The sequence below is a fragment of the Dolichospermum sp. LEGE 00240 genome (genome assembly GCF_015207875.1).
Classification (GTDB): Bacteria; Cyanobacteriota; Cyanobacteriia; order Cyanobacteriales; family Nostocaceae; genus Dolichospermum; species Dolichospermum gracile.
Genome location: NZ_JADEVZ010000005.1, coordinates 1 through 57,671, shown reverse-complemented (window position 1 = coordinate 57,671; position 57,671 = coordinate 1). Strand labels below are relative to the sequence as shown.

The window sequence follows — 57,671 nt, the reverse complement described above, 5'->3', positions numbered from 1 at the left end:
GACTTTTTGCGCTGATGAATTTATCGCTCATGGGTTAAAACCAACAGTTGCTCAATGTAACCTTTCTTTTAATCATAAAAAAGGCACATTGCGAGGAATGCACTATCAAACTCTCCCCGCAGCGGAAACAAAATTAATTCGCTGTACTCAAGGAGCTATTTATGATGTGATTGTGGATATGCGTCCTGAATCTCCCACTTATCTAGCGCATATTGGTGTAGAACTGAGTGCAGAAAATCGTCGCGCTCTTTATGTTCCAGAAATGTTTGCTCATGGTTATCAAGCTTTAACAGATGGTGCAGAAGTTGTATATCAAGTGGGTGAATTTTACACTCCTGGATATGAACGGGGTTTGCGTTATGATGATCCAATTTTAGAAATTTCCTGGCCACTGAGTGCAACAGAAATGTCTGATAAAGATCGGAATTGGCCTTTACTAGAATCTATTTTGATAGGAGTTTAATCATGATTATTGTTGATAAAGCTTTACAAGCACGGGCAGCTTTAGGTAAACCAGTTAAAGTGGCCATGATTGGTGCTGGTTTTATGGGTCGAGGAATTGCTAATCAAATTATCAATTCTGTGCCAGGAATGGAGTTGGTGGCTATTTCTAATCGTCACATTGATAACGCTAAACGAGCTTATTTAGAAGCAGGAATTGAAGATATCAAAATTGTTGCTAATTTAGCTGATTTAGAAGCGGCGATCGCTCAAAATAAATATGCCATCACCGAAGATGCCATGCTCCTGTGTGAAGCTGATGGCATAGATGCAATCATTGAAGTCACCGGGACAATTGAATACGCGGCTCATTTAGTGATGTGTGCGATCGCTCATCACAAGCATATCATCCTCATGAATGCCGAACTAGATGGCACAATTGGACCGATCCTCAAAGTCCATGCAGACCGGGCTGGAGTCATCCTCAGCGCCTGTGACGGCGACCAACCAGGGGTAGAAATGAACCTGTACCGCTTTGTCAACAGCATCGGTTTAAAACCCCTCCTCTGCGGCAACATCAAAGGCTTACAAGACCCCTACCGCAACCCCACCACCCAAGCCGGTTTTGCCCAACGCTGGGGTCAAAATCCCGCTATGGTGACAAGCTTTGCTGATGGGACAAAAATCTCCTTTGAGCAAGCCATAGTCGCCAACGGCACAGGTATGAAAGTAGCCAAGCGGGGAATGTTGGGATATGACTACACTGGTCACGTAGATGAAATGACCAAAATGTACGACATTGACCAACTCCAAGAACTAGGCGGTATCGTTGATTACGTAGTTGGTACTAAACCCGGTCCAGGAGTATTCGTATTTGCCACCCACGAGGACCCCAAACAACGCCATTACCTCAACCTGTATAAACTCGGTGAAGGACCCCTCTACAGCTTCTACACCCCTTATCACCTATGCCATTTTGAAGTTCCCCTCTCCGTAGCCCGTGCTGTCCTCTTCCATGATGCTGTGCTTACACCAATCGCCGGTCCTGTTGTTGATGTCGTCGCCACCGCCAAAATTGACCTCCAAGCCGGAGCAACCCTTGATGGTATTGGTTATTACATGACCTATGGACAATGTGAAAATTCCCCAATTGTGCAACAACAAAACCTACTGCCAATGGGTCTAGCGGAAGGATGTCGCTTAAAGCGCGATATTCCTAAAGATCAAGTCCTCACTTATGATGACGTGGAACTACCAGAAGGTAGACTTTGTGATCAATTACGCGCCGAACAAACAGTTTATTTTACTCCTGCGAAAACTTTAGCACTAACAAAATAGTTTTCCAAAAATAGCAACCGTCAAGGTGATCAGGATATGAATTGTTCGTGTTAACGTACCCTAGGTATTCATACAACTTCATGCACAACAGGTTTTTACTCCTGACTCGGTGACTTCTGACTCCTGACTCCTGCTATAGCATCAAGATAATTCAGAGGTTTCCTGATATTTTCATTTAACCTCTGAATTCACATATATACAATAAATGACAGAGATTATTTTGATAATCTTGCGAGGTTTCCCATGATTCAACTCCTTATTAAACAACATAAAATAATTGATACAAAACAACTGATACAACTTAGTAATGCAACATTAAATGTTCAATTAAGTAGGTGAACACAATAAAACCAAACTGTGTAAAGAAACGTAAAATCCCTGAAAACTTCTTTACTCTTGCCTCTTGCCTTGCTATGACGACAATTTTTAACGCCAACCTACTTACTAGGGAATAAATATTAAAACCAATCATCACTTACCAAATTATCAAGAAAAAAAATGAAAATAGCTCTCGTCCATGATTACTTAACCCAACGCGGTGGAGCAGAGCGCGTATTTGAATTATTGTGTAAACGGTATCCCGACGCTGACATTTTCACCTCATTATACGACCCGCAAAAAAGTATTGATTTAGGTGAGCGAATTATCAATACCACATTTTTACAAAAAATTCCTGGTGCAACCAAATATTTTCGGATGTTGGCTCCCCTATATTTTCCCGCATTTCGTTCCTTGGATCTTCAAGATTATGACCTAATTATCAGCAGTAGCACCAGTTTTGCCAAAGCAGTACGGAAAAATCCCCAAGCAAAACATATTTGTTTTTGTCATAATGTTACCCGCTTTTTATGGGATACAGAAACATATTTACGGGAATACGGAGACTATAGATACTTTGCACCTCTCATCGAAAAAATCTTTCAAATGATGAGAGATGTAGACCTGAAATATGCTCAAGAACCCGATCTCTACATCGCTAACTCTAGTATTGTTGCCCAACGAATTCAAAAAATTTATCACAAACAAGCGATCGCCATTAACTATCCAATTGATACTAGCAACTTTGTTTTTTCCGATACTAAAGAAGAATACTACTTGGCATCGGCGCGGATGATCAGTTATAAACGTCTTGATATAATAGTCGAAGCTTTTAATTGGTTAGGCTGGAACTTATTAATATCAGGTGATGGACCAGAACAAGAAAGATTAAAAGCCCAGGCATTACCCAACATCCAATTTCTAGGTCATGTCAGTGATAGAGAACGTAAAGACTTATTTTCTAAAGCCAAATCAATTATTGTTGCGGCTTTAGAAGATTATGGATTAGTTCCAGTCGAGGCAAACGCCAGTGGTACACCAGTTATTGCCTATGGAGCCGGAGGAGTCTTAGACACTCAAATACCAGGTAAAACAGGTGTATTTTTCAAAAGACAAGCACCATGCTCTTTACAAGCAGCTTTACTAGAAGCTGGAGGAATATCTTGGGATTACGAAACTATCCGTAATCATGCTGTTAGCAATTTCTCAGAACAGTCATTCTTTAGGAAAGTTGAGCAAGTTATTGATCAAGCTAGTGCAGCATGGCAAAAATAACTCATCATTAAAAGTTCCGAGAAAGCTTATATAATTTGCTTTTTTAATTTTTAATTCTGCCTTGCAGTATTGGAGGTGTGCATCCCTAATTCATTTAATTTTTTAGGTGTTTGCGTAGTGTATCGCAGATAAGGATAATAAAAGTGGTTCAAACTAGTCTAAATCCCAATATAAATCCAGCATCAGAAACAGAACCAGGCTATGGACAAATGTTTGCCGTAATTCTGCGAAGATTTCCCTGGTTATTATTAGTATTGCTCAGTTCTACGGCTATTGCTGGCATCATTACATTAAAAACCCCACCTAGCTTCAAAAGTACCATGCAATTGTTAGTAGAACCTAACTATCAAGGCAAGAAAGAAACAGATAACACCGAAAGTCAATTTACTGATGCTAATGTGGAGGTAGATACAGCTACTCAATTAAACTTGATGCAGAGTTCTGGACTGATTAAAAAAGCAGTTGATAGACTTAAAACTGAATATCCAGACTTAACTGTAATGGATTTGAAAAAATCCTTAGTCCTCACTCAAATTAAGACTCCAGAGGATAATATTGCTACTAAAATATTTCAAGTTGATTACACCGATAGCGATCCAGAAAAAACCCAAAAAGTTCTCAAAACAATTCAGCAAGTTTATTTAGAATACAATAAACAACAGCAAGATTCACGCCTACAAAAAGGTTTACAAGTTATCAGAGATCAATTAAGAAAAGCTACTGACGAAGTAACCGCTTCCGAAGCAAATCTCCAAAGATTTCGCAGAAGTCAAAATCTAATTGATCCAGATGCTCAAGCTAAAACCGTAGAGACAGCTTTAAATACTGTCCAACAAGAACGACAAACAACTCGTTCCCAGTATGAAGAAGCCTTAGCAAAGCAAAAATCTTTGCAAGCACAACTGAACCGTTCTCCACAAAATGCCTTAGTTTCTTCTCGTCTGAGTCAGTCTACCCGCTACCAAGGCTTACTCAATGAAATCCAAAAAACAGAATTGGCTTTAGCACAAGAACGTTTACGTTTCACAGATGATACTCCCAGTGTTCAGAAATTATATGAACAACTGCAAAGTCAAAAACAACTTTTACAAAAAGAAGTTAGCAGAACTTTAGGAGAAAAGACCAATTCTACCTTTAGTTCAGGAGACAATCTTTTAGAACAAGGACAACTAGGACAAATTGATCTTAATCTCACAGGTCAATTAGTAGAAACCCAAACTACTATCGTTGCATTAACCGCCCGCGATCAAACCTTAGCAGCCAAAGAGAAAGAATTACAAGCCGACCTCAAGCGGTTTCCTTCTCTATTGGCTTATTACAATCGCATTCTCCCTCAACTACAATTTAGCAGAGAAAGATTAGAACAATTATTAAGAGCAGAACAAAAATTACGCCAAGAACTTTCTAAAGGTGGATTTAATTGGGAGGTAGTAGAAGAACCCCAAGAAGGTCTTCATACTGGTCCCAACATGAGACAAAATCTCTTATTAGGAGGAGTAATTGGCTTAATGTTAGGAGGACTTGCTGCCTTTATTCGTGAAGCATCTGATGACGCTGTACATACCACTGCGGAATTAGAAAAACAAGCTGCTCTTCCATTATTAGGAACAACTCCTAAATTGCCACCTGCCAAACCCAGAGAATCCATGATCAAATTGCCATTTGGCAAACCAGAAGTTCTCGCACCTTGGACAATTCAAGTATTACAATCTTCTCCCCAGTGGGAATCACTGGATCTCATTTACAAAAATATTGAACTGCTCAATAAAGTCTCAGATCTAAGATCATTAATGGTAACATCAGCATTACCAGATGATGGTAAATCAGCTTTGGCATTAGGTTTAGCTATGAGTGCGGCTCGTTTACATAAAAAAGTCTTACTAATTGATGCCAATTTACGCGATCCTAATCTGCATAAACAGTTAAATCTTCCTAATGAACAAGGACTTTCTAGTTTATTAGAAAGTGAAGTTAATCTACCTAATCATATCAGTATTCCTTACTCTGGATCGCCTTACATTGATATTTTAACAGCGGGTCCAACTCCCACCGATCCTGCCCATCTTTTGAGTTCTCCCCGCATGGTGCAATTAATGGCTGCATTTGAAGAAAATTATGATTTGGTAATCATAGATGCCCCTTCCGTTCTTGGGTTAGTAGATGCTATGCTCACGGCATCATCTTGTCGTAGTGTGGTGATGATGGCAAGTATTGGTAAGGTGACACGCACCCAACTTAATCAAGCTACAGGGATGTTGAGTAGGTTAAATCTGATTGGGGTTGTAGCCAATGGCGTATCTCCATCTGATAGCACCTATGTACCTTATGTAAAACCAAAACAATTAGTTTTACAATCGGCAATGGAAGAATAAAGTAGAATATTTGCTGACTATTTAACCCACAAAAATATATTGACCCCTGCATTAGACAGGGGTTTTTGTGTTGACTATTCAAGATCAATTAAGTAATGTAAGTTGTTAGTTAGGTAAATTGTCAGAAATGGCTAACGCCACGCTTCGCTATCAGGATGTCCAGGATTAAAGGATCAACAGGATGAAACCAGAGTTTTTATTACCAATTAGCCATTACCAGCCTCAAGGAGATAACTAGCAACTTGAGTTAATATTTAATACTGGAGAGGCTTAAAACTCTGATTTTATGCTGCTAAAAACAAACCAATATGCCCCTCTCCAACGCGGAGTGGGGTGAGGTTCATCGAACTCACGTCTAATTAGGGTTCGATACTTGTTGTTTAAATGTATTGAGTTTTGTTTATAAATCTCTGCTAAAAAATTGATATTATTTGCTTTTTTAATTTTCAATTTATTACTGTAGTATGTTGGCAAATGACCATTTACTATACAGAATATTTTTGTTGTATGACTAATACACTTCACATTTATTTTTACTTACCTAATAAGCAATTTATGAGATACTTTGCAAGCATAAAATAAGGTTTATTTTTATTTAGTTACGATTAGTCCATTTCACCATATCTTAATATTATATATAAAAAAGTAATCTTTATTTAAAGAGTGAATAAAGAAGTTGTTTCTTGATGATTTATTTATCGAGAGTCTTATATTCTAGAGATTGAAACCCATCATCAAAATCTCCAAGACGAAACCGAAGGGTTGCAAAAACTTAGTATCTTCTCTGAGATGACTACTCTTGATCATAAATACAAGTGTCCCTAATTTCCTGTTGTCATATTTAATCATTGCTATATGACTCCTATACAATAATGTTCGGTCAAGGAAATATTAATTTCCTCATCGTAAATATTAAGTCAAGCTTTTACTACTTTATCACTGTTAATATATGCCAATTTCAGTCATTTCTAGTCTAAATAATAACTCTATTGTCCCCCAGCAATCTGAAAAGTTTAACTTCCTATCATGCTCATTAAAATGGCGCAGAGGAAAATTATTAGTCAAAGCCTCTGAAAAATTCTCACAACCCCATTTAGCTGCACTAGAAAATGAAGAATCTTTAATAGAATGTTTAAAACATTCTCCAGTTAGTTTAGTCAGCATAGATCCCAAAATCGGTGATTCTTTATTAAAAGTCTGGGCAAATGCTTGTCAAAAAGCTAATAAGCCTATATTTATGAATATTTCTGGTCATCAAAAATTATCGAAACAGCGTAATCAAATTTTCAAGACTTTACAAATAATAATTGATTGGACTTGGGCTTTATTTTCAATACTATTTATGAGTCCAGTCATACTAGGAGGATTGATAACTATACAGATATATTCTCCCAAGTTATTGTTTGATTATGAGTGGTATGTCGGAGAAAATGGGCAACTTTTTCAGGTTATTAAGTTTAGTTCTATAGCTAAACAAGAAATGACAGATTTGAATATTACTTTAGGTACATTCATTTTGAATAATTTATCTAATGTATTGAACTTATTACAGGGAAAATTTTGTCTAGTTAATAATCGTTGCTTGTCTTTAGAAAATGCAGTTAAATTAAGCTTGGAATCACAAAATGATCAATTAAATAAGCAAAAAAAAATCTCAGTATAAACGGCTTATAGTTGAGAGCAAATATATTATTTCTGTGTTCTCAAGCATTTTTGTCTAATTGATGAATACTTCCTGTTCTCATATTGATGACCGTGAATTATGTAGCTAATTAAAAAATAAGAAATATCATGCAAACAGCGATTTGTACCGTATTTGAAAAAGACTACCATTATGGTGTGGGGGCTTTAGTAAATTCCCTGTATTATCATGGGTTTCGAGGCATAATTTGGGCTGGTTATCGTGGCAATACACCCCATTGGGCTAAGGATCTAAAAACAGAAAATGGTTATCAAGAGTTTTTGGTAGGTGAAGGTTGTGCAATCCGATTTGTCAAACTAACAACTCCAAAACATTTAGGCTTTTATAAACCTGATTTTATGTCCCAATTGTGGGAAAATTACTGTCCAGATATTGATGCTTTATTTTACTTTGATCCTGATATTGTCAATAAATGTAACTGGGATTTTTATGAAAATTGGGTAAGTCGAGGAATTGCTCTTTGTGGTGATTCTTGGTATCTTGTGCCGGCGAATCATCCTCGACGGTTAGCATGGAAAGAATTTGCTAAAAATAATGGTTTTGCTTGTGAGCGCGAGTTAGATTATCACTACAATAGTGGCTTCATTGGAGTTCATAAAAACTACAAATCTATCTTGAAAGTTTGGCAGAAATTAGAAGAATTGGGTGAAATGGCGGGATATGCCAATTTAAAGGATCTTTATAACGGTAATACCTTTAATCATTATCCATATCTGTATGGAGATCAGACTTATTTAAACTTAGCATTGATGCTGACTAATTATCCTTTGAGTACCGTTGGACCAGACGGCATGGATTTTATTCCTGGTGGTACTATTATGTCTCACGCCACAGTCCCACATATTAAACCTTGGCGCAAAAAACTACTTCTCAGTGCCTTAGAAGGTAGTTCTCCCACCATAACTGATAAATTATATTGGCGGCATAGCCAAACACCTATTCAATTATATTCAACAGCAAAAATACTATGGCAGAAATTTGAAATTCTTTGTGGTTCTGCTCTTGGTCGTTTTATTCGTCGCGCTCCTATGTAAGCATATTGATTTTCTTGAGATTGGTGCTTCTATACTTAATTATCAAAATTATCGGTCAAAATTTTTATGGATTCCAAATTTCTACCGTCAACAGTGAAAATATTGCAAGCTACAAGTTTGTGGCAAAATAATCGGGTAATATTACGAGAATTTAAACACTTTCGAGTTGTGGCGATTTTAGCTATCGTATTTTCGGCTTTAGCGGCAAGTTTTGAAGGGTTTGGTTTAGGATTTTTGTTGGTGTTTCTGCAAAGTTTAACTACTCCTGGTTCTGAACCTGTGAAAACAGGGATAGAGTGGTTTGATATTTTGATTTTAGGAATTAATGGTTCAGCAACAGAGCGATTATATCGAATATCTGCTTTAATTGTTGTGACAACCTGTATGCGAGCATCGTTCAATTATATAGGACAGATTTGCATTCAGTTTAGTGAAATCAGTTTAGTAGATAATCTACGTAAACGAATTTTTCAACAGTTAGAGGCTCAAACTCTCAGTTATTTTAGTCATAAAAAATCTGGAGAATTGGTGAATATTCTTACCAGTGAAATGGAGAGAATTAGACAAATTTTTGGTGGACTAGCTTTTTTAATCACCCGAGGTTTTACACTGATTGTCTATTCTATTTCTTTGTTTATACTTTCCTGGAAACTGACTATAGTTTCTATTTTACTATTTAGTCTTTTGGCGGTAGGATTATCTACCTTAAATAAACAAATTAGAGAACGTAGTTTTGCGATTACTTCCGCTAATGATAATTTTACGGCTAGGGTGCTAGAGTTTATCGAAGGTATTCGCACAATTCATGCTTTTTCTACTCAAGAATTTGAGCGAAATCGGTATTATCAAGCCAGTGAAAAAATTGTTAATACTTGGAAAAGTGTTTATTGGATTTCTTTGATAGTTAAGCCTTTGGCGGAGAGTATATCTACGCTAATTCTGATTAGTATGATTATTGTGGCTTTAACCACAGGATTAATGAAAGTTTCGGCTTTGTTAACTTTCTTTTTTGTCCTGTTCCGCATTATCCCTATGACTCAGGATTTGAATGGAGTTATAGCTTTTTTAAGTACCCAAGCAGGAGCAGTAGAAAATATCAAGGATTTGTTAAAGACTGATGATAAAATCTATTTTCAAAATGGCGCACTGAGATTTCCTGGTTTCAAAAGATCAATTGATTTGGTGTCTGTAGATTTTGATTATAGTCTTAATCAACGGGTTTTGCATAATATTACTCTCTCGATTAAACAAGGGCAAATGACGGCTTTAATCGGTTCCTCTGGGGCTGGAAAAACCACACTTGCAGATTTAATTCCTCGCTTTCATGATGCGACTGATGGCTATATTTATATAGATGAAGTTGATATTCGCAAATTTGACATTAACTCTCTGCGTTCTAAGATAGCAGTTGTGAGTCAGAATACTTTTATTTTCAATACTTCTGTTTGGAATAATATTGCTTATGGGACACCAACAGCTACAGCAACAGAGATTAAAGAAGCTGCACGATTGGCAAATGCTTTAGAATTTATTTTAGAAATGCCGACGGGTTTCGATACGCAATTAGGAGATAGAGGTGTGCGGTTATCAGGTGGACAAAGACAAAGAATTGCGATCGCTCGCGCATTACTGAAAAACCCCGAAATTCTGATTTTAGATGAAGCTACAAGTGCCTTAGATTCTGTGTCTGAGCGGTTAATTCAAGAATCTTTAGAAAAGCTATCTGTGGGACGGACAGTAATTGCGATCGCTCACCGTCTTTCTACTATAGCTAAAGCCGATAAAGTTGTGGTTTTAGAACAAGGAAAAATTGTAGAACAGGGAGCATATCAAGAACTACTTCAACAACGTGGCAAATTTTGGCAATATTATCAAATTCAAAATGAAGTGAGATAAACAATCATTCAATTTTCCCATAGTTTATTTTCTCATCCGCCAAGCAATGTTAAATATTAACTCCTCCGAACCTTTGGTAAGCGTGATTATCCCCACATATAATCGCCCAGAATACCTAAAACAAGCCATTAATAGTGCTGTTAACCAAACCTATCAAAATCTAGAAATTATTGTTTCTGATAATTGTAGTTCTGAAAATCCTCAAGCACTAATTGAATCATTTCAAGACTCACGGATCAAATTTTGGCGACATGAGCAAAATATTGGGATGTTAGCTAATCAGTTTCATGGTTTTAAAATTGCTACAGGTAAATATGTGGCCAGTCTCCATGATGATGATATATGGAATGAGGATTTTTTATCGAAACTTGTTCCCAATTTAGAAGCAAATCCCGATTTAATTTTAGCATTTTGTGACCAATATATTATAGATGGTGATAGTAAAATTAATGTCGCTGCCACTGAAAACAATACCCGCAGTTATAAACGTGATCAAATCACTCCCGGAGTTCATAAAAATTTTACTCAAATTGGCTTAATTGATAAAAGTATTCCCACCGCCGCTGCTTGTGTAATTAGAAATGGAGTGCTTAATTGGGATCATATTCCTTCAGAAGTTGACGGAATGTGGGATTTATATTTAACTTATCTTTGTTGTATTTCTGGCTATGGAGTTTACTATGTTCCCGAAAAATTAACCAAATATCGAGAGCATGAACAAACTGATACTATGCTCAGTGGTAGTCGCAGTGTGCAAGCAAAAATCCGTAAAGGTAAAAGTGAGATATTCTGTTACCAAACTTTTATGGAAGATCAACGGTTACAGGAATTTAAGTCCTACTTTAAAACCAAATGGTTAGAAGCTAATACAACTTTAGGAATTGGCTTATTACGAGATCAAAAAATCACAGATGCCCGCCGTTATTTTTGGCAAACTTTAAGTGAGCAAAAGTTTAACTTACGAACTTTAGCGGCTTTAATTATTAGTTTTATTCCTACCAATTTAACGAATAAAATCTGGAAAATTTCCTAATTTAGTCAATTACAAGAGGTTATGAGTGAAAATTTGCATTGTTACCCACAAAGTCAGAAAAGGTGATGGTCAAGGTAGAGTTAATTATGAAGTAGTTCAAGAAGCCATTCGGCGTGGTCATGATCTGACATTATTAGCTAGTGAAATTGCCCCAGAGTTAGCCGAAAATAGTGCTGTTAATTGTATTTATATTCCAGTAGAAGGGTATCCTACGGAATTTATTCGCAATTTGATTTTTGCTCAAAAAAGTGCCAATTGGTTGCGTAAAAATCGAGCTAATTTAGATTTAATTAAGGTCAATGGCGCGATTACTATGGGGGCAAGTGATGTGAATGCCGTGCATTTTGTGCATGGTTCTTGGTTGAAATCGCCTGTGCATATTTCCCATAACCGTAAAGATTTGTACGGGTTATATCAATGGTTATTTACTGCGGCTAATGCTTATTGGGAAAAACAAGCTTTTCGGAAATCTAAAATTATTATTGCTGTCTCAGAAAAAGTTGCCCAAGAATTAGTAAATATTGATGTACCTCGTTCACAAATTCGGGTTGTTGCTAATGGTGTAGACTTACAAGAATTTGCTCCTGGTGTCAGTTTGCGGAGGGAATTAGGATTACCGGAGAATGTTAATTTGGCATTATTTGCCGGCGATATTCGGATTTCTCGCAAGAACTTAGATACTGTACTTCATGCTTTGGTAAAAGTTCCTGAATTGCATTTAGCAGTGGTCGGTGGTACTGAAGATAGCCCTTATCCGGCAATGGCAAAAGCATTAAATATTAGTGAAAGAGTGCATTTTTTAGGTTATCGCCGTGATATGCCCCAAATTCAACGGGCATCAGATTTATTTGTGTTTCCATCCCGTTATGAACCCTTTGGACTTGTAGTGATTGAAGCGATGGCTTCAGGTTTGCCCGTGATTACCGCCACTACTACTGGTGCGGCTGATTTAGTTAATCCCGACTGTGGCATCGTTTTAGACGATTGTGATGATGTTAATGCTTTAGCCGATGCGCTTGGATTATTAAATAGCGATCGCTCACTGCGTCAACAAATGGGTAAAGTTGCCCGGACTATTGCCGAACAACATAGCTGGTCAACAATGGCACAAACCTATCTAAATATATTTGAGGAGTTAATCACCCATGAGAAACACAGTTCTCATCCCCACCTATCGCCGTCCTCAAGACCTAGCCCGCTGTCTGAAAGCACTGCAACGGCAAACTAAATCAGTTGATCAGGCGATCGTTGTTGTCAGAGATACAGACACAGAAACCCAGCAATTTCTCCAACAATTTCCGCCCCACCTCCTCCCCTTACAGATTGTCACCGTCACTCAGTCGGGAGTCGTCGCCGCCCTCAACGCCGGACTAGCACAAGTCCAGGGAGACATTCTTTCCATCACCGATGATGATGCCGCCCCCCACCCGGATTGGTTAGCAAAAATTAATACTCACTTCAGCGTTAATTATGCCGTTGGTGGCGTTGGTGGTCGTGATTGGGTGTATCAAGGAGACAAATTAGAAAATGGTTCTCGTCCCATAGTTGGTAAATTGCAATGGTGGGGGCGCGTCATTGGCAACCATCATTTAGGAATAGGCGCACCCCGTGAGGTTGATGTTCTCAAAGGTGTGAATATGAGCTTTCGTACCCAGGCGATCGGTAAATTACGCTTTGACGACAGAATGCAAGGAACAGGCGCACAAGTACATTTTGAAATGTCCTTCGCCCTCACCCTCAAACGGGCTGGATGGAAAATAATTTATGATCCCAGCATTGCAGTAGATCACTATCCCGCCCAAAGATTTGACGAAGATCAACGCCACAACTTTAACGACACCGCATTAATTAACCTAGTCCACAACGAAACCTTAATTTTATTAGAACATCTTTCGCCCCTGCGTCAAATTGTATTTTTATCTTGGTCAATTTTAGTTGGTACAAGAGAAAGTTTAGGAATATGTCAATGGCTGAGACTATTTCCCCAACAAAAAGAAACTGCCAGTAAAAAATTGCGAGCATCCTTACAAGGAAGATGGTTAGGATATCAAAAATATAGAAACATAAAAAAACACCATCTTAGTTATTAACTACCCCAACCCAGATCCCCGACTTCTTCAAGAAGTCGGGGATCTATCTCCTAACTAAACTTTTTATAGAATAATCAGATCAAAATGATTTCCAAACCAATACTGTTCAATACAGTTTTAAAAGAACAATTTTCTCCCCAAGATCGATCAGCCCAAAGTTGGATCATCATCCTGGGTTTTATCTTAATCACAACAGCTTGCTACTTTACCAGTACAGGCAGTTTGCACTTTGTTTTTTCCGCCAGTGCCTTTCTAGTTGCTGTGTTTTTGTATTTACGGCATCCCATCCACTATATCGGTTTCACTTGGTGGATTTGGTTTCTGACCCCTATAATCACTCGTTTCGTCGACTATAAAGTTGGCTGGGACCCCACCAGACAAATGTTAATTGCACCTTATTTAGTCGTATTCCTGACCATATTCACCTTTTTCAAACATCTACCTAGCAGTCTTCGTCAAGGGGGACTGCCATTTCTTTTAGCAGCCATAGGAGTTTCTTATGGATGTTTAATAGGTTTAATTTACAATCAACCTCTCCCTGTAGTTCGGAGTTTTTTAGATTGGTTAAGCCCGATAATTTTTGCTTTTCATCTATTTTCTAATTGGCGAGATTATCCCAGTTATCGTCAGCATCTGCAAAGAACATTTATTTGGTGTGTACTCATACTAGGAGCTTACGGAGTCTATCAATTTGTTGTCGCTCCTGAATGGGATAGATATTGGCTAATTCAATCGAAAATGTTTACCAGTGCTGGACACCCAATTCCTTTTGGAATGCGCGTTTGGAGTACATTACACTCACCTGGTCCATTTGGGACTGTCATGCAAGCTGGTTTACTATTATTATTTACCAGCACTGGTCCGTTAATTTTCCCTGCTTCTGCTGTGGGTTATTTATCATTCTTACTTTCCCAAGTGCGGACAAGTTGGGGCGGCTGGTTGCTAGGAATAATTATGATTTTTGGTTCAGTAAAACCCAGAATTCAAATGCAATTAATTACGATAATTTTAGTAATGTCAATCTGTGTTATTCCCTTGGTAACTATCGAACCGCTTTCTAAAGTTATTACCACGCGATTTGAAAGTTTTTCTAATCTCGAACAAGATGGTAGTTTTAGAGATAGATCCGCAACTTATGACAGGAACCTGAATTTAGCTCTTTCTAATGTTGTCGGTAACGGCTTTGGCAATATCTGGAAAGTGAATGAAAAAACTGGACAAATAGAAGTGATTGTTATTGATAGCGGCATTTTAGATATGTTTTTTACCTTGGGTTGGATTGGTGCTATACCCTATATTACTGGGTTAGTATTAATGCTAATTACCGTTAATAATTATACTGAAGGTCGTTTTGATAGTTTTCTCAGTGCTGCCCGCGCTATTGGTATCAGTTCTTGTGCTCAGTTAATTATCTATAGTGGGATGCTGAGTATTGCCGGGATGATTATGTGGGGATTTTTGGCAATGGCTATGGCAGGTCATAAATACTACAGCAGACCACAGAGTTGAATTAAAACCCCTTCCTTAGCAATCTTGAGATCCCCCTTTGTAACCCACATTCCGCACCCTCAAGTGTCACATATTTATGCTTCAAAAAATGGTAATCTTGGTGTATTACAAAATGAAGTGCGGAATGTGGGTTTTAAAGGAGTTCTCTGAACGAACAACCGACCCACCTCCCCAAAATGTGTCAAAATAAGGAATTGTAATAAAAAATATTGTTAAGGTAATTTAGTGACTTCAACTGCTCAAGCTAGTGCGAGTGCGCGTCGTGCGGTCTTTCCATTTACAGCCATCGTTGGTCAAGAAGAAATGAAACTGGCGCTGCTGTTAAATGTCATTGACCCCAAAATTGGAGGTGTAATGATTATGGGCGATCGCGGCACCGGAAAATCTACAACTATCCGCGCCTTGGCGGACCTCTTACCAGAAATCCCTGTTGTCGCTAATGACCCCTTCAACAGTGACCCCAACGACACGGACTTGATGAGTGATGAAGTCCGTCAACAGGTAGCACAAGGGTTAGAAATTCCCATCACTCACAAAAAGGTGCAAATGGTAGATTTACCATTGGGCGCTACAGAAGACCGAGTTTGTGGAACAATTGACATTGAAAAGGCGTTGTCTGAGGGTGTGAAAGCCTTTGAACCCGGACTTCTAGCCAAAGCCAACCGAGGTATTCTTTACGTTGATGAGGTCAACTTGTTAGATGACCACTTGGTAGACGTACTTCTCGATTCCGCTGCTAGTGGCTGGAATACCGTCGAACGGGAAGGAATTTCTATCCGTCACCCAGCCAAATTTGTTCTCGTCGGTTCGGGAAACCCAGAAGAAGGGGAACTGCGTCCCCAACTTCTTGACCGTTTTGGAATGCACGCGGAAATCCGCACTGTGAAAGAACCAGCTTTGCGGGTGCAAATTGTGGAAGAACGGGGTGAATTTGACCAAAATCCGCCTGTGTATTTAGAAAAACACCAAGCTCCCCAAGTAGCATTACAAGAGCAAATTGTCAATGCCCAAAACTTATTACCACAAGTTAATTTAGATTATGACTTCCGGGTAAAAATTTCCGAAGTTTGTTCAGAATTGGATGTAGACGGGTTGCGGGGTGACATTGTGACAAACCGTGCGGCTAAAGCCTTAACCGCCTTTGAAGGTCGGACAGAAGTAACAGTTGACGATATCCGGCGGGTAATTACCTTATGTCTGCGTCACCGTCTGCGGAAAGATCCCTTGGAATCTATTGATACAGGATATAAAGTAGAAAAGGTCTTTTGTCGAGTTTTTGGTGTGGAACTTCCAGAAGACTCAACTCAGAAAACTGGTGCAGGGGTAAAAGCTGGCGCTCGTTAGTTAATATAGGTGTCAGTGGTGAGTGCAACAACCACTGACAACTGACAAATTATGAGAACCTGGAACTTTTGCTTAAATAGCCTAATTTTATTTATTCAAGATCATCCACCCCGGTTTGTGGAATTATTAATGTTGACATTAGCGATCGCTATGCTGACAGTCTCCACCATTGTCCCAGATAAGCCTTACATCATACTAGGTTTAAGTTTTGTCATTGGCGCATCAACTTCTATCCTCGTCCGAGAAGCAATATCTCCCAACGGACACAACCACACAATTTTAACTCAACAACGCCTTACCCAATTGACCGCATTACTCCTATTAGGAATTAGTATTTACGGTTTTGCTGATCTAATTCTCATGGGTAAGTTTTTTTAACTTATTTAAATTGTCCTAACTGTCTTTATAAAAGCAGCTAACAAATAACGAATTTGTGATTAATTCGTTGCCAAACACTTTCTAATAAATCAGGATTATTCATGTTAACATATTCGAGATTAGGAGATTGTCTAAACCAAGTTCGTTGACGTTTGGCGAATTGTCTGGTATGTAAAACAATTAATTCTTTAGCTTCATCTAAAGAAAGTTCACCGGCTAAATATTGCTTAATTTCTTCATATCCCAAAGTATTTAATAAAGGTAAAGCAGCACCATATTTTTGACAAAGATATTCAACTTCGGCGACTAAACCATCGGCTATCATTTGCTCAGTTCGCTTGCGAATTCTTACATCTAAATGTTCTGCATCAGAATCTAAACAAATTTGCAAAATTGGATAATCTGGGGGATTTTCTCCTTGTTGTTCAGAAATCGGCATACCAGTTGTATAATAAACCTCTAAAGCCCTTAAAGTTCGCACTAAATCGTTAGCATGAATTTTTTGAGCAGCAATCGGATCAACTTGTTGTAACATGGGGTAAAGTTGGATTTGCCCCAGAGATGCTAATTGCGATCGCAATTCTGGTTGTGGTGAAACCCTGGGAATCTTCATTCCTTGAACAATGGAACGAATATATAAACCAGTTCCACCCACTAACAACAGTGTTTCAACCCCCAAGCTAGTAATCAAAGCTCGTGCTTGTTCCTGATAATCTGCTAATGTCATTATTTCAGTTGGTTGACAGATATCTATTAAATAATGGGGAACTGATTTTTGTTCAACCACATTTGGTTTAGCCGTACCAATATCAAACTCACGATATACTTGACGAGAATCAGCACTAAGAATTACAGAATTTAACCTTTGTGCCAAACTTAAAGCCAAACTAGATTTACCCGTCGCTGTCGCTCCACAAATTACAATTAATTTAGTCATTGGTCATTAGTTATTAGTCATTAGTTATTAGTTATTAGTCATTGGGAAGAAGAACTGGGAACAGGTAATTGTCTCTTGAATTCCCGTTAGGGTTATAACCACTATACAAACTTCTCATAAAATTGCGCTACAGACGGCAGGAAGGCTTTTGTGTTATAATGGCGGTGTGATTTGACTTTTTTCGCCTTTTGGCGATATTAACCCCAAGTATCAGGAGAATTTTCATGACGAGCAGTTACAGCGCCGATCAGATTCAAGTTCTGGAAGGTCTGGAAGCCGTCCGCAAACGACCAGGGATGTACATTGGTACTACAGGTCCGCGAGGACTCCACCATTTAGTTTACGAGGTAGTGGACAACTCTGTTGATGAAGCTTTGGCGGGTCACTGTACCCATGTTGAAGTGGATATCAATGCTGATGGTTCTGTCACCGTAACAGATGATGGTCGGGGTATTCCTACCGATATTCACCCAAAAACCGGAAAATCAGCTTTAGAAACCGTGTTAACTGTTCTCCATGCTGGTGGTAAATTTGGCGGTGGTGGCTATAAAGTTTCTGGTGGTTTACACGGAGTGGGAATTTCGGTTGTGAACGCCCTTTCTGAGTTTGTAGAGGTTACGGTTTGGCGCGATCGCAAGGTACATAAGCAGCGATATGAACGGAGTTTCCCAGTTACGGAATTGGTAGCAACGCCTTACAAAGAAGATAGAACTGGTACTTCTATTACCTTCAAGCCAGATACACAAATTTTTACCACCAGCATAGAATTCGATTACATTACTTTATCAGGACGATTGCGCGAGTTAGCGTATTTAAATGCAGGTGTAAGAATTACCTTTACAGATCATCGTTTAGAAATCCTTAAAAGCGAAACACCGAGAATAGAAACTTACGAATACAAGGGTGGTATTAAGGAATATATCGCCTACATGAACCGTGAGAAGCAACCTATCCATGAAGAAATTATCTATGTCCAAGGGGAACGTAATAACGTCCAGGTAGAAGTTTCTTTGCAGTGGTGTACTGACGCTTATACAGATAATGTTCTCGGTTTTGCTAATAATATTCGGACTATTGATGGTGGTACGCACTTAGAAGGATTAAAGGCAGTTTTAACTCGAACATTAAACGCAACTGCCCGCAAACGCAATAAGATTAAAGAGAATGAATCTAACCTCAGTGGTGAACACGTCCGCGAAGGTTTAACTGCTGTAATTTCCGTGAAAGTCCCTGATCCTGAATTTGAAGGACAAACTAAAACTAAACTGGGAAATACAGAAGTTCGCGGTATCGTTGATTCTTTTGTCGGTGAAGTTCTGACTGAGTATCTGGACTTTCATCCGGCGATCGCTGATGCTATTTTAGATAAAGCCATCGAAGCATTTAAAGCTGCTGAAGCTGCCCGTCATGCGCGGGAATTAGTCCGTCGCAAATCAGTATTAGAATCTTCACCTCTACCTGGTAAATTAGCAGATTGTAGCTCTCGTGATCCGGCTGAGTCTGAAATATACATCGTGGAAGGGGATTCAGCGGGTGGAAGCGCAAAACAAGGGCGCGATCGCCGAACCCAAGCAATTCTGCCCTTGCGTGGTAAAATCCTCAACATCGAAAAAACCGACGATGCCAAAATCTATAAAAATAACGAAATTCAAGCCTTAATTACCGCACTGGGTTTAGGTGTTAAAGGTGAAGAATTCAACCCCGCACAATTACGATATCATCACGTAGTGTTAATGACTGATGCTGACGTAGATGGGGCGCACATTCGCACATTGTTGTTAACCTTCTTCTACCGTTATCAAAGAGCATTAATTGAACAGGGTTTCATTTATATTGCTTGTCCTCCCTTGTACAAAGTCGAACGGGGTAAAAATTACCAGTATTGTTATAGCGAACGGGAATTGCAACAACATCTAGGTACTCTTCCCAGTAATGCTAACTATACCATTCAACGTTTTAAAGGACTGGGAGAAATGATGCCAGAACAACTCTGGACAACCACCATGAATCCAGAAACCCGTACCCTCAAACGAGTGGAAATTGAAGACGCAGCCGAAGCTGATCGGATTTTTACCATTCTGATGGGCGATCGCGTCGCACCCCGCCGGGAATTCATTGAAACCTATGGTTCTAAACTGAATATGACAGATTTAGATATCTAGGTCATGGGTGATTGGTAATAGGTGATTGGTAATTCATCCTCCATCCCTTTTCTCTTAGCTGTTCCCTGTTACCTGTTCCCATAACTTTTTCTCGAAAAATCATAAATTTTCTCCACAAAGGGGGAAAGCATTTGCTATGCTTATAAAGCGCAACTAGATATTATCTACAAAGCCAAGCTTAATAAGTATACACAAAACTTTTCATAACCAGATGACAGCCACCTTCTTCAAATCCGAAGTATTCATAATTACAATTGGCATACGTTGATTTACTCAAATACACCATTGGGCAACTTTAGCAACAATATTATTTATCACCCGATTAAAATATCGTTGTCTACCATAGGAACAGTTTGTCAAGTTGCACAGGGTAGAAAACTCAACTCTGCGCTAATGTGTGAATAAGGCTAAATCGAGAGAAATCTGAATTTGTCTCTTACCTCGCTAAAAATATGCCATAACTTTAACTCCTTAGTTCAAGTTTTTGGGATAGCATATACAGGAGTTAGTGCCTGGAAACAAACACCAATCACTAGCTAATAGTGAATATGTCCAATTAGTTCCACCAGAACTAATATCTGTAAACAAATATCCGCCTTCGGATCAAGTTCAAGCAGAACATAAATACTATTTGTTCAGTTAGGAACAATTTGTATAAGTTTTATAAAGCAGCAAGTGTACCTACCTTTTAATTTAATGAGAATGCCACTGGCCAACCAAAAAGTTTTCGACAAGATTTAATGGTATTACTGCCATTTTTAATGTCTTTTTGATAAAGGTGGCTTAATCTTAGTAAAGAAGTTCATAAATAATGCACGAAAAGAGTGTAATTTTTGTGAAATAGGCTACAATCTACACTTGTATCCGCATCAAGAAACTTTTGGAAGAAGACGGGTCTAGGTTTATAGATTCGGTTAATCAAAAGTGATATGTGACAATTAAAAAAGCAGGCGATTCGCTGTCAAAGTGATATTTGCCACTTTTACGAAACAATCCTGTATCAAACAGGAAAAAAATCACCGAAAATATCTGGGGTTAATCAGCCAAACCCCATTTTCGGTTTACAGATTACTAAATGCCAAAAGTAATCAAAATGTCTTGGGTAACTGATTCTGCAAGGAGCATGAGGAACGCGGCATGAACCAGGCTAACAACGTACTCGATAATATTTATCAGCCTGACCTAGAAATGATAAATCCGCCTGAGATCGAATTACAAGCACTCTTAATAGAAGAAGAGGACTTATTGCTGACTGATGACGGCGAAATTGATGATTTTTTAGAGCCTCAGTCTGATGAGGACGACGCAAAGTCTGGAAAAGCCGCTAAATCGCGTCGTCGGACACAGACCGCCAAGAAAAAGCACTATACAGAAGATTCAATTCGTCTGTACCTGCAAGAAATTGGACGGATTCGTTTGTTACGCGCAGACGAAGAAATTGAACTAGCGCGGAAAATCGCTGAGTTACTGGAATTAGAACGAGCGAGGGAAAGGCTTTGTGAACGCCTAGAACGCGATCCTAGAGACAGCGAGTGGGCGGCGGAAGTATCATTGCCATTACCAACCTTTCGTTATCGTCTGCACATAGGACGGAGAGCGAAAGACAAGATGGTACAGTCGAACTTGAGACTTGTAGTTTCCATTGCCAAAAAATACATGAATCGGGGCTTGTCCTTCCAAGACTTGATTCAAGAAGGTAGTTTGGGTTTGATTCGTGCGGCTGAAAAGTTTGATCACGAAAAAGGCTATAAGTTTTCTACCTACGCTACATGGTGGATACGTCAAGCAATTACAAGAGCGATCGCTGATCAGTCCCGCACTATCCGTTTACCGGTTCATCTCTACGAAACCATTTCGCGGATTAAGAAAACTACCAAACTCCTATCTCAAGAAATGGGGCGCAAACCCACAGAAGAAGAAATTGCCACTCGCATGGAAATGACCATCGAGAAACTGCGGTTTATTGCCAAATCTGCCCAGTTACCAATTTCCTTAGAAACACCTATCGGTAAAGAAGAAGATTCTCGTTTAGGTGATTTCATTGAATCTGATGGGGAAACTCCAGAAGATCAAGTTTCTAAGAACTTGCTGCGGGAAGACCTAGAAAAAGTCCTCGATAGTCTCAGTCCTCGGGAAAGAGACGTTCTCCGACTTCGTTATGGCTTAGATGATGGGCGCATGAAAACTCTGGAAGAAATCGGTCAGATTTTCAACGTTACCCGCGAACGCATTCGCCAAATCGAAGCTAAAGCACTCCGCAAATTACGCCATCCCAATCGGAATAGCGTATTGAAAGAGTATATTCGTTAATTGTTAGGGGTGGGTTGCAATCATTAATCTCTTAAACCTGCCCCCAGCATTAATTACATCTTGCCTTTCTGCATAACTTCTTGGAGATGATGGCGGATTTCGTGAGCTTGTTCAATTTCTGATTGCCGTAATTTCTGGAACAGTTCTACACAAGGTTGAGAATTAGCTTCTTTGGCATCTTTGATATAATTTTCATAAGCTTGAACTGCTACGGCTTTAGTATGCAGAACGCTGATAAAATCATACTCTAAGTTGCTAATGGGTTCTTGAGTTTTAGTTTTAGTCATGTTTCTACTCAGTTAGTTATTTAATTAATTTATACTTATTCCCCTAGAGTTGTTCATCTGTCCAAGAGTAGAGACCTTTGCTCAAAGCTTCCTTTTTGTGCTTTTAAATTTTAGTAATTTGAGGATCTAAAACAATGCTGGTACCAGTTATATCTACATGATAAGTCCAGGATTGATTTTTGACCCTAACAATTACTTCCCAACCTTTAATGGGATCAAATATTTGAGCGCAGACTTCACCAAAATTAAACACACAGGAATTGCTAAAAGTTTTCTGGGTTGCTTGGGTAATTTTCAGAGAACTTATTGCTAAACCAGAACGTTTAGAAGCATCACTCAAAACCCCATTAGCAATTTTTCTCGGTAATTGATTATTGCTAATTTTCGGATCTAAAAGAATTTGTGAACCGGATTTATTGACATGATAAATCCAAGGTTGTTTTTGCACTTGCACAATGACAATCCAACCCGGAATAGGATTATATTCCTTTGTACAAACTTCTCTAAATTGAAAAATACACGGATTACTAAAGTTAGTAGATGTAATTTGAGTAATTTGCAAATTAGGAATCTTCAACCCAGAAACTCTAGAAGCATCCCTTAGCACTGCTTGAGAAATAGATTGAGGTAACTTATTTGTGCTTAACTGTAACCCTTGGGGATTTCTAGCATTTGCAGATGTACTATTTTCGGTTACACTACAAGCAAGCAAGCTAGTAATCATGAAAATAAAGACAAAGACTTGGGGAAAATAGCGATTACGGTACATTTGTAAGAATACCTTAATTGAGAATTGTTGGTTTATTTAGGGTTTGCTGAATAAAGCTAAAACCATTTATTAATAAGGCTTTCGCGGATTTTTATCACAAAAAAGTGCCAGGTTTTGGCTGATGGTGTCTCAAAATAGGTGCATTTTTCTTTGTCGGATTTGGAAAATTGAGGATATCCAGATCGTTGACACTGTTCCCAGTTAAGAGTTCCCTGTTCCCTGCCTTCACAGGCAACTTATTCAGCAAACCCTATTTATACCTTGTTGTACTAGTTTGTAACAGCAATTTACGGTAAGACCTGATTTAATTTACCACTACGATAACCTTCTAAATCTAAGGTGACATAGATAAATCCCCAGTTTTGAAATGCGGATACTAGGGTTGGTAAATCTGTAGTTGAGACAAAATCTTTAATTTTATCTGGTGATAATTCAATTCTGGCTGTATCACCTTCGGAACGGACTCGTAAATTCTGCCATCCCAGGTTTCGCAAATAAATTTCGGCTCTACCGACTCGCTGTAATTTGGCGATGGTAATTTCTTCACCGTAGGGAAAGCGCGAACTTAAACAGGGTTGAGCGGGTTTATCCCACCAAGATAAACCTAGTTGTTGGGAAATTTGCCGGACTTCGGTTTTAGTCACCCCCATTTCTGCTAAAGGCGATCGCGCACCTCTTTCTTTTGCGGCTTGAATTCCGGGACGATAATCATGTAAATCGTCTGCATTTACACCATCTACCACATAGGGATAACCCAACTCTAAAGCCAAGGGTTTGAGGGTGTCATGTAGTTCGCTTTTGCAAAAATAACAACGATTGACTGGGTTAGATGTGTAATTGGGATTGTCCATTTCTTGTGTTTGGACAACTTTGTGAGATATTCCAATGGTTGCGGCTTGAATTTTCGCGTCTTCTAATTCTTCTGGTAATAGAGAAGGGGAAACCGCAGTTACAGCCAAAGCGCGATCGCCTAACACATCATAAGCAATCTTAGCCACCAATGTACTGTCAACTCCCCCCGAATAGGCTATTAAAGCCTGATCCATTTCTGTAAATAACTCTTTTAACTGCTCTAGTTTTTCTGTCCAACTCATCTTCCTAAAACCCCATAACGCCTAACCACTTCTATTTTAATCATTAGTTATTATTAGATCACCAATATTCTCAAGAATTTATCACCCAATACGTCAACTACGGATTATAATATTCTTCATAATCTATTCTTTACTTGCTACTGAGTAAATTACAAAGATGAGATAAAATGTCATAAACTTCGCTAATTTTTATTAAAAACTATGAGAGTTAAACGACTACAAATGCAATCTTTCCGCGGAATTGGTGATTTGACAATAGATTTTGATGAAAAAGAACCAACCGTTTTTATTGGTATTAATGGTGTAGGTAAATCAAGTATTATTGATTGTTTAGCTATTCTATTATCGCGCTTTTCTAGTGCTATTCAACACTCAACAGCTTCAGGAAGGTTATTTACAGAAGAAGACATAAAAAATGATAAGAATGAAACTCATAATGAAATAATAACTGATTTTGAATCTCAAAAATTTACTTGGTCTTTGACTAAGGTTAAAAAAGGACGGATAAAAGATACAAGTACAAATTTATCTGAAATAAACAAGATTACTGAAAATATTAAACATAAATTATCCTCATCCTTATCTGAGGAATACAATCTTCCTGTTATTATTTATTACTCAACTAATCGTGCAGTTCTGGATATTCCCTTAAAAATTCGCAAACAACATTCATTTGAACAAATAGATACTTATGAAAATGCACTCAGTGGTACAGGAAGTGAGTTTAGAATTTTCTTTGAATGGTTTAGAAAACAAGAAGATTTAGAAAATGAATTACGTCTGGAAAATAATCCTGATTATCGAGATAAACAATTAGAAGCAGTTAGACAAGCCATATCTTCATTAATTTCCAATTTTACTAAATTGCGTGTCCGTCGTTCTCCTTTAAGAATGACATTACAAAAAGATGGTGAAGAATTGATAGTTAATCAATTATCTGATGGTGAAAAATGCTTATTAGCAATGGTAGGAGATTTAGCGAGAAGATTAGCGATCGCTAACCCAGGTTTAGAAAATCCGCTTGATGGTTTCGGAGTGGTTTTAATTGATGAAATTGAACTACATTTACATCCAAAATGGCAAAGAGAAATTATTCCAGCTTTAACTAGAACTTTTCCCCATTGTCAATTTATAGTTACTACCCATTCACCGCAAGTAATTGGGGAAATTAAACCTCAAGGAATTTATATTTTAGAAAAAACAGAGAATGGTATAGTTGCCCAACGTCCTCAAAGTTCCTATGGTAGAGATAGTAATCAAATATTAGAACATTTAATGGATGTTCCTGAACGTAAACAAGAAATTAAAAATCGTCTTCTAGAGTTGTTTAGATTAATTGATGATGGTAATATTCCTAAAGCTCGCAAATTAAAACAAAGTCTTGAACAAGATATTGGATATGATGAGCCAGAATTTGCAAGTGCAGATGTGCTGATTAGAAGAAGGGAGATTTTGGGTAAATGAAGTATATTAGAAAGAATTTAGAACCATCGAGTTTTTCTGAGTGGAAAGCTAAAGAAAATGATGATTGGAAACCTACTTGGGAAAACTTTCAGAACCCTGAAAAAAGTGATGTACATAAGGAATTACTAAAAGAACAAGGTTATATATGTTGCTACTGTGGAGTTCGTATTACAATAGAAGTTAGTCATATTGAACATTTTCAACCGCGTAAACACTACCAAAATTTAAAACTAGAATACTCTAATTTTTTAGCTTCTTGTCCGGGAGAAGGTGATGCACCAGACTGGAAAAATCCCCAAAAAATACCTCCAGCACAAAAACACTGTGGACCGAAGAAAGATAGTTGGTATGATGCTGATTTGACAGTTTCTCCTTTATTAGAAAACTGTCCGGAATATTTTAGATATACAGGTTTTGGAGAAATTTTACACAGTAATAATTCTATAATGATAGATGCTGCAAAGGAAACAATTAATAAGTTGGGACTTAATCAACCTATATTACAAATATCAAGACGTAAAGAAATTCAAAAGCTACTACCACTAATTGATGGATGTTCTCAGGAAGAAATTGAATTACTAATTCAAGGTTATCAAAAATTTGATTCCAATGAACAATTAACACCGTTTTGTGCTGCAATTATTTATATTCTTAAAACTTACTTTGATAACACAGATGAAAACATAAAATCATAAAGTAAAGAAGGTAATAAAATTATGGATAGACTAAATTTCTATCGCCAATGTTTGCGAGAATTTCTCACCCAATACGCAAAATATGGATCAAAAGATCAAAATATGGAAACCCAATTGATCTTTGATACAGAAAATGATCATTACCTTTTATTGCGAACTGGTTGGGATAAAAAACGCCGAATTCATTCCTGTATATTTCATTTTGATATCAAAGATGGAAAAATTTGGCTACAGGAAAATAATACAGATATTGATGTTGGTGAAGAACTAGAAGCAATGGGAATCTCTAAACAAGAAATTGTCATTGGCTTTCACTATCCTGCACTGCGACAACATTCAGAATATGCTGTTTCTTAATTTGAAATTAAGCATTTAAAATATCTGACAATAAGCAGTATAATAATATAAAGATATTCAGGAGTTTACATATTCCATGCCAACTATTAAACAAAGATTTACTGTAATTATTGAAAAAGAAGACAATGGGTATGTTTCCCTTTGTCCAGAATTAGATATTGCTAGTCAAGGAGATACCATTGAGGAATCAAAAGATAATTTAAAAGAAGCAATTGAATTATTTTTAGAATTTGCTTCACCTTCAGAAATAAAAAATCGTCTCAAAAGCGAAATTTTTATTACTAATTTGGAGGTTTCTGTTGGGTAAATTACGCGTACTATCAGGTAAAGAAATTTGTAAAATTTTACAAGACAATGGCTTTACAGAAGTTAGACAAAAAGGAAGTCATGTTGTTATGCAAAAAGCAATAGAAGACTCTACTCTCACTGCTATTGTACCTAATCACTCATCTGTTAAACTTGGTACAATAATGTCAATTATTCGGCAATCTCAACTACCTCGTTCTTTATTTGAATAATCATTTTATCTAAAATCACTATGACACAACAACCGATACAAGTAATAGGCGGCGGACTCGCAGGGACAGAAGCAGCATGGCAAATAGCCCAAGCTGGTGTGCCTGTGATTCTCCACGAGATGCGCCCTAAACGCTTCAGTCCTGCCCATCATACGGAAAATTTGGCAGAATTGGTCTGTAGTAACTCTTTCGGGGCAATGGCGAGCGATCGCGCTGCCGGTCTCCTACACGAAGAACTCCGCCAACTCGGTTCTATTGTCATCTCTAAAGCAGATGAACACGCAGTCCCCGCTGGAGGGGCTTTGGCGGTGGACAGAGGACAATTTGGGGAAGATTTGACCAAAACCCTAGCCAATCACCCTTTAATTGATTTTCGACGGGGGGAAGTTACAGCCATTCCCGAAGGTATTGTCGTTTTAGCTTCAGGACCCTTAACCAGTCCCGATTTAGCCGCAGATTTACAACAATTTACGGGCATGGAATACCTCAACTTTTTTGATGCTGCAAGTCCCATTATTGCGGGAGATTCTATCAATAAAGATATTGCATTTATGGCTTCTCGCTATGACAAAGGTGAAGCAGCTTATCTAAATTGTCCCATGAATAAAGAGCAGTATTTACAATTTAGATCAGCACTTTGTCAAGCTGAACAAACAGAATTAAAAGACTTTGAAAGAGAAACAGCGAAATTTTTTGAAGCTTGTTTACCAATTGAAGAAATGGCCAGAAGAGGAGAAGATACCATGCGTTATGGTCCCCTGAAACCAGTGGGTTTATCTGATCCTCGTACAGGAGAACGTAACTATGCGGTAATTCAATTACGACAAGAAGATAAAGCCGGTCAACTTTGGAATATGGTAGGATTTCAAACTAATTTGCGCTGGGGTGAACAAAAAAGAGTATTTCAAATGATTCCTGGGTTAGAAACAGCCGAATTTGTCAGATTAGGAGTAATGCACCGCAATACTTTTTTAAATGCACCGCAGTTAATGTTAGCAACTTTGCAATTTAAAGAACGTCCCACCTTATTAGCTGCGGGACAGTTAATCGGAACAGAAGGTTATACCGCTGCATCTGCGGGAGGTTGGTTAGCGGGAACAAATGCAGCTAGGTTAGCTTTAGGAAAAGAACCGCTAATTTTGCCTGTGACAACCATGATGGGGGCATTATTTGAGTTTATCAGATCCGCTGCACCTAAGCATTTTCAACCGATGGCTCCTAACTTTGGGATTGTTCCAGATTTGGGTGTGAAAATCAAGAGTAAACCGGAAAAATATGGACGTTACCGGGATAGATCCTTAGCAGATTTAGCAACTTGGAAAAGGGAAAATCTAGCCGTTTAAATCAGACATTTGATGATCAATAATGTAGAGACGTTCCATGGAACGTCCATATCATCAAATTTAGGACTGACGCAAAAAACCCCTCAAACCCTGATTTCTCTGTGTCCTCTGCGTCCTCTGCGGTTCGTTCTTAGTTTAAGATAAAGCTGTATAGAATAAGATATCAAGAATTATTGACCGCAGATAAACGCAGATAAACGCAGATAAATGATGACGATTATTCTGTGCAGCTTCAGATAAAATTGGTATAAGTTGTGAAAATCAAGGTTAGAATGACAAGATTATATTGTGCTTGAAACTATAGAAATTGTCAAAACAACTAACTAACAACGTGTTTCCCGGTTCAGTCATCAAATTAGATAATGGCTTGACATTCATTCACCAAGAGATATCCACTACACCCGTAGTGGTAGCTGACGTTTGGGTGCGTGCGGGAACTAACCTAGAACCAGAACCTTGGTTTGGAATGGCACATTTTCTAGAACACATGATTTTTAAGGGTACACCAAACCTGCTGCCTGGAGAATTTGATTATCACATTGAAAAAATCGGCGGGGTGAGTAATGCCGCAACTAGCCACGATTACGCCCATTATTCCATTACAACTGCGGCTAATCATCTAGAGCATACTCTCCCCCATTTAGGCGAATTACTCCTGAATGCAGCCATTCCTGACGATGAATTTATCAGAGAACGGGATGTAGTGCTAGAAGAAATCCGTACTTACAATGATGATCCTGATTGGGTGGGTTTTCAATCTCTTGTGAAAAATATTTACCAACATCACCCTTATGGACGTTCTGTGCTAGGGACTGAGCTAGAATTAATGCAGCATTCCCCGGAAGCTATGCGCTGCTTTTATCGCAGTTATTACCAACCAGAAAATATGACTGTGGTTGTGGTGGGGGGAATTGGTGAAAAAGCTGCGCGGGAGTTGGTAAACCGGACATTTGCAAATTTTCCTCAACGGGATCATTGTCCCCAAGTTACTAAAGTTACAGTGCCGACAATTAAGGGCATTCGTCGTCATGAGTTAATTTTACCCAGACTGGAACAAGCGCGGTTAATGATGGGTTGGAAAGTTCCAGGAGCAGAACAATTGCGGGCTGTTCATGGTTTAGAATTATTATCAGTGCTGTTAGGATCAGGGAGAATTTCTCGGCTAGTATCTGATTTGCGGGAAGAAAAGCAACTTGTGCAGGACATTTGCTGTAATTTTTCTCTACAACAAGAATCAAGTTTATTGACAATTACAGCTTGGTTAGAATCAGAATATCTGGAACGAGTTGAAGAGTTGATTTGTGACCATTTACAAGCATTACAAAATCAAGAAATTAGCACGTCAGAACTAAATCGTATTCAAAGGTTTTTATGTAATGATTATGCTTTTTCTACAGAAACGCCAAATCAGCTAACTAATTTCTATGGTTATTATCATACCATTGCTAACGCTGAATTAGCTGTTACCTATCCTCAAGAAATCCAGTCTTTCCATCCTCAAGAACTGCAAAAATTAGCTCAACAGTATCTTTCACCAGCTAATTATGCCGTGACAATTCTCCAACCTTGTTAGTTATTAACCTGTGAAATTAAAAATGCAAACTATTAATAGTCGCTCTCTAATTCATCGCACTGTATTAAGTAATGGCATTGTTTTATTAGTATCAGAAAATCAGGCTGCTGATATTATTGCGGGGCGGATTTTTATTCGCGCTGGTAGTTGTTATGAACAGCGAGAAAAAGCTGGGTTAGCGCATTTGTTATCAGCGGTAATGACAAAGGGATGTGATGGTTTATCAAGTTTAGAAATTGCTGAAAAAGTCGAATCTGTGGGGGCTAGTTTAGGGACAGATGCGGCTACAGATTATTTTGTGCTATCTTTGAAAACTGTAACTGCTGATTTTATTGATATTTTAACATTAGCCGGACAATTATTGCGATCGCCTACTTTTCCCGAAAATCAAGTAGAACTAGAAAAACGGTTAGCAATCCAAGATATTCGTTCCCAAAAGGAGCAGCCTTTTAACCTGGCTTTTGAACAACTGCGTCAGGTAATGTACCCAAATCATCCCTACTCGCTGTCAGTTTTAGGTGATGAAACAACCATGAGTAGCATTACCCGGGCTGACTTAGTAGAATATCATCAAACTCATTTCCGTCCTGATAATATTGTCATTAGTATTGCTGGACGCATTACAGCAGAACAAGCTGAGAAATTAGTCACAACAATTTTTGGTGATTGGGAAATACCAGATTCCGCTCAACCGACTCTTAATTTACCGTCAATTACCGCATCACCCAAACCCTGTCTTCAACCCCTAAATACACAACAATCAATTATCATGTTGGGTTATTTAGGACCATCAGTAACTAACCCAGAATATGCGGCTCTCAAGTTACTTGCTACCTATTTAGGTAATGGTCTTTCTAGTCGTTTATTTGTAGAATTACGAGAAAAGCAAGGTTTAGCTTATGACGTATCTGCTATTTATTCAACTCGACTTTTTCCCGCTGCCTTTGTCGTTTATATTGGCACTGCACCGGAAAATACCAAAATTGCTTTTAATGGACTCCGCCAAGAAGTAGAATTATTATGTACCACCGAACTATCAGCGGAAGCGTTACAAACTGCTAAAAACAAAATTATCGGTCAATATGCGTTAGGTAAACAAACTAATGGACATATTGCTCAAATATATGGCTGGTATGAAATTTTAGGTTTAGGAATTGAATTTGATCAAAAGTTTCCCGAATTAATTAATAATGTGACTGCAACTGAAGCAATTACCGCCGCTCGTAAATATTTACAAGCACCTTATCTGTCTTTAGTTGGACCAGAAGAAGCCATTCAGACGGCTACTTTGTAAAACCTTAAATATGGTTTGCTGATAGCGTAGCGTGGCGTATTAATCCTGGTTGGGCGCAGGCCCTGCGCCCCTACCTCCTAGCCCTAATCAAAAGACTTTTTCAGCAACCTTTAATTAAACCTTTGTCCAAAGCTACCATTACAGCTTGAGTTCGATGGCTAACATCTAACTTATGTAAAATAGTATGAACATGAACTCTGACTGTTCCCGATGTAATATATAATAAATCAGCGATTTCTTGATTGGTTTTCCCTGTGGCGATCAAAGAGAGAATTTCTAACTCCCGATGAGTGAGAGGATGGGGATAATAAGATGTATTATCCCCATGAGACTGTTCTCCAAGATAACCAGAACGAATTTCTTGAGTTGCGGTTTCATCCCACCAGGAAGCACCGGCGGTAACTGAACGCAAAGCTAAAACTAATTTTTCCGCAGCGATACCTTTAAGACAATAACCTTGAGCGCCAACGGCAATTAACTGAGAAATCAAGGATTTTTGAGAATGGGAAGTAAGAATTAAAACTGGTAATTTGGGATACTGTAACTTTATTTGCTGACAAGCCTCAATACCGCCAATTCCAGGTAGTCCTACGTCTAAAAGTACCACATCTACAGGATGTTGTTTAACCAATTCAATAGCGGTTTCACCATCTTCAGCTTCAGCAATAACTTCTAATCCTGTTTCTTGTTGTAGTCGCACGTGCAAACCCAAGCGAAAAAGTTCATCATCTTCGACTAAAAGAATTTTGATAGAGGTAGATAGCATTTCAGATGATTAAGAATAATTAATTAGGAAGAATAGGCAGCTTAAAGGCAAAAATAGCACCATGAGGTAATCTATTTTCTGCCCAAATTGTACCATCATGAGCTTCAATAATTTGTCGAGATAGGTAAAGACCTAAACCAGAACCTTTTCCTTGACTAATTCCTTGATAAAATCTGGTAAATAAGTGAACAAACTCCTCTGATTGAATACCAGCACCCCTATCTACAATTTTTACGACTTGATAGGAAGATGTTGTTTGTAAAATAATTTCAATCCGCTCACCACGACGAGAATGATTAATAGCATTAACTATCAGATTACTAAAAACTCGTTGTAATTGTAAAGCATCACCATTTACCCATAAGGATTTTTTCCAATCAGAATCACCATAATTAAATGAGAAATAAACACGACGATTTACGGCTAATTCTCTGAGAGTGGAAGTAACATCTTCCGCTAAAATAGTCAAATCCACAGGAGCTAAATTTAATTTAATACCTTCTGTATCATTGCGATAAACATCTAACAAGGTTTCTACTAATTGCAAGGAAGTTGAATGACTACGTGCCATTGTGGCTAAAACAGTTTGTTGACGGAGGGAAACTGCACCAAATTTTTCTTGTTGAAAAGCCTTAATAGTTTCTATGGCTCCTAAAAGTGGAGTTTTTAAATCATGGGTAAGAGTAGAAACAAAATCTTCTCTGATTCTGGCTAATTGTTCTTGTGATTGTAACTTTGATTGTTGTTGAATAATTGCATCTTGGGAAAGACGTAATCTATCGCTTAAAAAGCCAGTGATGATTAGTGCTACAATAGCGATCGCTCGATTAGCAATTGTATAAAAATGAATCTCCTCGCTGCCAGGTAAACCCAGATTCAAAATCGTTAAAAACACAGACATAAAAGTTGTTTGGATAGTAGCAATTCGCCCAAACCAGAAACTAGCTAATAAAATCGCCCCAGTGTAGAGATATCCAAATACATAATCATTTGGTGTAGAAAACTCCATAACTATAATTATCAAAAAAAGCATAAAAATAGTTAAAAATTTCATTGATAAATAAGTCATAAGAATAGGGAATTTCATGATTTGTAAATAACTAATAGAATAAGGTTTCAGATCCCCGACTTCTTTAAGAAGTCGGGGATCTTTTTGTTCGTTTAGAAAAAACTAAACACCATAAACGCCAGATATAGAAAAAATAAACATCCAGCTAAACACAAAATATACCTTGCGAATCTTGTTTTTAGTTACAAAGCAATGAATTATAGAAATTGGTTATTCAATCAGACTATATTCTTAGTCTAAAATTATGATTCAAGGATGGATACAAATAGCATTAACTCTACTCATAGTAGTAGGCATTACACCTACCTTGGGAAAATATATGGCGCGTATTTACCAAGAACAGAGGACAATTCTCGACCCTATATTTGACAAACTTGAAAGATTAATTTACCTGCTCATTGGTGTTCATAGTAAACAAGATATGACCGCTTGGCAATATGCAGCAGCCATATTTTACAGCAACTTAGTTATGGGATGTTTAATATTTTTCATCCTCATAAATCAAGCATGGCTACCTCTCAACCCCACACAAATTGGTGGGATGACCTGGGATACAGCTTTACATACAACCATATCATTTCTGACCAACACAGATCAACAACATTATTCAGGAGAAACTTATCTCAGTTATGGTAGTCAAATTTGGGGAATTGGCTATTTAATGTTTACCTCCGCCGCCACAGGACTAACGGTAGGTATAGCATTTATTAGAGGATTAACAGGCAGACCGTTAGGCAATTTTTATGTAGATTTAATTCGTTCAATGACGCGAATATTGTTACCCATAAGTATAGTAGGAGCAATATTCCTAATAATAGCGGGAGTACCAGAAACATTAGCCGGACCAGCAGTATTTCCCACCTTAGAAAATCCTAGCATTAGTCAGGCGATCGCTCGCGGACCAGTTGCCCATTTAGAAATTATCAAACAACTAGGAGAAAACGGCGGCGGATTTTTTGCCATTAATTCTGCTCATCCGTATGAAAACCCCAACGGATTTTCTAACCTCATAGAAATTATCGCCATGTTGTTAATTCCCACATCCCTAATTTACACCTACGGAATATTTGCCAACAACAGCAAACAAGCCTGGTTAGTTTACAGCATGGTAGGCATAATTTTCATCATCTTTATAATCATTACCGCCATAGGAGAATATCACGGCAACCCAGCCATCAATACCATTTTAGGAAGTACACAACCCAACTTAGAAGGCAAAGAAATCAGATTTGGTTGGGCGCAATCTTCCCTATTTATAGTTGCGACAACTGCCACAATGTGTGGAGCAATTAATAGTTTAATTGATTCATTTATGCCCAACGGTGGTTTTGTTACCTTTGCCAATATGTTTCTCCAAATCATTTGGGGCGGACAAGGAACAGGAACAGCTTATTTATTTACCTACCTCATATTAACCGTCTTTGCTACAGGCTTAATGGTAGGCAGAACACCAGAATTTTTAGGCAGAAAAATCGAAAAACGCGAAGTTGTCCTGGCCAGTTTTTTGATTCTTTTAGTACATCCCATTGCCATCATGATACCAGCCGGAATCACCCTAGCTTTTCCCGACCAACTAGCAGGAATCAGTAACCCCGGTTTTCATGGTTTTGCTCAAGTGCTGTATGAATATACCTCAGCCGCAGCAAACAACGGTTCTGGACTCGAAGGTTTAGGAGACTCCCAACCATCACCTTTAGCCATAGCTATGGGAGCAAAACCCACTATCACCGCTTTATGGTGGAACCTCAGTGCCAGTTTTAGTCTTCTTGCAGGGCGTTTTGTCCCCATTACAGGCTTATTGTTACTAGCAGATAATATGTCTCGTAAACCAAGCGTACCCTTGACGACAGGGACTTTACGGACTGATACGGGATTATTTACCAGTGTCACTGCTGGAGTAATTTTGATTTTGGGTGCATTGACGTTTTTTCCGGTTTTGGCTTTTGGTCCTATCGGGGAAGCATTTTGGATCGCTAAAGGATTATAAGTTAAAGTCTCACGCAAAGGCGCAAAGGCGCAAAGATAGAAAGAATAAAGATATGACAAATAATCTTCGTCTTCCTCATGGAACTCGTGACTCCCGCAAGCATACACCGAAAGCAAATATGCAGGGATTGTATCAAAGAGCTATTCGTGAGTCATTTATCAAGCTTGACCCCCGCATTTCTGTCAAAAACCCGGTGATGTTTATTGTTTGGGTGGGGACAATAGTGGTTTTTTTAGTCACTCTTGATCCTAATTTATTTGGTACTGTCAAGGCTGATATTAACCAACAACGACTGTTAAATGGGATAATTACCCTGATTTTATTTTTCACTGTTTTGTTTGCCAATTTTGCGGAAGCTGTGGCGGAAGGAAGGGGTAAAGCGCAAGCTGATACTCTTAGAGCTACCCGTTCCGATACTATGGCTCGGAAAATTTTACCTAATGGGGTGATTGAAACTACTAACTCTACGGAATTACGTAAGGGAGATTCAGTGAAAATCATTGCAGGTGATATGATTCCCGCTGATGGAGAAGTTACTCAAGGTATGGGTTCTGTTGATGAGTCAGCCATTACGGGAGAATCTGCCCCTGTACTTAAACAACCGGGGACGGATATTGCTAGTTCAGTTACAGGTGGTACACGCTTACTTTCCGATGAATTGACTATTCGGATTACTGCTGATCCTGGTCAAGGTTTTATTGATAGAATGATTTCTCTGGTAGAAGGTGCGGAACGGAGTAAAACACCTAATGAAATTGCTTTAACTGTGCTGTTGGCAGTTCTTACCCAGGTGTTTTTAATTGTGGTTTCTACTCTTCCTCCTTTTACTGGTTATATCGCTAATTTTATTAGTGTGGTGTTTGGGGAAGAAGCAGGGAATAATTTACGCAATGGTGCCAGTATTGCCATTCTAATTTCTCTGTTAGTGGCTTTAATTCCCACAACTATTGGCGGTTTATTGAGTGCTATTGGTATAGCCGGTATGGATAGAGTCGCTCAATTTAATGTGATTGCTACTTCTGGGAGAGCGGTAGAAGCTTGTGGCGATATTAATACTTTAGTTTTAGATAAAACAGGAACTATTACTTTAGGCAATCGCATGGCTGATGAATTTATTCCTGTGAATAATTACTCTGTAGAAGATGTAGCCAGAATTGCCAGAATCGCAAGTCTATTTGATGAAACACCGGAAGGTAAATCAATTGTCAAGTTAGCAGAAAAATATCAGGTAGTTACAGATGTTGATGTTGATCATGCTGAAGGTGTAGAATTTTCAGCTAAAACCCGTATGAGTGGGATTAATTTAGCTGATGGTAGTGAAATTAGAAAAGGTGCGGTAGATGCAATTAAAGGTTTTGTCCGTTCTCGTGGTACTCAAGCTCCTCCAGAATTAGATGCGGCTTATGAACAGGTTTCTTTATTGGGAGGTACACCTTTAGCTGTTTGTTTAAATGACCAAATTTATGGGGTAATTTATCTCAAAGATATTGTTAAACCTGGTCTGAAAGAAAGATTTGATCAACTGCGAAGAATGGGGGTAAAAACTATTATGCTCACTGGTGATAATCGCATTACAGCTAGTGTTATTGCCAGGGAAGCAGGAGTTGATGATTTTATTGCTGAAGCTACTCCAGAAGATAAAATTAGTGTCATTCGGGCTGAACAATCTCAAGGTAAATTAGTGGCAATGACGGGAGATGGGACTAATGATGCACCAGCTTTAGCTCAAGCAAATGTGGGTGTAGCTATGAATTCGGGAACACAAGCGGCAAAGGAAGCTGCTAATATGGTGGATTTAGATTCTGATCCTACCAAATTAATTGATTTGGTGACTATTGGTAAACAGTTACTAATTACTCGTGGGGCGTTAACTACGTTTTCTATTGCTAATGACATTGCTAAATATTTCGCTATCATTCCCACTATTTTTGGTGCTGCTGGGATTGGTGCTTTAAATATTATGGGCTTAAAAAGCGCCCAATCAGCAATAGTTTCGGCTCTAATTTATAACGCTTTAATTATTCCAGCACTGATTCCTATTGCACTCAAGGGTGTAAAGTTTCTACCTCTCACCGCCGATCAATTATTAAAACGCAACATCTTTATTTATGGTGTTGGGGGTATTATTGCGCCTTTTATTGCCATTAAATTAATTGATGTGATTCTCCCTTTACATTAGATGACGATAAAGAGAAGTATAGCAATATCAGAAATTATGCACAAACATCAACTGCCGATTTATTTATTTTTAGGAATAAGCAGTAATTTAATTATTGCTCCAATGGTTTATGCAGCTACATCTGAACAATTTTCTCGTTCACAAGCTTGGGCTTTAGGATTATTAGGAGTAGGAATTTTCAGTCTGTCTATTTATTTGTTTTTTGTAATGTTTCAACCGGAGAAATTTTAATGAGTTTTACTAGAGATGCAAACCAGGCTATTCGGGCTACTTTAATTACTTGGATAATTGGTGGCTTAATTTATCCATTGATTATGATTGTTGTTGGTCAAATTGTATTTCCTGCTCAAGCTAATGGGAGTTTAATTACTAATAACCAAAAACAAGTTATTGGTTCTGGTTTAATTGGTCAACCTTTCAGTTCTGAACACTATTTTAATGGTCGTCCCAGTACCACTAATTACAGTACAGCAGATCCAAAGAAGGATGAAAGTGGAATTTTGAAAACAGGTATATCTGGTGCTAGTAATTTAGCTCCCAGTAATAAAGCATTAATAGAACGGATTAAGGGAAATGATGGTTTTCAGGGTTTACAGACAGCAGGAATAAAACCGACAGCAGATTTGGTTTATACTTCTGCTTCTAGTCTTGATCCTCATATTAGTTTAGCAGGTGCTAGGGCGCAAATTGCCAGAGTTGCAAAAGCCAGGGGAGTTCAAGAACAAAAACTGGAAAGTTTAATTAATCAGAATATTGATGGGCGTTTTCTTGGTATTTTTGGAGAACCTGGAGTCAATGTTTTAAAGTTAAATTTAGCTGTGGATGCTTTAAAATCTGGAGGTTAAATCAGACAAATAATGAAAGTAAAATAAGTTCAAAATTACCTTGGGCTGCCGCAGTTCCTGATATTGAGTAACCAGCATCAATCATTAGTTGCTCAAATTGAGTTGCGCTTAAAGTTTGACATTTTAACTTTGGTAGTCCCTGTATTTGATGCTTGTTGAGGGTCATGGGTAGTCTGGTAAATTATGAATATCTTTTATCTTACTACCCTATACTTTTCATAACTTGTAAAGCAATAACTCATATTGGATTCAATCCAATTTAAATATCTTTTACGTTACTAACCTATCCTTTTCTTAACTCCTCTCCAAATGAGTCATAAGTTCCCTGGTAAGATGTAAAAATCTTGTACCCTGGCAATACTAAAGCAATACCTATTCTGCTATGAATCTTACCTGGATATTTATAAGGTTGATCATCAGGAACATCACCACCAATGCGAATATGTATTCCTGGTAGCCATAAGTATAATCCAGGAATTAATAAGTCCATGCTGTAAGCAATTTCTCTCATCGCTTCGTTTTCACTAAGAGCATTATTGCCAGAAAAGCTCAACTTGGCGTTTGTGATGTTCAACATTACGTTTTTTAATCTCCAATAGAGATTTTGCTAGTAGTGAGGATCAGTTAGTGTCAATCCCTAATAGAGATTATTGTAACAGGAATAGGAATCTCCACACACTACACTATAGCGGTTATTGTTTGGATGTAATCTAATTGAGGGCGGGGAGACCCCGCCCCTACTGGATTGCGTATCTAGGTTTTCGCTGTGGTGTAAGGTATTTCTCAATCCTTGGCTATGCAATGATATTAACTGGTGAGTGATACAGTTAAGTCATAATTTTGACTCATGTTAATGAGTTTTTTTTGAATGAGCGATCGCACGTTTTCAGGTGAAACTATTTCACAGTCATTTCCATAAACCATCACTTCTCGCAATAACCAAAAAGGGTTTGATACTTTTCTCACCACTTGACGTACCTCCCCAATCTCTTCATTACTGATATCATTGAATTTTGGTTGATATGCTTTCACCATACCTCTATAAAAGTGTAAGTATACATTTAGGGAATCTAGTCCTTCATGCCGCCATTGTCCATTCACTGGGACAACACCTTTGATGTTATCCAGACGTAAACAGCGATTGTGTATGAGTTCTGGAAAGTCAGTATTGGCGATATCTTGAGTCTCATCACACCAAATATTTAAGTAAAAACGCTTTTCTTCAAAAGTGATTTCCGCATAACGAACTGTAAATGATAGGTCTATGCCTTGAGTGTTGCCATAGAGTATTTGAAAGGGCTGCTTTTTTTGAGAAAGTTCATCTATTTGCAATCGCCAAGCATCACTAGGTTGGTTAACTAACCGGATAAGTGACTGTTGTAAAGGTGCTTCAAGATTGCCATAATCCAATAATAAATTGATCAGAGTTTGAGATTCCGCAATTTTACCTATATCAACCAGAACTTTGAAGGCTTGATCTAGGGCGTTAACTTGTTCAGAGTTGAGGGAGAACAGTTTTTTGGTCTCTGGTGTTTGTTGGGCGATCGCTACCAATAGTCCAGATATACTGGGAGACTTACCCCAAAAAATACCTAGTTTTTGGGCGATTTCTTCCAGTTGTTCCTTTGTACCAGAGGGAATTGACAGTGTAATTGTTTCTTTTTTCCTGGACATCTACAAAATGTAATTACATTATTGACATATTGCTTATTTACAGTTATTGTATCTGTATACCAGGTGAATAGATAACTTTTTGGGGTAATTTGATTGAGATACTTGTTCTTATGAAAGAAAACTTAGCTGATCGTATGCTGGAAGTAATGTCAGATGCTTGCTGGCATTCTACAGATGAGTTAGTAGAAAAGGTGAGTCATCGTTTTTCTGCAACTATGCACGTCCTCAAGAAACGTGGTTATCAATTTGATAAGCGCCGTATTCAAGGACAACAGCATGAGTATAGACTGGTAATTGAGTCAAAAGCGATCGCTTTGCTCACTATAGGCAACGCTTAAAAAGAATTTCTGACATACTGGGGGTAGTTTCTCCTACTCCCATTTCTTGAAAATAGTAGTTAGTGAGGTCAAAAACTATGACCGATAATTTACTTTATCGAAATTCCATTGATACAAATCACGAATTTTTCGCTAAATAGGTAAACCATGAACGAACAAACATTACTAGAAAGAATCACATTTAACCCCCAAATCTTTGGAGGTAAACCAATCATTCGTGGTCGTCGTCTAGCTGTTGAACATATTTTAGGAATGTTAGCCGCAGAAGATACCATTGAAACTTTGTTAGAAGCTTATCCCTGGTTAGAAAGGGAAGATGTGCAAGCCTGTTTAATTTATGCACGGAGGTTAGTAGGTCATGAACGAGTTGAACCTTTATTGTAATTTTTAATCACAAAAATGGATAATGATAAAATGCAAGATAAAATTCCAACAATTGCAGAACTTCGAGAACTTTCTTTACGACTTCTTAAAAAAATACCTTACTTAAAAATGTTAGTTCTGTTTGGTTCTAGAGCAACAGGTAACATTAACGCCAATAGTGACTGGGATTTTGCTGTTTTATATGATGAAGAAAAATATAATTTATACATTCAAAATAATCCATTAGCTGCATTTGCAATACCTGGAATTTTAGGAGAAATATTCAAAATCAATTCTGACAAAATTGATATTGTAGAACTTAATCATTGTTCAAAACTCATAGCACATTTTGTAGCTCGTGATGGAAAGGTATTATATGAAGAACCAGGAGATGAGTTTGATAAATTTCAACAAAGAGTTTTATTGAGTAATACAGAAATTAAAAAGATTGAAGAAACTAAATTAGAAAACATTGAGAACTTTTTACAAAGGTGGGGAGTATGACAAATATATAAATATCCACTTTATGTTAGACAAATCAACTCTTATTTAATCAAGTTGGAAGAAGAAAATGGCTGAAATAATAATTACCAATCAAAATAACACTTTAAAAATATACCTCAGTGCTTTATCTGCAAATGTTATTAATTATCAGATAAATTCTCAATTACTAGGAACTTTAGCAAATTACGGTAATAGCTTAGAAATTGCAAGATCATTTGGTGATTCTAAATTAGTCAGACAATTAAACATAAAGATAAAGCGCAATGTAACCAATGATCAATTACCAATACTAAATTTCCAAGCTAACAATATTGTGACTTGGGAAAATCAAGAACTTGGTAAAATTCAAACATTGTACAAGAAACCATTACCAGGAGAATTACAAGCAAGATTAGCTATTGAAAGTGCAATTGATAGATTTTTGGAATATTTACAAAAAGTACATTATATAGTTGTATTAGATGAAAGTGACTCTCATGTAATTGTTTTTTCACCCAAGAGAAAAAAATTAATAAATTTTAGTTTACTTTGGGATGAATTTTTAAAAGAGGTAGCTTTTTCAAAAAATGGGTTTAGTAAGTATCAGTTAAAAGATTTAACACAGACATTTATTCTTTTGCTGAATAGTGTTACTTTAGCTGATCGGGGTTTTAGTACCTTAGAAATTCCAATTATATGTAAGGAACAAACTGATATTTTAGCTGCTTGTTACCTAGCAGTTATTTATCAAGTTCAAGAGCGTCAAGTTGAGCGTCAAAGAAAAATAGATGGCTTGCAAAATAAGCCTACTACGGATAAGAAACTAGAACAATTAAAAGAAAAACAAGACGAGGAAGCAAAAAAATATAGTGAAGACTTTCAAAAATCCTTTGATTCTATTTTAAAAAAACAAGAATCAATCTGGAAAGAATTAGAAGATATCAAACATCAATTGAATACAGACAGTTTAACTAAGCCACAAATTAATAAGTTAAACAAGCAAAAGGAAAAGCTATCTTCCCAGATAATATTTAGCAAGGATTCTGTACATCAAAAACTCTCATTGCTTCAAATATCTAATGGTAATCCATTTGAGTTTATTCGATTAGACCGTAAAAATAATCCTGAACAATTCAAAGATATTGTTGATGTTGTTACAAGGTTTAATAAAAGAGCTACAGATCAAATAAATTCTACTCGTGGCGATATTTTTGCCAAATGTGTTTTAGAAATGTATCGCTTACTAGAAAAACAGCAACCTTATGATCCTAAACCAGAACCTTTATTAAGTGAAACCCCAATCAAAATGGAGGTAAGATCACCAGGAGATGATGGTAAAGAATTTTGTTACTCTTGTGGAGTTAAACTTGATCCGAAAACTGCTAAATGGAAAGTTGCTAGATATATGTTTGAACGACCTTCCCAGCGTCGTCAATCTTCATCAAGTGAAGACCGTCCTTGTATTTGTGCTTCCTGTTCTACCCTTGCTTTTGCTTCCCCCCTGAAAGTAACAGATGAAAGCATTATTTTGAAACTAAAAAATGTTAATCAAAATAATGAATCTGTTAATTTTCAATTAAAGCAGTACATTAGAATGCTGACTACTAAAGAATTAAATTTAAGTTCTGGTCAGTATCTACTCTTATCATCTGATAAAACTGCTAGTGGTGATATAGCATCTGATAAATTAGGACAAGTGCAATATGCACTAGCCAAAGTTGCTTCTATTTTCCCCACAGAAGTATTAACAGATTTTGAATTTTATCTCATTCCTCAAGGAAGTAAAGAGATCAAGTTAGCTAACAGACATTTAGTTTTAATAAAAGGATTAATGGAATGTTATGGACAATCAATTATTATCTCTGGCAAAGATATCAATTATGATTTAGGAGAAGCAGTCCGTTATGTAGAACAAGATTTACCATTTTTAGCTGATTATTCTCTAGTTAAATCAGCAAACGTTAGTAATAAACTACAGCTTGAAAAAATTCGAGAACTTTATTGTAAAATACTTGAAGGGGATATGAACTCATCCAAACAGCTTTCTAAAAGAGCGCAATTATATCGAGATGTCGCAGCATTAACAGGCTTAACTTATGCTTTTGTTCAATCTCTAGAAAGCACAACTAAGAAATCTATGAAAACAGAAGATGCTGAAAGAGAAATGAGCAAAATCATAGAACAAGTAGGTGATGCAGTTGCTTTTTGCTATTACGCCACTCTTGGCGACCAAGAAAAGAAAACTGTACAAGCCAGACTTTATCGCAACAATGATAACTACTTTATTTATGACCAAGCTAAAGATTTTTTGGAAACCAAATTACAAATTTCAGACAGACAAGAAAAGGACGAAGTTAAAAAACAAACTTGGCTAACTTTTTACGCTGATGATGTGATTAAAGCATATACTTATTTTGCTGAAAATGGTTATGGTCAAGACCGAGAATGGAATGAATTGACCTATAACCTAAAACTTTCCCTATACACCCGCTTTCCTGAATTAGTACGCAAACTTAAAACAACAGGTGATAAATAATCATGACAACTGGATTAAATGCAACTGACTCCAAAAATCCCCGCTTTCATTTTGATATTTATGCAATTTTAGAAGGTTCACAAGAACTATATTTTGGGGATGAAGTACAAGTAAACGTCAACGTTGTAGAAACAGTAAAATTAACCACAAAAGATGGTCAATCTCTGGAAAAATGCTATCTTTCACCTACTAAACGCAGAGGTGTAGAAAGACGTTGTTTATTATGGTCTCCAGTGAAAACTGGTGAACTATTAGGAGATAAACAAAAATGTGGTATTCCTAAAACCTGCGCTAAACAAGATTGTCCTATTTGCGCTCTCTATGGCGCACTTGACCCAGGTAAAAGCACTTTAATAGGTCGTGTAACTCATGGTGGTGGTGTTGCAGTTCAAGATTTGTACCCAGTAGATAAACAACGTGCAATGCACCCTTCACGGTTAGTCAACCAAAAAGATGAAACACCAATACCATTCAAACGCCAATATAATCAACCTGGTATTCTCTACCCAGTTTCTAACCATGCGTTGAGTGTAACTGATAAAGAATTTTCATCTGTTGCCTATGCTTTTTTAGATGCTTTACCTCGCATTGGTTCTGGTAATCCCAAAGGTATTTCTATTGCTGAAAATGAGCAGCAAATACCCCTTTTAGTAGTGGATAGATATTTAGTACCCAAGGGTAAACGTCCGGTAATATCTCCTGCTATTATTGACCCGGAAATTGCAATTAACGACTTTATGCGACTTGCTCAATATCCACATAATAACATTGACCATATCCATGATGATTATTTTGATAGATGGATAGGAGATAAAGCATTAGAAAAATTGCAAGAATACTCTGCTAATTTCGTGAAAACAGTTCTACAAGCATAAATTTACAAACACCATTAGGCATAATCATGTATTGCCTCAAATTGAAAATTATACCTATGGCAGCAATGACATTTCGCATTCTGCCAGGTTCTATCTTGAACATTGCCACTTATCCTTTTGTTCCACCCACAACATTATCAGGATTTTTGCGAAGGTTAGGAATGTTAAGTGTGGGTTTAGACATTCCTGAAACTGCCATTAATAAAGATAATCCTCCTGTTTACGCCTTACCACCTCTTTATATTGCTTTAGGTGCTTATCCTTCTGCAAATTCATTCAGTACAGTACATAAAACCTATCGTAAAGGGATGCGAGAATTTAACCACTATAGCTTTTCTAAGTTATATGTGGAAAAAGATAAAGCAAATTTTCAATTGCATACCTGGGAATATTTCATAACTGAGGAACTTATAGGTTATGTTGTCAGTGAATCCTTAGAAGGTTTAGCACAATTTAAGCAATTAGAAAGTTATGGATGCAAGTTAGGAAAAGAAGGTTTTGCAGTATTACAAGAAGTATCTGAACCAATTCACTTAATACTAGATACACTAGCTGCTTTTCCTTCAACCATTGTACCAATGGAGGCAATTCTACAAAGTAATCAATTCGTAGGAAGTTGCGATATTTACAATCTTTATCGCTATAACTGGGAAATAAAGTCTAACAATTCTTCTATTAGAGAAGGATTTTTAGATAATCAACCAACCCAAGTAGAAGGTTTTATTCCTTTCGTTACTGGTTACTATCCCCAAGCAGGAAATTTAGTCCCAACTCTTGATTACTACACTAACAAAGAAATTTATATTCCTGTATCTTTGGTAAATTTGTTAAAAGGTGAAGTCAATGTCTAAAACAAAACGTCAACGTCCTTATATATTTGGTAGAGTCTTTTTTCCAGAAACAGAAAATCCTGAACCAGCAGTACCTAATAAGATTTATTTTCAACCTCTTGGTAATCACGTTGGGAATGTAGTTAGATTAGTCAAATTTTGGCATGAAGACGATTTTCCTTGTGAATCATCATTAGATAGAGTTATAGAAGCAGCAAAAATTCATGATTCAGGAAAACCGCAAAAATTTAACTTAGGAGTTGAAGAAAATAAAAAAAAGGTTTTCAAAAAATATATTTACTCCTTTAGGGGACATAGATATTTAGCAGAACATAAAAACCCTTGGATACAAAGTTTAGCCAGAGGACATCATGATTATTCAGTAGGTGATATTAGTCGAGATGCTTACCAATTAAAAAAATATCCAGAGTTTGCAGAAATTCTGTTAAAAAATCCCTTAGCTTATGCTCAAGAATTATACATTTTAGAAATGTGTGATCAAATTGAAGCAGAATTAGCTTGTAGAGTTATTGATGACACAAAACAAGCTGAATATCGTACTTTTATGGAATATACAATTGAGGAGGACAAACAAGAAAAATATTTATATAGAATAGACCCTTGGATTTTTAAGACAGATGAAATTGAACTAGATTTTACATACTGGGCTTATAATTTATCAGAGGATGATAAAAATGAATTGAGAAAGTGCCAAGGTGATAAGCAAGCTTATCAGTTAATCGGAAGAACGTTAGATAAACTAGCTAAAAAATGGTGGAATGAACAACCAGAAAAACCAAAAATTGATCAAAGCATCACAATCAAACTCAAACCTTTTGTATTAGATGGTGATTATGATAATAAAGATTGTGATTTTTGGTATCAACAATTAGCTAATTTTTCACCAAATCCTCTACAGAGAGAAGTATATCAAAAAATAATTACTTCAGAAGCAGCGGATTATTTAATTAAAGCTCCCACAGGTTCAGGAAAGTTTGAAACTGTTTTATTTCCTGCTTTAGTAAAACAACATCGTTTGATTTTACCATTACCTACTCGTAGTTTAATTGAAGACCAAAAACAACGTTTAGAACAATATCTAAAAAGATTTTCCCTAATTTATCCTCAACGTCAAATTTCTTTAGTTATAGATACAGGTTCTCAAATGAGACGTTGGGTGTATGTTAATGGAAAAGAAGAAGAAAGAACCATTAACCCTAGAAGACATCTTTATAAAGGAGATGTGATTTTAACGACCCTAGATAAATTCATGTATCGTTATTTTGCTTTTGGAGATAAGCAGAAATCATTTATATTCCCGTTAAGGATTCACAAAGATAAGACAATTATCTGTTTTGATGAAGCACATAGTTATGATGAAATTTCTTTTACTAATTTTCATGGTTTGGTCACTTCACTTTACGAAGCTGGTCGTTCTATCATATTAATGACTGCAACAATGCCAAAAGAATATGTTCAGAGATTCAATTATTTGGATGTTATTGACTATGTGGAAAATCCGGAAAAACGATTAGAATTAGAAAAACATCAAAACAGAAATCAGCATAGAGATTTTGAATGGATCAACAATATTGTGATCAATTCTCAACAAACAGAGGTTTTTCAAAATCGGATTGTTGAAATTATCAAAACAGAATTGCAAAGAAAAACTGAACGGAGAATTATTACAGTTGTAGAAACTGTCAAAGAGGCAGTAGCAATATACAAGAAATTAAAATCATCTTTAGACACAAATCAATTACTACTATATCATGGGCGGTTAAGTAGTGAACAACGTGAAAAAGTTTATCAAAATCTCAAAAACCGTGATGATAATAACCAGCCTTATATTTTAATTACAACCAGTGCGATAGAAGTCGGTTGTGATTTAAATAGTGAAGTATTAATTTCACAAATTTGTTTACCAGAAAATTTAATTCAACGTGCAGGACGTTGTAACCGTAAAGGTAATATACCAGATGCTAAAGTAATTGTTGTAGGCAAAATAGAAGGTGAGCAAATTCCATTCTATGCAGAAAGTTTAGATGAGTCAGGCTGGAAGAAATATCAAGAAACTTTATCATCATTATCAACATTTGATCCTCAGAAAATAGGCGATTGTATATCACGTCCTCATCATATTGATGATTATCGCGTAGTTGAGCTTTTTTCAATGCTGCACGAATATGTTTATAATGCGGATTTAACTTGTCAACCAACTCATGAAAAGGGTTTAGTAGTAACTCGTAGTTGGACACCATCTGTAACTTTAGTTTATGACGACGGTAAACATGGAGAAGATTGGATGAATAAATTATCTAAAATTCCGCATATTACTGTACCAATTGATAGATTAATTATCAAAAAAGATGAGGAAGGTAGTTCAATTAATCAATATGCTAATACTTACGTCTATGAACGGTATTATAATCAAGAAGAAACTAGATATACAACAAGAGATTTACGTTGGGGTTGTGCATATAAAAAAGATATTTTTGTCAAAATCAGCCCTGAAAATAATGAAGCATCTATGTGTGATGGAAAACTTCCATATCATTATGATGAAGAATTAGGCTTTGTAGAATTACCAGGCATTTTTCAAAGATGGAGAACACAAGGATTTGAAGAAAGGTTACAGTATAAAGTTGATGAAAAAGAGAAAAAAACTTCAGCAGTTATAAGCTACATAAAATCAATAGAAAATTTGTGAGAATCATACAATACAGAACAAAAACCCAAGTATTACAGAAATCAAAAAAATTAAGCAGGATGAACCTGATGAAATTACCGAAATTGAAACTGAGGAAAATTAGATCATGACCATTCTTGATCCTAATCAGTCTTATACTTTTAGCAAATATTTTGAGATGCACATTTCTCCTCAAGATTTTGCTGAAGAATTTGGCTATACTTTCACTCGAAAACGTTTGAGTTTACCCCAATATCAAGAAAATCTAGACCGATTAACAGAACTGCAAGAAAGACTTGATGAAATTCTCCCATACTTTGATTTAGCAAATGAAACAAGTCGCAGAGAAGTATTAATTTCTCCCATAATTTTAGACTTAGTTCACTACACTAAATCTGAGGTGAGAATTGAATATCAAATTAAAGTCAGTGAACAACTACAAGGTTACTTTGATTATCTAATTAAAAATCGCAATAATCTCCTAGTAATTGAAGCAAAAAAAGAGGATTTAGATTATGGAATGACACAACTTTTTGCAGAACTAATTGCCCTAGATAAATGGCAAGAAAATCCACAACAAACTCACCTTATCGGTTCAGTTACTACTGGCAAAATATGGGAATTTGCTCAACTTGATCGCCCTAATAAACATCTCATTCAAGGACTTGACAGTTATCGCGTTCCTGATGACTTAGACCCATTGATGCGGATTCTAGTTCAATCTCTCATTTAGTGGTAAATATGCCACCAGTTAGCCTCATTCAAAACGTGCAAATACAAGGGGAATATTACTATTTTGATGATGTCAAAAATATAAAACTCCCCAAACAAATGCAATACCGCTTTCGGAATTAATTACTTACCAAAACCTTTACTGCTCTTCTTTGTTTTAGGAGGGCGTGAAGGCATTAATTCAGTCAAAAGGCTACCACGATTTTGTAACATTAACTTGCGATTTCTCACCCTTTGATATGTTTCTATTTCTTCTGCATGGGGATGATCTGGATCTATTTTTAGATGGGTAATAGACACTACATATTGTGCTTTGTCTTCATCTTCGGGATTATCGTTTTTGCTGACTAATCGGCACATAATCCCGCCTTCATCCCCAGAATAAGCTACCCAATCAACTTCAAATTCTTTATCTGCATTTATTATGTCTCCTCTTGTCTTCAGCATTTTTAATAACTCTTTTGCTGCCTTGACTTTAATTGGTAAACTGGCTTCTAACTTTTTAGTGAGTGCCGTTGCTTCACGAGAATTATCAACTGTCATTTGTCTTACTCTTTATTCAATGTTAATTACTTTATACGTTCTATAGTCTGAATCTTTCTAGTTTTCATTATCTATTTACAAATTGTGCCACACTGCAAAAATTATGCCCCATAGTCTCATCCTCAACATCATCCCCCAATCTCCAATTTACCCCAATTTTCTCACAGGTAGACATTACCACGCCTTATTTCTTAACCTAGTGAGTTCTGTTGATAGAAAATTAGGAGACTACTTACACGAATCAAACGCCGATAAAGCCTTTACTCTTTCACCATTGCAGGTACAAAACAAACATAAAACCCAATCTTATACTTTGCAATATGCCCATCAAAATCCTATTCCTGCTGGTACTTCTTGTTGGTGGCGTATTTCTTTATTAAATGACAATTTATTTAATCAACTTACACCTTTATGGTTAAATATAAACCCCAAACAACCTTGGCATTTAGGTTCAGCTAATCTATATATTACTAGCATTCAAGGTACACCCCAATTTAAACAACCTTGGGCTAATGCTTGTAGTTATAATCAACTTTATCAACAAGCAAGCGAAACAGAACGCAATCTTAATTTCATTTTTTCTACACCTGTAGCTTTTCGTCAAGGTGCATTTGATAATGTTTTACCAACAAGGGAATCTGTATTCAATAGTCTGGTAAATCGGTGGCATAAATATAGCGATATTGAATTAACCAATATTTCTTTTGAATCAATTTATGCTAGTGCTTTTAATATCAAAACTGAAGTTATTAGCAACTATGACAACAAATTTATTGGCTGTTTAGGTGAAATTAGTTATCGCATTCTTGGCAATGTAGAAACAACGACAATTAAACAAATTAACGCCTTAGCTGACTTTGCTTTATATGCTGGTATTGGCAGAAAAACAACAATGGGAATGGGAATGGTGAGGAGAAGGTGACAGGGAACAGGTGACAGGTGACAGGTGACAGGGAACAGGGAACAGGTTACAGGTGACAGTAATAAGGTGACAGGTGACAGGGAACAGGTGACAGGTGACAGGAAAGAGGAAAGAAGGTAAGAGGGAGAGTTAATAGGTTAGAGGCAAAAGTAAATAAGGGAAGAGGAGTTATTTATGAAGATTGAATCACATCGAGATTTAATTGTGTGGCAAAAATCAATGGATATGGTAGTGAATATCTATCAATTAGCATCTGCATTTCCAAATACAGAAATTTATCGTCTTACTTCACAAATTACTCGCGCTGCTGCATCTGTTCCAGCCAATATTGCCGAAGGTCATGCAAGAGGAACAACTAAAAACGATTTTGCACATTTTTTATTCATAGCTAAGGGTTCATTAATGGAAACATTTAGTTTGTATAATTCTAGCGGGCAAGATGCCCGCACTATAAAGTTCAAGTAAATTATGGTTATCAAATTTAGCTGCGTAACAGCTTATCAACTTTTTTAATTAACTATGACTAAACAAAATCAAACTAACTCTCTTCCTACTGTCACCTGTAACCTGTCACCTGTCACCTATTACCAATCACCTGTCACCTCTGATGATGATTACGTTAATATTGCCTCATTAAATCAATATTCCTATTGTCCTCATCGTTGTTGGTTGATTCATTGTGCAGGGGAATTTATTGATAATCAATACACAATTGAAGGTACAAGTTTACATGAACGAGTCCACACAGTTGGAGAACAAAATCGTGAGGAAATTTGGCAGATACGCGCTATTTATTTGAAATCAGAGCAATATAAACTTATTGGTAAATCTGATTTGATTGAATTTGAAAATGGTGAATTTTACCCTATTGAATATAAACGTGGACGCAGAGGAGAATGGGATAATGATGAATTGCAAGTTTGCGCTCAAGCTTTGTGTTTGGAGGAAATGACAGGAAAAAATATCAATACTGGCTATATCTATTATGCTCAAACTCATCAACGGAAATTAGTAGAAATTACGCCAGAATTACGAAGTAGTACCATTGCGACTATTGAAGCTATCCAAACGTTACTGTTTACAGGTGCTATGCCAAAAGCTGTAAAAACAAAACGCTGTGATGGTTGTAGTCTTTATTCTCGATGTTTGCCACAACTTGCTGATAAGGTGGGGCGTTATCAAGAAGCAAATTAATTATTGGTAATTGGTAATTGGTAATTGGTAATTGGTAAATTAATTATTTACTGTCACCTGTTACCTGTCACCTGTCACCTGTCACCTGTTACCTGTCACCTAAAAACTGTCACCTGTTACCTGTCACCTGTCACCTGTTACCTGTCACCTAAAAACTGTCACCTGTCACCTGTTCCCTGTCACCTAAAAACTGTCACCTATTTTGAGGATTTAATCATGGGTACTCTTTACATTTCACAGGCAGATTCTTTTATTGGTAAAGTTGATGAAAGAATTAATGTCAAATTTGATAAGAAAATTATCATGGATGTACCATTTATTAAGTTAGATGGTGTGGTTGTTTTAGGTCGTTCTACACTTTCTCCTGCTGTTGTTTATGAGTTGATTAATCGTCATATTCCTTTATCGTTTATTGATGAAATGGGACATTATTTAGGACAATTACAACCGGAAATGTCTGGTAATATTTTCATTCGCAAGGCACAATGGCAAGCAGCAGGAGAAACCCCCCAATCTATTCATCTGGTGCAAGGGTTTGTTAGGGGAAAATTAAAAAATTATCGTCAAACTTTGATGCGTTATCAGCGTGAATTTAATGATATTGATCTATCTAAAAGTATTCCTCGCATTGAACAGGTAATTGCTGCAATTAATTCAACTGAAAGTATCAATTCTTTGCGGGGTTTAGAAGGTTCTGGTAGTGCTGCTTATTTTGGTTGTTTTGATAGTCTGATTCGTAATTCTCAATTTTCTTTTACTAAGCGTGTCCGTCGTCCACCTACAGATCCAGTAAATTCATTGTTAAGTTTTGGTTATTCTTTATTGCGTCATGATCTGCAAAGTGCTGTGAATATTGTCGGTTTTGATCCATATTTAGGATACCTACATTTTGATCGCTATAATCGTCCTTCTTTAGCTTTAGATTTAATGGAAGAGTTTCGCCCTTTAGTAGTAGATGCGGTGGTTTTATCTAGTTTGAACAAGCAATTATTAACTCCAGCCGATTTCGTAACTGAACCGTTAAGTGGTGCTGTTTCTCTGACTCCAGAAGGACGGAAAACTTTTTTAACTTTGTACGAAAAGAAAAAAATATCGGAGTTTAAACATCCAGTAATGGGGCGTAAATGTAGTTATCGAGAGGCTTTTGAATTGCAAGCGAGATTACTGGCTAAGTATTTAATGGGAACAATTGATAAATATCCCCCTTTGGTCTTGAAGTAGCTATTTAGGTGACAGGTTACAGGTGACAGGTGACAGGTTACAGGTGACAGGTTACAGGTTACAGGTTACAGGTTACAGGTTACAGGTTACAGGTTACAGGTTACAGGTGACAGGTTACAGGTGACAGGTTACAGGTTACAGGTGACAGGTTACAGGTGACAGGTTACAGGTTACAGGTTACAGGTGACAGGTTACAGGTGACAGGTTACAGGTGACAGGTGACAGGTTACAGGTGACAGGTTACAGGTGACAGGTTACAGGTGACAGGTTACAGGTTACAGGTGACAGGTTACAGGTGACAGGTTACAGGTTACAGGTTACAGGTGACAGGTTACAGGTGACAGGTTACAGGTGACAGGTTACAGGTGACAGGTTACAGGTTACAGGTGACAGGTTACAGGTTACAGGTGACAGGTTACAGGTGACAGGTTACAGGTTACAGGTGACAGGTTACAGGTTACAGGTTACAGGTTACAGGTGACAGGTTACAGGTTACAGGTTACAGAAAAGAGTTTTTACCAATTACCTATTACCAATTACCAATTACCCATTACCCATTACCCATTACCAGTTTATGAATGTTGTTGTTTCTTACGATATTTCTGAGGATAAACGCCGGACTAAAATCCATAGTATTCTCAAATCCTATGGTCAATGGGTGCAGTATAGTATTTTTGAATGTCAGTTAACTGATACTCAATATGCTAAGTTAAGATCGCGTCTTCATAAACTCATAAAACCTGAGACCGACAGCATTCGCTTTTACTTCCTTTGTGCTTGCTGTTTTGGTAAGGTGGAAAGAATCGGTGGTGAACAACCCCGTGATGAGACAATTTTCTTCGCTTAATGCGCGAGGGGGTGGGTGTAAAAAATTCAATTGCTCAAAAAATGCCTGAAATCATGTCTACACAAGCTTTTCATGCAGTTCATGGAGTTCACCCATCCGCGCACCTTGCACAGCAGGAGTTTCAGCTATTTTACTCCTTGACACTTTTCTTGAAATGGATTATCATAAGAACATCCGCGCAACTGAACCTTGAAAACTACATATATATAGGCTTTCAGCACCCCGCTATTGCAATTTCACTTACTCCCTATTAGGGATTGAAACATTTTGCGCTGGCTCACCAAAGCCAACTTTTACAATGCATTGCAATTTCACTTACTCCCTATTAGGGATTGAAACTTGGTACCATCAAAAATAAGCAAAGCGTGGACGAGATTGCAATTTCACTTACTCCCTATTAGGGATTGAAACATCGTTCTGCTTTATCCCTAGTCATGTTCATAGCATTGCAATTTCACTTACTCCCTATTAGGGATTGAAACAAAATTCAAGATGTTAATGGTGATGACTATATCATATTGCAATTTCACTTACTCCCTATTAGGGATTGAAACAATACACTGATTGATCCCATTAGAAAAATTAGCAAATTGCAATTTCACTTACTCCCTATTAGGGATTGAAACTCTTCAGCTTTGTCTTTTTCTCTCCATCCTGCTTATTGCAATTTCACTTACTCCCTATTAGGGATTGAAACTAGATATAGCCAGAATGCTAGTTTATATTATTCTTAATTGCAATTTCACTTACTCCCTATTAGGGATTGAAACGGGATTTTGCTAGTTTCACCAGCTTTTGGTATGTATCATTGCAATTTCACTTACTCCCTATTAGGGATTGAAACATCCTGGGAAAGATAGGGTTCAGCCGCGAGAAATTAATTGCAATTTCACTTACTCCCTATTAGGGATTGAAACAAGTATAAAAAAGAAAAGCAGCCAACACCTGAAGATTGCAATTTCACTTACTCCCTATTAGGGATTGAAACTATAAACGGGACTAGTTGATTTTCTCTCCTGCCAGGATTGGGCATCAAATTGCAATTTCACTTACTCCCTATTAGGGATTGAAACTTTTTCTCTCCATCCTGCTTGACATTTAAGGTAAAATTGCAATTTCACTTACTCCCTATTAGGGATTGAAACAAACAAAGACAGCCGTTGGAACCTAACTGATAACGTACCCAATTGCAATTTCACTTACTCCCTATTAGGGATTGAAACATCAAGATTATTTCGCTATTCCTAAGTCAGATGGGAGAAAGAAAATTGCAATTTCACTTACTCCCTATTAGGGATTGAAACTGCAATCTCTGAGACTTAGACTCTGACAATATTTTTTGAATTGCAATTTCACTTACTCCCTATTAGGGATTGAAACGACGCATTATTTCCACATCTTCATTTAATATTAAATTGCAATTTCACTTACTCCCTATTAGGGATTGAAACACCACAAGAAGCGATAGAACCATTAACAAAAACATATGCAATTTCACTTACTCCCTATTAGGGATTGAAACACGACAATTCTACAAGCAACTGAAAACGAGAAAAACAAAGAATTGCAATTTCACTTACTCCCTATTAGGGATTGAAACATTCTACTCTTAGGAGTTGGGAGAAGGGGGACAGATTGCAATTTCACTTACTCCCTATTAGGGATTGAAACACCGGATTCTCAGACGATACCGGGATCTCAATGGTGCGGATTGCAATTTCACTTACTCCCTATTAGGGATTGAAACCAGATTTTAACAGAGACTTTTGATAGAAATGGTTGATTGCAATTTCACTTACTCCCTATTAGGGATTGAAACATACTGATATAACTCAGGTGTGATATCTTTATCCTATTGCAATTTCACTTACTCCCTATTAGGGATTGAAACTAGCTCATTGGGAAGTAATACTAAGCAGGAGCTAATTGCAATTTCACTTACTCCCTATTAGGGATTGAAACAAGTTGCATGATGGGATCAGGTTTAGTTGTGGTGTGGATTATTGCAATTTCACTTACTCCCTATTAGGGATTGAAACTTCTGGTAGCCATAATTTTCCTATTTTACAGAAGGGTAATTGCAATTTCACTTACTCCCTATTAGGGATTGAAACACGAGACGCTGTAAAATATCTTGATAAACATCCTGATTGCAATTTCACTTACTCCCTATTAGGGATTGAAACTTCTATATAAATGCACTAGTGAAAAAACATTATCATTGCAATTTCACTTACTCCCTATTAGGGATTGAAACCAAAGCTGAACATAGGGGACTTTGACCCCACTGCTAAGAATTGCAATTTCACTTACTCCCTATTAGGGATTGAAACTTCGTAATTCCCATGCAGATGCGATCGCGTCATCAGATTGCAATTTCACTTACTCCCTATTAGGGATTGAAACAAAAAGTAAGTTAAGGAAAGGAACAATGAAGGAACTTAATTGCAATTTCACTTACTCCCTATTAGGGATTGAAACAATTCTTCCCAATCTATCCCTAATTCCATTAAGCATATTGCAATTTCACTTACTCCCTATTAGGGATTGAAACCTTATCTTGGAATACTGCTGATTTCAGAGCTAATTGCAATTTCACTTACTCCCTATTAGGGATTGAAACAAAGATATCTACAATACCTGATTCTGTTTCTATTGATTGCAATTTCACTTACTCCCTATTAGGGATTGAAACAACCTATTGGGGATGTAAAATGTGTTCAAAGTGTAATTGCAATTTCACTTACTCCCTATTAGGGATTGAAACCTCCACTATCCCAAAGGAACATTAATAGGAATCCATTGCAATTTCACTTACTCCCTATTAGGGGTTGAAACATGAATGCGTTATTCTTATTGGAATAATTCTTATTTAGGACTTAAGCACTTTATAAATTCACATTAATTCTTTTTCAATGAGTTCAATTAATTCCAGAATACTACGAGATTGGCTAGGTTCTACATTAGATTCTTCAATTATATGGACATGATGGGGAAAATTAGGTAATTTTGGAAAATGCTGCACATTATCCCAACGTTTTCTTAAATTTTCCTTTTGTTCATCCATCCACTGATAACGATAACCAAGGGTTACAAAATGTCCCTCAATAATAGTAAAGGACTCTGCTATTTCTAAGAAATCATTATTTACTAAAGTTAATCTAGCACGGAAATAACCACGATTCAATAAAATTCTTTCTTCCACAATAGCGATTTTAATAATAATGCGGCTAGTAGCTAATTTAATTTTTACTGTATTAATATAATCTTGTATTTCCATTGTTTAACTAGCTATTAAATTCGTATTTATCTGAATAGTATTTTGAGCATTAGTCCACATTTCATAAAATACGCTCCATTCAAAAAAATCTATTTCATCTCCTAATTTACCTGCTTGAAATTCTTGATAGAAGTCACTAGAAGACATTTGATATTTTGTCTCAAAATTCTTTAATTTTTGTTCTAAATCTGAAATATCTTGTTGTGTTGAATTTGCTAATGGTGAAGATAATTTGACATTATTAATTTTGCTTTCTAAAAGCTGCCTTTCTTCTGGGGATAAAGAGAGGATGATTTGAGTGATAGATTCAACTAATTGGGTATTCATAATGTAATTTTCCTTGGTCGGCAATTTGGATCTTCATTATATCTCATTTATCGAAGTTTGAAAGTCCTATACTAAGTTAAACTTAGGTAGATATTGCAATTTCATTTACTCCCTATTAGGGATTGAAACCATAACTAAATGGGGCGTAATTGCCCATATCTAAAATTGCAATTTCATTTACTCCCTGTTGGGGATTGAAACTACCCATGAGGGAGGGTTTACGCCGTAAACCCCTACGAAATTTCAATTTCACTTAATCCCCATTAGTGCTTGTTTAAGTTCTAAGTAGGTGAACACAACCAAACTAATCTGTGTAAAGAAAAGTAAAATCGCTCAAATCCTCTTCACTCTTGCCTCTTCACTCTTGCCTCTTGCCTTGCCATAACGACGATTGACAATGCTAATCTGACTTGAAAATAAGACCCCACCCCTAACCCC

The 57,671-nt window shown here is 37.1% G+C and carries 52 protein-coding genes, 1 pseudogene and 1 CRISPR repeat array (1 of these 54 running past the window's edge); of the genes and pseudogenes, 41 read left to right on the top strand and 12 right to left on the bottom strand.

The annotated features are described in order from the left end of the window. The 13 genes from rfbC to IQ226_RS02575 form a co-directional block, all read left to right on the top strand. Positions 1 to 463: the 3' portion of a dTDP-4-dehydrorhamnose 3,5-epimerase gene (gene rfbC / locus IQ226_RS02635; protein WP_015078007.1), read on the top strand. The gene continues 83 nt to the left of window position 1, outside the view; 463 of the gene's 546 nt are visible here — the last part of the coding sequence; the start codon falls outside the window, past its left edge; the stop codon is at positions 461 to 463. A 2-nt stretch (positions 464 to 465) separates the two neighbouring features. After that, entirely contained in the window at positions 466 to 1,779 is a 1,314-nt protein-coding gene (locus IQ226_RS02630) for an NAD(P)H-dependent oxidoreductase (RefSeq protein WP_193891749.1), read from the top strand. Between the two features lie 498 nt (positions 1,780 to 2,277). Further along, complete coding sequence (locus IQ226_RS02625; protein WP_193891746.1) at positions 2,278 to 3,372, top strand: glycosyltransferase; 1,095 nt, start codon at positions 2,278 to 2,280, stop codon at positions 3,370 to 3,372. 143 nt (positions 3,373 to 3,515) lie between these two features. After that, positions 3,516 to 5,744, top strand: a complete 2,229-nt coding sequence (locus IQ226_RS02620) for a polysaccharide biosynthesis tyrosine autokinase (RefSeq protein WP_193891743.1) — start codon at positions 3,516 to 3,518, stop codon at positions 5,742 to 5,744. Positions 5,745 to 6,693: 949 nt separating this feature from the next. Further along, entirely contained in the window at positions 6,694 to 7,407 is a 714-nt protein-coding gene (gene hepC / locus IQ226_RS02615; RefSeq protein ID WP_193891740.1) for a heterocyst development glycosyltransferase HepC, read from the top strand. A gap of 128 nt (positions 7,408 to 7,535) precedes the next feature. Next, positions 7,536 to 8,480, top strand: a complete 945-nt coding sequence (locus IQ226_RS02610) for a hypothetical protein (protein WP_193891737.1) — start codon at positions 7,536 to 7,538, stop codon at positions 8,478 to 8,480. A 66-nt stretch (positions 8,481 to 8,546) separates the two neighbouring features. Further along, positions 8,547 to 10,376: a heterocyst formation ABC transporter subunit HepA gene (hepA, locus tag IQ226_RS02605; protein WP_193891735.1), complete on the top strand. Its 1,830-nt coding sequence runs from the start codon at positions 8,547 to 8,549 to the stop codon at positions 10,374 to 10,376. A gap of 46 nt (positions 10,377 to 10,422) precedes the next feature. Beyond that, positions 10,423 to 11,409, top strand: coding sequence for a glycosyltransferase family 2 protein (locus IQ226_RS02600; protein WP_193891734.1), 987 nt, complete (start codon positions 10,423 to 10,425; stop codon positions 11,407 to 11,409). A gap of 25 nt (positions 11,410 to 11,434) precedes the next feature. Beyond that, entirely contained in the window at positions 11,435 to 12,637 is a 1,203-nt protein-coding gene (locus IQ226_RS02595; RefSeq protein ID WP_193891733.1) for a glycosyltransferase family 4 protein, read from the top strand. Further along, entirely contained in the window at positions 12,555 to 13,499 is a 945-nt protein-coding gene (locus tag IQ226_RS02590) for a glycosyltransferase family 2 protein (protein WP_193891732.1), read from the top strand. The genes IQ226_RS02595 and IQ226_RS02590 overlap by 83 nt, the downstream gene beginning before the upstream one ends. An 84-nt stretch (positions 13,500 to 13,583) precedes the next feature. Further along, positions 13,584 to 15,008 carry an O-antigen ligase domain-containing protein gene (locus tag IQ226_RS02585; protein WP_193891731.1) on the top strand — a complete coding sequence of 475 codons (1,425 nt, stop codon included), beginning with the start codon at positions 13,584 to 13,586 and terminating at the stop codon, positions 15,006 to 15,008. 225 nt (positions 15,009 to 15,233) lie between these two features. Further along, on the top strand, positions 15,234 to 16,352 hold the full coding sequence (bchI, locus tag IQ226_RS02580) for a magnesium chelatase ATPase subunit I (protein ID WP_193891729.1): 1,119 nt from the start codon (positions 15,234 to 15,236) through the stop codon (positions 16,350 to 16,352). Between the two features lie 51 nt (positions 16,353 to 16,403). Then, complete coding sequence (locus tag IQ226_RS02575; RefSeq protein WP_193891727.1) at positions 16,404 to 16,730, top strand: hypothetical protein; 327 nt, start codon at positions 16,404 to 16,406, stop codon at positions 16,728 to 16,730. Positions 16,731 to 16,767: 37 nt separating this feature from the next. On the opposite strand, the gene miaA is transcribed toward IQ226_RS02575, so the two are convergent. Further along, positions 16,768 to 17,667, bottom strand: a complete 900-nt coding sequence (gene miaA, locus IQ226_RS02570) for a tRNA (adenosine(37)-N6)-dimethylallyltransferase MiaA (protein ID WP_193891725.1) — start codon at positions 17,665 to 17,667, stop codon at positions 16,768 to 16,770. 224 nt (positions 17,668 to 17,891) lie between these two features. Here miaA and gyrB point away from each other — a divergent pair, with 224 nt between their 5' ends. Beyond that, entirely contained in the window at positions 17,892 to 19,829 is a 1,938-nt protein-coding gene (gene gyrB, locus IQ226_RS02565) for a DNA topoisomerase (ATP-hydrolyzing) subunit B (RefSeq protein ID WP_193891723.1), read from the top strand. A 1,137-nt stretch (positions 19,830 to 20,966) separates the two neighbouring features. Further along, a complete protein-coding gene (gene rpoD / locus IQ226_RS02560) occupies positions 20,967 to 22,139 on the top strand; it encodes an RNA polymerase sigma factor RpoD (RefSeq protein ID WP_193891721.1) in 1,173 nt (390 codons plus the stop codon). A 53-nt stretch (positions 22,140 to 22,192) separates the two neighbouring features. Here rpoD and IQ226_RS02555 read toward each other — a convergent pair whose 3' ends face one another. The 3 genes from IQ226_RS02555 to larE all read right to left on the bottom strand — a co-directional run bounded on the left by IQ226_RS02555 (position 22,193) and on the right by larE (position 24,289). Beyond that, entirely contained in the window at positions 22,193 to 22,426 is a 234-nt protein-coding gene (locus tag IQ226_RS02555; protein ID WP_027401182.1) for a hypothetical protein, read from the bottom strand. 103 nt (positions 22,427 to 22,529) lie between these two features. Beyond that, a complete protein-coding gene (locus IQ226_RS02550) occupies positions 22,530 to 23,195 on the bottom strand; it encodes a hypothetical protein (RefSeq protein WP_193891719.1) in 666 nt (221 codons plus the stop codon). Positions 23,196 to 23,482: 287 nt separating this feature from the next. Beyond that, positions 23,483 to 24,289 carry an ATP-dependent sacrificial sulfur transferase LarE gene (gene larE, locus IQ226_RS02545; protein WP_193891718.1) on the bottom strand — a complete coding sequence of 269 codons (807 nt, stop codon included), beginning with the start codon at positions 24,287 to 24,289 and terminating at the stop codon, positions 23,483 to 23,485. A gap of 201 nt (positions 24,290 to 24,490) precedes the next feature. Here larE and IQ226_RS02540 point away from each other — a divergent pair, with 201 nt between their 5' ends. From IQ226_RS02540 to IQ226_RS02505, 8 genes are all read left to right on the top strand, one after another. Continuing rightward, positions 24,491 to 25,753: an AAA family ATPase gene (locus IQ226_RS02540; protein WP_193891716.1), complete on the top strand. Its 1,263-nt coding sequence runs from the start codon at positions 24,491 to 24,493 to the stop codon at positions 25,751 to 25,753. After that, positions 25,750 to 26,448 carry a retron system putative HNH endonuclease gene (locus tag IQ226_RS02535; RefSeq protein WP_193891714.1) on the top strand — a complete coding sequence of 233 codons (699 nt, stop codon included), beginning with the start codon at positions 25,750 to 25,752 and terminating at the stop codon, positions 26,446 to 26,448. The genes IQ226_RS02540 and IQ226_RS02535 overlap by 4 nt, the downstream gene beginning before the upstream one ends. 21 nt (positions 26,449 to 26,469) lie before the next feature. Beyond that, positions 26,470 to 26,805: a XisI protein gene (locus tag IQ226_RS02530; protein WP_193891711.1), complete on the top strand. Its 336-nt coding sequence runs from the start codon at positions 26,470 to 26,472 to the stop codon at positions 26,803 to 26,805. 76 nt (positions 26,806 to 26,881) lie between these two features. Then, positions 26,882 to 27,112 carry a type II toxin-antitoxin system HicB family antitoxin gene (locus tag IQ226_RS02525; RefSeq protein WP_193891708.1) on the top strand — a complete coding sequence of 77 codons (231 nt, stop codon included), beginning with the start codon at positions 26,882 to 26,884 and terminating at the stop codon, positions 27,110 to 27,112. Beyond that, complete coding sequence (locus IQ226_RS02520; protein WP_193891705.1) at positions 27,105 to 27,323, top strand: type II toxin-antitoxin system HicA family toxin; 219 nt, start codon at positions 27,105 to 27,107, stop codon at positions 27,321 to 27,323. The genes IQ226_RS02525 and IQ226_RS02520 overlap by 8 nt, the downstream gene beginning before the upstream one ends. Before the next feature lie 20 nt (positions 27,324 to 27,343). Continuing rightward, the gene (trmFO, locus tag IQ226_RS02515) at positions 27,344 to 28,666 is read left to right on the top strand and encodes an FADH(2)-oxidizing methylenetetrahydrofolate--tRNA-(uracil(54)-C(5))-methyltransferase TrmFO (RefSeq protein ID WP_193891702.1); all 1,323 of its coding nucleotides are present in this window, start codon (positions 27,344 to 27,346) and stop codon (positions 28,664 to 28,666) included. Positions 28,667 to 28,997: 331 nt separating this feature from the next. Beyond that, positions 28,998 to 30,239: a pitrilysin family protein gene (locus tag IQ226_RS02510; RefSeq protein WP_193891918.1), complete on the top strand. Its 1,242-nt coding sequence runs from the start codon at positions 28,998 to 29,000 to the stop codon at positions 30,237 to 30,239. A gap of 22 nt (positions 30,240 to 30,261) precedes the next feature. Further along, the gene (locus tag IQ226_RS02505; protein WP_193891699.1) at positions 30,262 to 31,533 is read left to right on the top strand and encodes a pitrilysin family protein; all 1,272 of its coding nucleotides are present in this window, start codon (positions 30,262 to 30,264) and stop codon (positions 31,531 to 31,533) included. 100 nt (positions 31,534 to 31,633) lie between these two features. Here IQ226_RS02505 and IQ226_RS02500 read toward each other — a convergent pair whose 3' ends face one another. Both IQ226_RS02500 and IQ226_RS02495 read right to left on the bottom strand, forming a co-directional pair. After that, complete coding sequence (locus IQ226_RS02500) at positions 31,634 to 32,299, bottom strand: response regulator transcription factor (protein ID WP_193891696.1); 666 nt, start codon at positions 32,297 to 32,299, stop codon at positions 31,634 to 31,636. A 19-nt stretch (positions 32,300 to 32,318) separates the two neighbouring features. Next, positions 32,319 to 33,368, bottom strand: a complete 1,050-nt coding sequence (locus tag IQ226_RS02495; protein WP_228039206.1) for a sensor histidine kinase KdpD — start codon at positions 33,366 to 33,368, stop codon at positions 32,319 to 32,321. A 244-nt stretch (positions 33,369 to 33,612) separates the two neighbouring features. Here IQ226_RS02495 and kdpA point away from each other — a divergent pair, with 244 nt between their 5' ends. From kdpA to kdpC, 4 genes are read left to right on the top strand one after another with little or no spacing between them, the layout of a single operon-like run. Continuing rightward, positions 33,613 to 35,355, top strand: a complete 1,743-nt coding sequence (kdpA, locus tag IQ226_RS02490; protein ID WP_193891691.1) for a potassium-transporting ATPase subunit KdpA — start codon at positions 33,613 to 33,615, stop codon at positions 35,353 to 35,355. 52 nt (positions 35,356 to 35,407) lie between these two features. Further along, positions 35,408 to 37,534 (top strand): potassium-transporting ATPase subunit KdpB, encoded by a 2,127-nt coding sequence (kdpB, locus tag IQ226_RS02485; RefSeq protein WP_193891688.1) that lies wholly within the window; start codon positions 35,408 to 35,410, stop codon positions 37,532 to 37,534. 36 nt (positions 37,535 to 37,570) lie between these two features. Continuing rightward, a complete protein-coding gene (locus tag IQ226_RS02480) occupies positions 37,571 to 37,765 on the top strand; it encodes a potassium-transporting ATPase subunit F (protein WP_370567066.1) in 195 nt (64 codons plus the stop codon). Next, positions 37,765 to 38,379 carry a K(+)-transporting ATPase subunit C gene (kdpC, locus tag IQ226_RS02475; RefSeq protein ID WP_193891681.1) on the top strand — a complete coding sequence of 205 codons (615 nt, stop codon included), beginning with the start codon at positions 37,765 to 37,767 and terminating at the stop codon, positions 38,377 to 38,379. Before IQ226_RS02480 ends, kdpC begins: the two co-directional genes overlap by 1 nt. A gap of 1 nt (position 38,380) precedes the next feature. Here the strand turns inward: kdpC and IQ226_RS02470 are convergent, their stop codons facing one another. From IQ226_RS02470 to IQ226_RS02460, 3 genes are all read right to left on the bottom strand, one after another. Beyond that, positions 38,381 to 38,545: a hypothetical protein gene (locus IQ226_RS02470; protein WP_193891678.1), complete on the bottom strand. Its 165-nt coding sequence runs from the start codon at positions 38,543 to 38,545 to the stop codon at positions 38,381 to 38,383. Between the two features lie 117 nt (positions 38,546 to 38,662). After that, the gene (locus tag IQ226_RS02465) at positions 38,663 to 38,956 is read right to left on the bottom strand and encodes a hypothetical protein (protein WP_193891675.1); all 294 of its coding nucleotides are present in this window, start codon (positions 38,954 to 38,956) and stop codon (positions 38,663 to 38,665) included. Positions 38,957 to 39,186: 230 nt separating this feature from the next. Further along, on the bottom strand, positions 39,187 to 40,053 hold the full coding sequence (locus IQ226_RS02460; protein ID WP_039205091.1) for a WYL domain-containing protein: 867 nt from the start codon (positions 40,051 to 40,053) through the stop codon (positions 39,187 to 39,189). A gap of 110 nt (positions 40,054 to 40,163) precedes the next feature. Between IQ226_RS02460 and IQ226_RS02455 the strand changes: the two genes are divergently transcribed. From IQ226_RS02455 to IQ226_RS24850, 9 genes and pseudogenes are all read left to right on the top strand, one after another. Next, positions 40,164 to 40,391: a hypothetical protein gene (locus tag IQ226_RS02455; protein WP_039205093.1), complete on the top strand. Its 228-nt coding sequence runs from the start codon at positions 40,164 to 40,166 to the stop codon at positions 40,389 to 40,391. 147 nt (positions 40,392 to 40,538) lie between these two features. Then, positions 40,539 to 40,775, top strand: coding sequence for a DUF433 domain-containing protein (locus IQ226_RS02450; RefSeq protein ID WP_193891672.1), 237 nt, complete (start codon positions 40,539 to 40,541; stop codon positions 40,773 to 40,775). A gap of 30 nt (positions 40,776 to 40,805) precedes the next feature. Then, on the top strand, positions 40,806 to 41,258 hold the full coding sequence (gene mntA / locus IQ226_RS02445) for a type VII toxin-antitoxin system antitoxin protein adenylyltransferase MntA (protein WP_193891916.1): 453 nt from the start codon (positions 40,806 to 40,808) through the stop codon (positions 41,256 to 41,258). Between the two features lie 67 nt (positions 41,259 to 41,325). After that, entirely contained in the window at positions 41,326 to 43,773 is a 2,448-nt protein-coding gene (locus IQ226_RS02440) for a hypothetical protein (RefSeq protein ID WP_193891669.1), read from the top strand. Positions 43,774 to 43,775: 2 nt separating this feature from the next. Then, complete coding sequence (locus IQ226_RS02435) at positions 43,776 to 44,648, top strand: hypothetical protein (protein WP_193891666.1); 873 nt, start codon at positions 43,776 to 43,778, stop codon at positions 44,646 to 44,648. Positions 44,649 to 44,704: 56 nt separating this feature from the next. Continuing rightward, entirely contained in the window at positions 44,705 to 45,499 is a 795-nt protein-coding gene (locus tag IQ226_RS02430) for a hypothetical protein (RefSeq protein WP_228039204.1), read from the top strand. Continuing rightward, positions 45,492 to 48,188 carry a CRISPR-associated helicase Cas3' gene (cas3, locus tag IQ226_RS02425; protein WP_193891659.1) on the top strand — a complete coding sequence of 899 codons (2,697 nt, stop codon included), beginning with the start codon at positions 45,492 to 45,494 and terminating at the stop codon, positions 48,186 to 48,188. The genes IQ226_RS02430 and cas3 overlap by 8 nt, the downstream gene beginning before the upstream one ends. A 106-nt stretch (positions 48,189 to 48,294) precedes the next feature. Then, the gene (locus tag IQ226_RS02420) at positions 48,295 to 48,900 is read left to right on the top strand and encodes a type I restriction enzyme HsdR N-terminal domain-containing protein (protein ID WP_193891656.1); all 606 of its coding nucleotides are present in this window, start codon (positions 48,295 to 48,297) and stop codon (positions 48,898 to 48,900) included. Beyond that, positions 48,858 to 49,022, top strand: a pseudogene (locus IQ226_RS24850) (type I-D CRISPR-associated protein Cas5/Csc1); the annotation flags it as partial. The gene IQ226_RS02420 and the pseudogene IQ226_RS24850, both read left to right, overlap by 43 nt. Here the strand turns inward: IQ226_RS24850 and IQ226_RS02415 are convergent. Then, positions 49,023 to 49,442, bottom strand: a complete 420-nt coding sequence (locus tag IQ226_RS02415; RefSeq protein ID WP_193891653.1) for a hypothetical protein — start codon at positions 49,440 to 49,442, stop codon at positions 49,023 to 49,025. A gap of 103 nt (positions 49,443 to 49,545) precedes the next feature. Between IQ226_RS02415 and cas6 the strand changes: the two genes are divergently transcribed. From cas6 to cas2, 5 genes are all read left to right on the top strand, one after another. Continuing rightward, the gene (cas6, locus tag IQ226_RS02410) at positions 49,546 to 50,364 is read left to right on the top strand and encodes a CRISPR-associated endoribonuclease Cas6 (protein WP_193891650.1); all 819 of its coding nucleotides are present in this window, start codon (positions 49,546 to 49,548) and stop codon (positions 50,362 to 50,364) included. 174 nt (positions 50,365 to 50,538) lie between these two features. Beyond that, positions 50,539 to 50,829, top strand: a complete 291-nt coding sequence (locus IQ226_RS02405; protein WP_081981545.1) for a four helix bundle protein — start codon at positions 50,539 to 50,541, stop codon at positions 50,827 to 50,829. A gap of 54 nt (positions 50,830 to 50,883) precedes the next feature. Then, positions 50,884 to 51,558, top strand: a complete 675-nt coding sequence (gene cas4 / locus IQ226_RS02400) for a CRISPR-associated protein Cas4 (protein WP_193891647.1) — start codon at positions 50,884 to 50,886, stop codon at positions 51,556 to 51,558. A gap of 216 nt (positions 51,559 to 51,774) precedes the next feature. Next, positions 51,775 to 52,779, top strand: coding sequence for a type I-D CRISPR-associated endonuclease Cas1d (gene cas1d / locus IQ226_RS02395; protein WP_193891644.1), 1,005 nt, complete (start codon positions 51,775 to 51,777; stop codon positions 52,777 to 52,779). 574 nt (positions 52,780 to 53,353) lie between these two features. After that, positions 53,354 to 53,626 carry a CRISPR-associated endonuclease Cas2 gene (gene cas2 / locus IQ226_RS02390; RefSeq protein WP_193891641.1) on the top strand — a complete coding sequence of 91 codons (273 nt, stop codon included), beginning with the start codon at positions 53,354 to 53,356 and terminating at the stop codon, positions 53,624 to 53,626. Between the two features lie 227 nt (positions 53,627 to 53,853). Then, positions 53,854 to 56,464: a CRISPR direct-repeat array (repeat unit 37 nt; unit sequence ATTGCAATTTCACTTACTCCCTATTAGGGATTGAAAC). Positions 56,465 to 56,522: 58 nt separating this feature from the next. On the opposite strand, the gene IQ226_RS02385 is transcribed toward cas2, so the two are convergent. Together IQ226_RS02385 and IQ226_RS02380 are read right to left on the bottom strand one after the other, a co-directional pair. Continuing rightward, positions 56,523 to 56,906 carry a DUF6516 family protein gene (locus tag IQ226_RS02385; RefSeq protein ID WP_193891638.1) on the bottom strand — a complete coding sequence of 128 codons (384 nt, stop codon included), beginning with the start codon at positions 56,904 to 56,906 and terminating at the stop codon, positions 56,523 to 56,525. A gap of 3 nt (positions 56,907 to 56,909) precedes the next feature. Further along, positions 56,910 to 57,233 (bottom strand): hypothetical protein, encoded by a 324-nt coding sequence (locus tag IQ226_RS02380; RefSeq protein ID WP_039205111.1) that lies wholly within the window; start codon positions 57,231 to 57,233, stop codon positions 56,910 to 56,912. Between the last annotated feature and the right edge of the window lie 438 nt (positions 57,234 to 57,671).

Coding starts and splice junctions, on each gene's coding strand:
- IQ226_RS02450 (WP_193891672.1), top strand. CDS start 40,539: ATGAACGAACAAACATTACTAGAAAGAATCACATTTAACCCCCAAATC.
- cas1d (WP_193891644.1), top strand. CDS start 51,775: ATGGGTACTCTTTACATTTCACAGGCAGATTCTTTTATTGGTAAAGTT.
- hepA (WP_193891735.1), top strand. CDS start 8,547: ATGGATTCCAAATTTCTACCGTCAACAGTGAAAATATTGCAAGCTACA.
- rpoD (WP_193891721.1), top strand. CDS start 20,967: ATGAACCAGGCTAACAACGTACTCGATAATATTTATCAGCCTGACCTA.
- IQ226_RS02435 (WP_193891666.1), top strand. CDS start 43,776: ATGACAACTGGATTAAATGCAACTGACTCCAAAAATCCCCGCTTTCAT.
- IQ226_RS02385 (WP_193891638.1), bottom strand. CDS start 56,906: ATGGAAATACAAGATTATATTAATACAGTAAAAATTAAATTAGCTACT.
- IQ226_RS02470 (WP_193891678.1), bottom strand. CDS start 38,545: ATGACCCTCAACAAGCATCAAATACAGGGACTACCAAAGTTAAAATGT.
- IQ226_RS02555 (WP_027401182.1), bottom strand. CDS start 22,426: ATGACTAAAACTAAAACTCAAGAACCCATTAGCAACTTAGAGTATGAT.
- cas6 (WP_193891650.1), top strand. CDS start 49,546: ATGCCCCATAGTCTCATCCTCAACATCATCCCCCAATCTCCAATTTAC.
- trmFO (WP_193891702.1), top strand. CDS start 27,344: ATGACACAACAACCGATACAAGTAATAGGCGGCGGACTCGCAGGGACA.
- hepC (WP_193891740.1), top strand. CDS start 6,694: ATGCCAATTTCAGTCATTTCTAGTCTAAATAATAACTCTATTGTCCCC.
- larE (WP_193891718.1), bottom strand. CDS start 24,289: ATGAGTTGGACAGAAAAACTAGAGCAGTTAAAAGAGTTATTTACAGAA.
- cas3 (WP_193891659.1), top strand. CDS start 45,492: ATGTCTAAAACAAAACGTCAACGTCCTTATATATTTGGTAGAGTCTTT.
- IQ226_RS02600 (WP_193891734.1), top strand. CDS start 10,423: ATGTTAAATATTAACTCCTCCGAACCTTTGGTAAGCGTGATTATCCCC.
- IQ226_RS02380 (WP_039205111.1), bottom strand. CDS start 57,233: ATGAATACCCAATTAGTTGAATCTATCACTCAAATCATCCTCTCTTTA.
- mntA (WP_193891916.1), top strand. CDS start 40,806: ATGCAAGATAAAATTCCAACAATTGCAGAACTTCGAGAACTTTCTTTA.
- IQ226_RS02530 (WP_193891711.1), top strand. CDS start 26,470: ATGGATAGACTAAATTTCTATCGCCAATGTTTGCGAGAATTTCTCACC.
- cas2 (WP_193891641.1), top strand. CDS start 53,354: ATGAATGTTGTTGTTTCTTACGATATTTCTGAGGATAAACGCCGGACT.
- IQ226_RS02455 (WP_039205093.1), top strand. CDS start 40,164: ATGAAAGAAAACTTAGCTGATCGTATGCTGGAAGTAATGTCAGATGCT.
- IQ226_RS02405 (WP_081981545.1), top strand. CDS start 50,539: ATGAAGATTGAATCACATCGAGATTTAATTGTGTGGCAAAAATCAATG.
- IQ226_RS02420 (WP_193891656.1), top strand. CDS start 48,295: ATGACCATTCTTGATCCTAATCAGTCTTATACTTTTAGCAAATATTTT.
- miaA (WP_193891725.1), bottom strand. CDS start 17,667: ATGACTAAATTAATTGTAATTTGTGGAGCGACAGCGACGGGTAAATCT.
- IQ226_RS02550 (WP_193891719.1), bottom strand. CDS start 23,195: ATGTACCGTAATCGCTATTTTCCCCAAGTCTTTGTCTTTATTTTCATG.
- IQ226_RS02630 (WP_193891749.1), top strand. CDS start 466: ATGATTATTGTTGATAAAGCTTTACAAGCACGGGCAGCTTTAGGTAAA.
- gyrB (WP_193891723.1), top strand. CDS start 17,892: ATGACGAGCAGTTACAGCGCCGATCAGATTCAAGTTCTGGAAGGTCTG.
- IQ226_RS02505 (WP_193891699.1), top strand. CDS start 30,262: ATGCAAACTATTAATAGTCGCTCTCTAATTCATCGCACTGTATTAAGT.
- IQ226_RS02610 (WP_193891737.1), top strand. CDS start 7,536: ATGCAAACAGCGATTTGTACCGTATTTGAAAAAGACTACCATTATGGT.
- IQ226_RS02440 (WP_193891669.1), top strand. CDS start 41,326: ATGGCTGAAATAATAATTACCAATCAAAATAACACTTTAAAAATATAC.
- IQ226_RS02625 (WP_193891746.1), top strand. CDS start 2,278: ATGAAAATAGCTCTCGTCCATGATTACTTAACCCAACGCGGTGGAGCA.
- IQ226_RS02460 (WP_039205091.1), bottom strand. CDS start 40,053: ATGTCCAGGAAAAAAGAAACAATTACACTGTCAATTCCCTCTGGTACA.
- IQ226_RS02415 (WP_193891653.1), bottom strand. CDS start 49,442: ATGACAGTTGATAATTCTCGTGAAGCAACGGCACTCACTAAAAAGTTA.
- IQ226_RS02500 (WP_193891696.1), bottom strand. CDS start 32,299: ATGCTATCTACCTCTATCAAAATTCTTTTAGTCGAAGATGATGAACTT.
- kdpA (WP_193891691.1), top strand. CDS start 33,613: ATGATTCAAGGATGGATACAAATAGCATTAACTCTACTCATAGTAGTA.
- IQ226_RS02525 (WP_193891708.1), top strand. CDS start 26,882: ATGCCAACTATTAAACAAAGATTTACTGTAATTATTGAAAAAGAAGAC.
- IQ226_RS02590 (WP_193891732.1), top strand. CDS start 12,555: ATGAGAAACACAGTTCTCATCCCCACCTATCGCCGTCCTCAAGACCTA.
- IQ226_RS02540 (WP_193891716.1), top strand. CDS start 24,491: ATGAGAGTTAAACGACTACAAATGCAATCTTTCCGCGGAATTGGTGAT.
- IQ226_RS02430 (WP_228039204.1), top strand. CDS start 44,705: ATGGCAGCAATGACATTTCGCATTCTGCCAGGTTCTATCTTGAACATT.
- IQ226_RS02585 (WP_193891731.1), top strand. CDS start 13,584: ATGATTTCCAAACCAATACTGTTCAATACAGTTTTAAAAGAACAATTT.
- IQ226_RS02465 (WP_193891675.1), bottom strand. CDS start 38,956: ATGTTGAACATCACAAACGCCAAGTTGAGCTTTTCTGGCAATAATGCT.
- IQ226_RS02535 (WP_193891714.1), top strand. CDS start 25,750: ATGAAGTATATTAGAAAGAATTTAGAACCATCGAGTTTTTCTGAGTGG.
- IQ226_RS02495 (WP_228039206.1), bottom strand. CDS start 33,368: ATGACTTATTTATCAATGAAATTTTTAACTATTTTTATGCTTTTTTTG.
- cas4 (WP_193891647.1), top strand. CDS start 50,884: ATGACTAAACAAAATCAAACTAACTCTCTTCCTACTGTCACCTGTAAC.
- kdpC (WP_193891681.1), top strand. CDS start 37,765: ATGAGTTTTACTAGAGATGCAAACCAGGCTATTCGGGCTACTTTAATT.
- IQ226_RS02575 (WP_193891727.1), top strand. CDS start 16,404: ATGAGAACCTGGAACTTTTGCTTAAATAGCCTAATTTTATTTATTCAA.
- kdpB (WP_193891688.1), top strand. CDS start 35,408: ATGACAAATAATCTTCGTCTTCCTCATGGAACTCGTGACTCCCGCAAG.
- IQ226_RS02480 (WP_370567066.1), top strand. CDS start 37,571: ATGCACAAACATCAACTGCCGATTTATTTATTTTTAGGAATAAGCAGT.